Source organism: Fluviicola sp., from assembly GCF_039596395.1.
Lineage (GTDB): Bacteria > Bacteroidota > Bacteroidia > Flavobacteriales_D > Crocinitomicaceae > Fluviicola.
On sequence record NZ_JBCNJT010000001.1, the window covers coordinates 1 to 57,671 of the forward strand.

The 57,671-nt window shown below is 44.2% G+C and carries 39 protein-coding genes (1 of these 39 running past the window's edge); 22 read left to right on the top strand and 17 right to left on the bottom strand.

The window, feature by feature from the left end:
* The 6 genes from ABDW02_RS00005 to ABDW02_RS00030 all read left to right on the top strand — a co-directional run.
* On the top strand, nt 1–740 hold a 740-nt coding region (locus ABDW02_RS00005; protein ID WP_343630873.1), incomplete at its 5' end, for a T9SS type A sorting domain-containing protein.
* A gap of 22 nt (nt 741–762) precedes the next feature.
* Entirely contained in the window at nt 763–1,827 is a 1,065-nt protein-coding gene (locus tag ABDW02_RS00010) for a PorV/PorQ family protein (protein ID WP_343630875.1), read from the top strand.
* Nucleotides 1,828–2,134: 307 nt separating this feature from the next.
* Nucleotides 2,135–6,364, top strand: a complete 4,230-nt coding sequence (locus tag ABDW02_RS00015) for a T9SS type A sorting domain-containing protein (RefSeq protein ID WP_343630877.1) — start codon at nt 2,135–2,137, stop codon at nt 6,362–6,364.
* A gap of 181 nt (nt 6,365–6,545) precedes the next feature.
* Nucleotides 6,546–7,019: a transcription elongation factor GreA gene (gene greA, locus ABDW02_RS00020; RefSeq protein WP_343630879.1), complete on the top strand. Its 474-nt coding sequence runs from the start codon at nt 6,546–6,548 to the stop codon at nt 7,017–7,019.
* A complete protein-coding gene (locus tag ABDW02_RS00025) occupies nt 7,019–7,408 on the top strand; it encodes an HIT family protein (RefSeq protein WP_343630881.1) in 390 nt (129 codons plus the stop codon). Before greA ends, ABDW02_RS00025 begins: the two co-directional genes overlap by 1 nt.
* Before the next feature lies 1 nt (nt 7,409).
* Nucleotides 7,410–8,189 (top strand): DUF4886 domain-containing protein, encoded by a 780-nt coding sequence (locus tag ABDW02_RS00030; RefSeq protein WP_343630883.1) that lies wholly within the window; start codon nt 7,410–7,412, stop codon nt 8,187–8,189.
* Nucleotides 8,190–8,328: 139 nt separating this feature from the next.
* Here ABDW02_RS00030 and ABDW02_RS00035 read toward each other — a convergent pair whose 3' ends face one another.
* Genes ABDW02_RS00035 through ABDW02_RS00050 form a run of 4 tightly spaced genes read right to left on the bottom strand, consistent with a single transcriptional unit; the run spans nt 8,329 to nt 13,981 of the window.
* Entirely contained in the window at nt 8,329–9,360 is a 1,032-nt protein-coding gene (locus tag ABDW02_RS00035) for a DUF4886 domain-containing protein (protein ID WP_343630885.1), read from the bottom strand.
* Nucleotides 9,357–10,691 carry an acyltransferase gene (locus ABDW02_RS00040; protein WP_343630887.1) on the bottom strand — a complete coding sequence of 445 codons (1,335 nt, stop codon included), beginning with the start codon at nt 10,689–10,691 and terminating at the stop codon, nt 9,357–9,359. Before ABDW02_RS00040 ends, ABDW02_RS00035 begins: the two co-directional genes overlap by 4 nt.
* Before the next feature lie 54 nt (nt 10,692–10,745).
* A complete protein-coding gene (locus tag ABDW02_RS00045; RefSeq protein WP_343630889.1) occupies nt 10,746–12,989 on the bottom strand; it encodes a hypothetical protein in 2,244 nt (747 codons plus the stop codon).
* Nucleotides 12,971–13,981: a PorP/SprF family type IX secretion system membrane protein gene (locus ABDW02_RS00050; RefSeq protein ID WP_343630891.1), complete on the bottom strand. Its 1,011-nt coding sequence runs from the start codon at nt 13,979–13,981 to the stop codon at nt 12,971–12,973. Before ABDW02_RS00050 ends, ABDW02_RS00045 begins: the two co-directional genes overlap by 19 nt.
* An 88-nt stretch (nt 13,982–14,069) precedes the next feature.
* Here ABDW02_RS00050 and ABDW02_RS00055 point away from each other — a divergent pair, with 88 nt between their 5' ends.
* Together ABDW02_RS00055 and ABDW02_RS00060 are read left to right on the top strand one after the other, a co-directional pair.
* A complete protein-coding gene (locus ABDW02_RS00055) occupies nt 14,070–14,459 on the top strand; it encodes a hypothetical protein (RefSeq protein ID WP_343630893.1) in 390 nt (129 codons plus the stop codon).
* A 172-nt stretch (nt 14,460–14,631) separates the two neighbouring features.
* Nucleotides 14,632–14,784, top strand: a complete 153-nt coding sequence (locus ABDW02_RS00060; protein WP_343630895.1) for a hypothetical protein — start codon at nt 14,632–14,634, stop codon at nt 14,782–14,784.
* Between the two features lie 117 nt (nt 14,785–14,901).
* On the opposite strand, the gene ABDW02_RS00065 is transcribed toward ABDW02_RS00060, so the two are convergent.
* Nucleotides 14,902–15,861 (bottom strand): hypothetical protein, encoded by a 960-nt coding sequence (locus tag ABDW02_RS00065; RefSeq protein ID WP_343630897.1) that lies wholly within the window; start codon nt 15,859–15,861, stop codon nt 14,902–14,904.
* A gap of 188 nt (nt 15,862–16,049) precedes the next feature.
* Between ABDW02_RS00065 and ABDW02_RS00070 the strand changes: the two genes are divergently transcribed.
* The 6 genes from ABDW02_RS00070 (at nt 16,050) to acs (ending at nt 23,572) form a co-directional block, all read left to right on the top strand.
* Nucleotides 16,050–16,565 carry a hypothetical protein gene (locus tag ABDW02_RS00070; protein ID WP_343630899.1) on the top strand — a complete coding sequence of 172 codons (516 nt, stop codon included), beginning with the start codon at nt 16,050–16,052 and terminating at the stop codon, nt 16,563–16,565.
* Between the two features lie 388 nt (nt 16,566–16,953).
* On the top strand, nt 16,954–18,264 hold the full coding sequence (locus tag ABDW02_RS00075) for a hypothetical protein (protein ID WP_343630901.1): 1,311 nt from the start codon (nt 16,954–16,956) through the stop codon (nt 18,262–18,264).
* A 30-nt stretch (nt 18,265–18,294) separates the two neighbouring features.
* The gene (locus ABDW02_RS00080) at nt 18,295–18,489 is read left to right on the top strand and encodes a hypothetical protein (RefSeq protein ID WP_343630903.1); all 195 of its coding nucleotides are present in this window, start codon (nt 18,295–18,297) and stop codon (nt 18,487–18,489) included.
* Between the two features lie 105 nt (nt 18,490–18,594).
* Entirely contained in the window at nt 18,595–21,264 is a 2,670-nt protein-coding gene (locus ABDW02_RS00085; RefSeq protein ID WP_343630905.1) for an ATP-binding protein, read from the top strand.
* Nucleotides 21,265–21,274: 10 nt separating this feature from the next.
* Nucleotides 21,275–21,643 (top strand): response regulator, encoded by a 369-nt coding sequence (locus tag ABDW02_RS00090; RefSeq protein ID WP_343630907.1) that lies wholly within the window; start codon nt 21,275–21,277, stop codon nt 21,641–21,643.
* A gap of 24 nt (nt 21,644–21,667) precedes the next feature.
* Nucleotides 21,668–23,572 carry an acetate--CoA ligase gene (gene acs / locus ABDW02_RS00095; RefSeq protein WP_343630909.1) on the top strand — a complete coding sequence of 635 codons (1,905 nt, stop codon included), beginning with the start codon at nt 21,668–21,670 and terminating at the stop codon, nt 23,570–23,572.
* 163 nt (nt 23,573–23,735) lie between these two features.
* Here the strand turns inward: acs and ABDW02_RS00100 are convergent, their stop codons facing one another.
* The 5 genes from ABDW02_RS00100 to ABDW02_RS00120 all read right to left on the bottom strand — a co-directional run bounded on the left by ABDW02_RS00100 (nt 23,736) and on the right by ABDW02_RS00120 (nt 28,272).
* Entirely contained in the window at nt 23,736–23,957 is a 222-nt protein-coding gene (locus ABDW02_RS00100; RefSeq protein WP_343630912.1) for a DUF6814 family protein, read from the bottom strand.
* A 14-nt stretch (nt 23,958–23,971) separates the two neighbouring features.
* Nucleotides 23,972–25,516 (bottom strand): MFS transporter, encoded by a 1,545-nt coding sequence (locus tag ABDW02_RS00105; RefSeq protein ID WP_343630914.1) that lies wholly within the window; start codon nt 25,514–25,516, stop codon nt 23,972–23,974.
* 142 nt (nt 25,517–25,658) lie between these two features.
* A complete protein-coding gene (locus tag ABDW02_RS00110; RefSeq protein WP_343630916.1) occupies nt 25,659–26,078 on the bottom strand; it encodes a helix-turn-helix domain-containing protein in 420 nt (139 codons plus the stop codon).
* 80 nt (nt 26,079–26,158) lie between these two features.
* Nucleotides 26,159–27,226 carry an LPO_1073/Vpar_1526 family protein gene (locus ABDW02_RS00115; protein WP_343630918.1) on the bottom strand — a complete coding sequence of 356 codons (1,068 nt, stop codon included), beginning with the start codon at nt 27,224–27,226 and terminating at the stop codon, nt 26,159–26,161.
* A 341-nt stretch (nt 27,227–27,567) separates the two neighbouring features.
* The gene (locus ABDW02_RS00120; protein ID WP_343630920.1) at nt 27,568–28,272 is read right to left on the bottom strand and encodes a LytTR family DNA-binding domain-containing protein; all 705 of its coding nucleotides are present in this window, start codon (nt 28,270–28,272) and stop codon (nt 27,568–27,570) included.
* A 269-nt stretch (nt 28,273–28,541) separates the two neighbouring features.
* Between ABDW02_RS00120 and ABDW02_RS00125 the strand changes: the two genes are divergently transcribed.
* The 3 genes from ABDW02_RS00125 to ABDW02_RS00135 are packed head-to-tail and all read left to right on the top strand — an operon-like array spanning nt 28,542 to nt 42,231.
* A complete protein-coding gene (locus ABDW02_RS00125) occupies nt 28,542–39,053 on the top strand; it encodes an Ig-like domain-containing protein (RefSeq protein ID WP_343630922.1) in 10,512 nt (3,503 codons plus the stop codon).
* Between the two features lie 32 nt (nt 39,054–39,085).
* The gene (locus ABDW02_RS00130) at nt 39,086–39,988 is read left to right on the top strand and encodes a type IX secretion system membrane protein PorP/SprF (RefSeq protein ID WP_343630924.1); all 903 of its coding nucleotides are present in this window, start codon (nt 39,086–39,088) and stop codon (nt 39,986–39,988) included.
* Between the two features lie 11 nt (nt 39,989–39,999).
* A complete protein-coding gene (locus ABDW02_RS00135) occupies nt 40,000–42,231 on the top strand; it encodes an OmpA family protein (protein ID WP_343630926.1) in 2,232 nt (743 codons plus the stop codon).
* A 1,069-nt stretch (nt 42,232–43,300) separates the two neighbouring features.
* Here ABDW02_RS00135 and ABDW02_RS00140 read toward each other — a convergent pair.
* The 6 genes from ABDW02_RS00140 to purL form a co-directional block, all read right to left on the bottom strand.
* The gene (locus ABDW02_RS00140; protein WP_343630928.1) at nt 43,301–43,951 is read right to left on the bottom strand and encodes a hypothetical protein; all 651 of its coding nucleotides are present in this window, start codon (nt 43,949–43,951) and stop codon (nt 43,301–43,303) included.
* 3 nt (nt 43,952–43,954) lie between these two features.
* Entirely contained in the window at nt 43,955–44,419 is a 465-nt protein-coding gene (locus ABDW02_RS00145; protein ID WP_343630930.1) for a DUF1801 domain-containing protein, read from the bottom strand.
* Nucleotides 44,420–44,618: 199 nt separating this feature from the next.
* Nucleotides 44,619–46,490 (bottom strand): T9SS type A sorting domain-containing protein, encoded by a 1,872-nt coding sequence (locus tag ABDW02_RS00150; protein ID WP_343630932.1) that lies wholly within the window; start codon nt 46,488–46,490, stop codon nt 44,619–44,621.
* 10 nt (nt 46,491–46,500) lie between these two features.
* Nucleotides 46,501–47,124: a hypothetical protein gene (locus ABDW02_RS00155; RefSeq protein WP_343630933.1), complete on the bottom strand. Its 624-nt coding sequence runs from the start codon at nt 47,122–47,124 to the stop codon at nt 46,501–46,503.
* 170 nt (nt 47,125–47,294) lie between these two features.
* The gene (gene rsmG, locus ABDW02_RS00160) at nt 47,295–47,924 is read right to left on the bottom strand and encodes a 16S rRNA (guanine(527)-N(7))-methyltransferase RsmG (protein ID WP_343630935.1); all 630 of its coding nucleotides are present in this window, start codon (nt 47,922–47,924) and stop codon (nt 47,295–47,297) included.
* 92 nt (nt 47,925–48,016) lie between these two features.
* Nucleotides 48,017–50,254 (bottom strand): phosphoribosylformylglycinamidine synthase subunit PurL, encoded by a 2,238-nt coding sequence (purL, locus tag ABDW02_RS00165; RefSeq protein ID WP_343630937.1) that lies wholly within the window; start codon nt 50,252–50,254, stop codon nt 48,017–48,019.
* 171 nt (nt 50,255–50,425) lie between these two features.
* Here purL and ABDW02_RS00170 point away from each other — a divergent pair, with 171 nt between their 5' ends.
* The 4 genes from ABDW02_RS00170 to ABDW02_RS00185 all read left to right on the top strand — a co-directional run bounded on the left by ABDW02_RS00170 (nt 50,426) and on the right by ABDW02_RS00185 (nt 56,309).
* Entirely contained in the window at nt 50,426–51,871 is a 1,446-nt protein-coding gene (locus ABDW02_RS00170) for a hypothetical protein (RefSeq protein ID WP_343630939.1), read from the top strand.
* Nucleotides 51,868–52,632, top strand: a complete 765-nt coding sequence (locus tag ABDW02_RS00175) for an SDR family NAD(P)-dependent oxidoreductase (RefSeq protein ID WP_343630941.1) — start codon at nt 51,868–51,870, stop codon at nt 52,630–52,632. Before ABDW02_RS00170 ends, ABDW02_RS00175 begins: the two co-directional genes overlap by 4 nt.
* Complete coding sequence (locus ABDW02_RS00180) at nt 52,632–54,260, top strand: amidohydrolase (RefSeq protein ID WP_343630943.1); 1,629 nt, start codon at nt 52,632–52,634, stop codon at nt 54,258–54,260. Before ABDW02_RS00175 ends, ABDW02_RS00180 begins: the two co-directional genes overlap by 1 nt.
* 252 nt (nt 54,261–54,512) lie before the next feature.
* Nucleotides 54,513–56,309 (top strand): long-chain fatty acid--CoA ligase, encoded by a 1,797-nt coding sequence (locus ABDW02_RS00185; RefSeq protein ID WP_343630945.1) that lies wholly within the window; start codon nt 54,513–54,515, stop codon nt 56,307–56,309.
* 23 nt (nt 56,310–56,332) lie between these two features.
* On the opposite strand, the gene ABDW02_RS00190 is transcribed toward ABDW02_RS00185, so the two are convergent.
* Nucleotides 56,333–57,385, bottom strand: a complete 1,053-nt coding sequence (locus ABDW02_RS00190; RefSeq protein ID WP_343630947.1) for a DNA topoisomerase IB — start codon at nt 57,383–57,385, stop codon at nt 56,333–56,335.
* 223 nt (nt 57,386–57,608) lie between these two features.
* Here ABDW02_RS00190 and ABDW02_RS00195 point away from each other — a divergent pair, with 223 nt between their 5' ends.
* Nucleotides 57,609–57,671, top strand: partial view of a T9SS type A sorting domain-containing protein gene (locus ABDW02_RS00195; protein WP_343630949.1) — the beginning only. Its footprint extends 1,791 nt past the window's final position; the window shows 63 of its 1,854 coding nt (coding positions 1–63); it begins with the start codon at nt 57,609–57,611; the stop codon falls past the right edge of the window.

Genomic DNA, 57,671 nt, shown 5'->3' on the forward strand with positions numbered 1-57,671 from the left:
GAGAGAACTCATTCTTGGGAGGAGACAACGGAGCAGACATGGTTTGGAACCCATCCGACCGACAAGTTGACGGAAACGGGCTTCCGGTATTCGGAGGTAACCAGCCGATCTGGGTATTCGGAGTAGATATCAACGGTGAGGGTTGTCCTTACTACGATGGAGTGAATAACTGGGTTTACGATCAGTACCAGATTGGTAACACAACTGCTTACAAGCGTTTGTTCACCAGCTTGATGTGGATCGCCAACACGATCACAGCAGCAGGCCATGATTTCATGGAAACAGACGTACGTATGAAAGTTCGTGTGAACAAGCAATACACCGATTACACTGCAACGGGGATGAACGGAGGACGTCCGATGTATTCCTGGTCAATGGATGATCTTCAGACAACGACAGCAAGCAGAGACGTATTGGCATCCGCGTTGGATCTGATCAATGTGGTACCGAACCCGTACTATGCGTTCTCGGAGTATGAGCGTAACAGAATTGATACACGTGTTAAGATTGTAAACTTACCGGATCAGTGTACAGTAACCATTTACAATGTGAGTGGTAAAATGATCCGTCAGTTCAAGAAAGACAATCAGGTAACGTATATCGATTGGGATTTAAAGAACACGATTGGAGTTCCGGTTGCGAGCGGTGTTTATTTGATCCACGTTGAAGTTCCTGGTGTTGGTGAGCGTATTGTGAAGTTCTTCGGAGGAATGCGCCAAGTCGATCTTGAAACAATTTAATTCATTCTGTTAAGTAAAACGTATGAAATCGATTAATAAAATTATAAGATATACAGCAATTGCTGGGGTAGTGATGAGCTACTCCAGTGTATTCGCTGGGAACGAAGATCGTATCGGATCCGCAGGTGCTACCGAATTATTAGTGAACCCATGGGCTAGAAGTATTGGTATCGGAGATGCAGGTGTATCTCACGTCAATGGTTTGGAAGCTACTTTCACCAATATTGCAGGATTGGCATTTACGGATAAGACACAGATCAAGTTTGACCGTACAAACTGGATGGGAAGTGCGGGAATTGCATTAAACTCGGCAGGTATCGCTCAGCGAATTACTCCGTCTACAGTTATCGCAGTTTCGGTTCAGTCCATGAACTTTGGAGATATTGATAAGACAACGGTAGATTTACCGGAGCCGACTCAAGGAACATTCTCTCCTCGTATGAACGTGTTTAACATTGGTTTTGCACATAGCTTTTCATCAAGCATCTACGGGGGTGTGAACTTCAAAGTAATTTCTGAAAGTATTTCCAACCTGAAAGCAAACGGTATTGCTTTCGATGCAGGTATCCGATACGTTACAGGTGAACAAGACCAGATTAAATTTGGTATTGCATTGAAAAACGTAGGTCCTGTAATGAAATACAAAGGAGATGGTTTATCTGATCAGGTGAATTACCTGACAAATGGTAACCTGGCTACTTTGGAGCAGCGTGCTGCAACGTTTGAATTACCTTCTTTGTTGAACATTGGTGGGTCTTATGACTTCAACTTCAATGAAAGCAATAAGTTGATCGTAGCAGCTGCATTTACTGCAAACTCTTTCCAAAAAGACCAGTACCGTTTAGGATTGGATTATGGATTGACAATCAGCAAAGCTGCATTCAACATTCGTGCGGGATACATCGCTGAGAAGGGAATCTTCAAAACAGAAAACCGTTCAAATGCATTAACTGGTTTTACAGCTGGTTTCTCTGCTGACGCTTTAGTTGGTAAGAAAAAATCTGCTTTAGGATTGGAATATGCCATGAGATTGGCAGGCCAGTTTGGAATTATCCACACATTTGGTGCTACAATCAGCTTGAAATAAGCCTTTGACTTTCTGAAAAGAAAGCTGATAATAAGGAGCCCTGACATTTATCGTCAGGGCTCTTTTTTTGTTCTGTTTTCGCGGTAATTTTCAGCATCAACTTACACCTTCATTTCGACAATAGAATAGGTGAGCACTACAACTCAATTGAATTTGAGCGTGTTTCACGGTTATTTCTCGAAAAACCACCAACCATTTTTTAGGAGCGAACGTTTTATTTTTCAACCCTAACAGGGGAAAGCTACCCATCAAAATCAGTTTACCGGGGACTGCATCAGTAGCAAGTTTGATTTCTAAAAAATAAGTTATGAAACGAAAAATGAACTACTTATCCCTCGTAGTGATGATGTGTTTTATTGGTCAGGCCAATGCGTACAATCATGATTATGAGAAAAGCGGGAAACAGGGCGGCAAGCCAAAACCCAATCCGGTATCAACAAAAGCAGCAACATGTGCGCCTGCGAACTACCGTAAAACCATGGACTTTAACGATGTCAGTTGTCAGCTGGAAACAGGAGGATTATTGTTCCTGGATCGTGCAAACGGGCTGGCAACGTATACCGTTCCGAAAAAGAAAGGAAGCGAAACCGTTGTGACCACCATCTATGCAGGAGCACTTTGGATGGGTGGAACAGACGTTAACGGACAGTTGAAATTAGCAGCTGTAAAATTCCGTCAGGGCAACGATTTCTGGCCGGGTCCACTAAGTATTGATTTTGGGTCCGGAAACTATAATCCGAATGTACCTCAGGGAGATCACGCAGAACGTGGCCATGGTCTGGGAACGATTGATGCGGATCAGTGCTTGTTGTATGACAATATCTTTACCATTACAAAAGCAGGAGTCGTGCAGTTCATAATCTGGAACGAATGTACAACAGGTGATTGTCCTGCCCCGTCCAATGAAACGATGGCACAGATCAATGCCTGGCCGGGTAACGGGGACATTGGTCGCGGACAGGATCAGTTCCTGGCACCGTTCCATGACAATGATCTGGACCTGGTCTACGAACCGGAAGACGGTGAATATCCCTGGTTCGACGATATCCTTGGTCGCGATGAAGTTCAGTGCGGATCTGACAGACGTGTCACTTTGTTTGGCGACATTACCAACTGGTGGGTGTTTAATGACAAAGGAAACGCTCATACGGAATCACAGGGCGAACCGATCGGAATGGAAATACATGCGCAGGCATTTGCTTTTGCAACGGATGACGAGATCAATAAAATGACCTTCTACAACTACGAGTTGATCAACCGGGGTACTCAGACTTTGTACAATACGTATTTTTCCCAGTACATCGATGCCGATTTAGGAAACTACAACGATGACTATGCGGGTTGTGACGTAACACGCGGATTAAGCTACATGTACAACGGTGACCTGAACGACGAACCGAACTCCGGACGTCCGGGATTCGGAGCGAATCCTCCTGCCATCGGAGTGGATTTTTTTGAAGGACCTTATCAAAATGCGGATGGAAGAGATAATGTGGGGCCTGTTTTTGATTCCATTACGAAACAATGGGAGGTTCCGACGGTAGTAGAAGCATTGCTTGATACGGGAATTGTTTACAGAGGTCTGGGTATCGGTTATGGAGACGGAATTGTGGATAATGAACGTTACGGGATGCGTGCTTTTACCATTTACACCGGGTTGAATGCACCTACGGGCCAGGCGGATCCTGAGTCATCCGGTCAGTTCTATAATTACATGCAGGGATTGTGGCAGTTTAATAATCCTTTATACTATGGAGGAACAGGTTTTCCGGGAGCACCTTGCGTGACGGGAATTCGTACCAATTATATGTTCCCGGCAGATTCGGATACTTTGCACTGGGCTACAGGAGGTGTTGATCCGGGATTCCCGTGGTCAGAATTTGAGCCTTGTGGACCAGGATCTACTTCAAATCCTTCCGGTGACCGCCGTTTTGTGCAGTCTGCAGGACCATTTACCTTGACTCCGGGAGCGGTAAACAACATCACTGTTGGTATCGTTTACGCACGAAGCTTTGAAGGGGAAATCTTCTCTTCAGTAAATGCATTGAAAACAGCGGATACGAAAGCTCAGGCTTTGTTTGACAACTGTTTCCGCATTTTGGAACCGCCAAGTGCCCCGGTAATGACTATCCAGGAAATGGGGAATGAATTGATCATTATGCTGGACAACCCGGTCAATTCGAACAATTACCAGGAGAAATACATCCGGGAAGATAAAATAGGAATTATTGATCCGAATGGTGCGGGTGACACGTTACCCAATGGTGATCCGATTATTTACGATAAGTATTACCGGTTTGAAGGATATCAGATCTACCAATTAAAAAATGCACAAGTGGGTGTAACTGATCTGGATGACCAGACTGTGGCCCGTTTGGTTGCGCAATGTGATATCAAGAATGGAGTGAAGCGTCTGATTAATTTTGAAACGGACGAAGAATTAGCCGGTTATTCGTTCCCGGTAGAGAAAGTAAAAGGAGCAGATGCGGGAATTAAGCATACATTTCGTGTAACGGAAGATTTGTTTGCCCAGGGTGACCGGAAGCTGGTAAACTTCAAAACCTATTATTACCTGGCGGTTGCTTACGGATACAACAACTATAAACCTTACGATCCGACAGACCCACAATATTTGGACGGGCAGAAAAAACCATATTTGCGCTCGCGTATCAATGCGGATGGTACTCCATTGGAAGGAATTCCGGCTATTCCGCATAAAATAGCACCTGAGTTGGGTGGTTCACAGGCAAATTCCGTTTATGGACAAACACCACGTATTACACGTTTGGATGGAACGGGGAACGGAGGACGCGAATTACAGCTGACAGCTGCTTCCGAGAGTGCAATTGTGGCCAATGGATTCAAGGACGAATTGGAATACGATTACAACGGCGGGCCGATCAATGTGAAAGTGATTGACCCATTAAATGTGGTAGGAGGATATTTTGAATGTAAATTCCGGAACTATGTGGGAGTCTCAGGAAATGGAAATACTGCATCCCAATACAAAGGAATTGATACGGCAAGCTGGATCGTTTACCATTACGATACGAAAGGCCCGGGGGCAACTTTGCTCGATTCGGTGGCATCCGATGTGACCATTGATCAGCAAAATGAACAAGTAGTGATGGTTCCCAAATGGGGAGTTTCCATAGAAATTGTCCAGGAAAAGTATTATTTCCCAAGTTCGGTAACATCTTCGAACGGATTGTATGCGGATCCTTTGTCGGCAAGTATTTCCTTCTCGGATTCTACGAAGCAGTGGCTGGATTTCATCCGGGATGACGCATCCTTTACACCTAGAAACTGGCTCAGAACAGGAACGTATAATCCGGATTCATTGACAGAATGTGCCGGATTTAATGGGCCGGGATACCTCAGTCCGTGTGCTTACCCGGATGAAATAGGACGAGATCCGAAGGAACAGTATAACAAGTTGCTCGGTGGAGGGGTCGGACCGCATAAACTCACCGGTTATCAACGCGATTTCATGCCGCTTGCTTATCCGCCCAATTACAATGCTTATCCATCGGCGCGCTTGAATGCATCGATCAAGTATTTGCCCAGTGTAGATATCGTCATTACGAAAGATCCCGCGAAATGGACACGTTGCCCGGTGATTGAACTGGGGCGTGATGCTAACCTGAACCAGGGAGGCGGCGCAAAAGGAAAATTACGTGCAGCCCAGTCGGTCGGTAAGGACGGACAGCCGGATGGATCCGGAACCATGGGAATGGGATGGTTCCCGGGATATGCGATCGATTTGGAAACAGGAGCGCGTTTACACATGGCTTTCGGAGAGAACTCGTTCCTGGGAGGAGACAACGGAGCCGATATGATCTGGAATCCCTCAGACAGGGTATTCGATGAAAATGGTTTGCCGGTAGTTGGTGGTAACCAGCCGATCTGGATATTCGGAGTGGATATCAACGGGGAAGGGTGTCCTTATTATGACGGGGTGAACAACTGGGTATACGATCAGTACCAGCTTGGAAATTCGGCATCGTATAAAAAACTCTTTACGAGCCTGATGTGGATTGCAAATACGGTAACAGCTGCCGGACATGAGTACATGGAGTCGGATGTGCGTATCCAATTACGTGTCAATAAGCAATACGCGGATTTTAATGCAACGGGATTGAACGGAGGCCGTCCGATGTATTCCTGGTCCATGGATGATCTGCAAACAACAACGGCTAGCAGAGATGTGTTGGCATCCGCGCTGGACCTGATCAATGTGGTACCGAATCCGTATTATGCTTTCTCTGAATACGAAAGAAACAGAATCGACACGCGTGTGAAGATTGTAAACCTGCCGGACCAGTGTACGGTGACCATTTACAACGTGAGTGGTAAGTTGATCCGTCAGTTTAAAAAAGACAACCAGGTGACGTTTATTGATTGGGATTTGAAGAATACCATCGGCGTTCCGATTGCCAGCGGTGTGTACCTGATCCACGTGGAAGTACCCGGAATCGGGGAGCGCATTGTGAAGTTCTTCGGTGGAATGCGCCAGGTCGACCTGGAAACAATTTAACGGATTTCAGCTGCTTATTTAGTTAAGAAGGCAACCGGAAATTGTCTGATTGGCTGTAAAAACACGTCGAATTACCGAAAATTCTATTGTTTCGATAGATAAAAAAACATATATTTGTTGCAACAGGAGAGTCCATTGGGCTCTCTTGTTGTTATTTATAGCTCATAACAAAGAAAGAATTATGTCAGATTTCGCATATTATACAGAGGAAGGACTTAAGAAGTTGAAGGATGAATTGCACGAAATGAAAACAGTGCAGCGTCCGCGTATATCAGAGCAAATTGCTGAAGCCAGAGATAAAGGTGATTTGTCTGAAAATGCTGAATATGATGCAGCAAAAGAGGCGCAGGGGTTATTGGAGATGAAGATTGCGAAGATGGAAGAATTGCTTTCCAAAGCACGTATCATTGACAATTCGTTGATGGACAATTCCAAAGTATTCATTTTGTCACGCGTAAAAATCAAGAACGTGAACAACAATATGGAAATGGAATATACCCTGGTTGCTGAAAGTGAAGCTGATCTGAAAGAGAAAAAGATTTCTGTGGATTCTCCGATCGGAAAAGGACTTTTAGGAAAGAAAGTAGGTGACATTGCAGATGTGCAAACACCGAACGGCATCATGAAGTTTGAGGTAATGGATATTGCACGCTAATGGCTACGATCTTTTCAAAAATAATTTCCGGGGAAATTCCGTGTCACAAGATTGCAGAAAACGATGATTTCCTGGCGTTCCTGGACATTATGCCTTTGAGAAAAGGACATACTTTGGTCATTCCCAAAAAGGAAACGGATTATATCTTCGATATGGAAGATTCGGAACTTGCAGCAATGATGATCTTTGCCAAGTCTGTGTCCCATAAGATCAAAAAAGTATTTCCCTGCCGAAAGATCGGCGTTACCGTTATCGGATTGGAAGTGCCTCATGCACACATTCACCTGATTCCTATCAATGGAATCGCAGATATGAATTTTGCCCAGGAAAAATTGACCCTTAGCCAGGAAGAACTGGCACAGATTGCACAAGACATTCAAAATGCATAAAATGAATTCAGGCAGGACGACTAACTTTTTATTCGTTCTGCTTCTTTTCGGTTGCTTTTCCTGTTCCGACTCCCACAAAACAACCCACATCCTTTTCGTAGGTAATAGTTATACCTACCGGAATAACATGCCTGCAATCTTTGAACAGATAGCCGAGTCTAAAGGCGAACAAGTCGAAGTATCCCACATTACAAGAGGAAAATATACCTTTTACCTGCAGGCCAAACGCAAAAAGCTCTACAAGGCTTTCCGCAACCAGAAATGGGATGTGATTGTATTGCAGGGATCATCGCGGGACATGCTCCGGGATTCTGCGCGTTTCAATAAACGTACTTATCCTGCGCTGGACAAAATGTTCGGAATGATCCGGGAACACCAAAAAGATGCGAAGGTGTATTTTTACATGACCTGGCCTTACCGTAAAGGAGATCCTAAAACAAAACGTTTCTCGGACCCGGATTCCATGCTTCATGCTGTTGCGGCAGGCTACGATAACCTGAAAAACCGGTACCATGTTCCGGTCGTTCCCGTTGGAAAGGTCTGGAGAAGTTATGTCGTGAAATATCCCGATTCCAGATTATACCTCAAAGACAATTCACATCCGACCTATGAAGGGTCTTACCTGGTGGCTTGTACGATGTATTCGGCTATTTATGGAAAAAGTCCGCAGGGAGCAGATAAACTGGCAATTCAGAACCAGGAGGAATATGAACGTATTCAGCAATTTGTAGGTAAAGAATACCGTACGGAAGAATTTCAGTCGTACCTGAGGGCAGAATGAGAATGAGAATGAGGATTTGACTTCGTTCTGCTTATCATTCTTAGCAGTTCCCGGAACAGAGCGTTACTTTATTTAGAATCAGGTTCAGAAAATTGAAACAGCACACGTGGGTTGAACCTCACTTTGTTTCTCCTTCTGATTATTTTCCCTGATTTGCTTTTTTGACCTTATTGGAAACCGTGACCCGCTTCTTCAGCGTAAAATTGTTACAGTTCTGCCTCATATGAAGTGTTACCGTGTACGTTCCGGAAGTTTTGTAGTAATGCTTCGGATTTTTCTTGGTGGAAGTCACTCCGTCCCCGAAATCCCAATAGTACTCTCCCTTGTTGTTGGTCTGATTGGTAAATTGCGCTGCCAGCCAGGTTTCCTTCACCTTGAAATCCATTACCGGCGTTTCTTTAATGTCGAAAACACGTGTCTGGTTCAGTTTGTACTGGTTCAGGTTCTTCAGCACAACATTCGCTGCTGCCTGTTCAATGATTTTCCAATACGTGCTGTCTACTCTTTTCGGAGCAGTTCCGCCAACCGGAGATTCTTTGTAAATGGATGCAAAAGCCGTGCATGCCGCCGTAAAACTTCCCAAAGCATTCGGGTGATAGCGGTCTGTGAAATACAAATCAATTTCCGGGTGTGTTTCCCGGATGTTCTTCCAGACCATTCCCACAGGAATTACCGGGTAATGCAGGGAATCACTCATCATCATATAGCCGTTCCAGATGCGTTGCTGCATTTTCGGATAGGTGTCATTTGCCGGTTGTTCCGGGTAGCCTTTTTCGTAGCCCCAGGTCATGTAGAAATAAATCTGGGCACAAGGACTCGTTTTCAGCACGCTGTCGATCAATATTTTTGCATACGGGATTGATTCTTTCAGGATTACGGAACTGTCTTCCGCAAACTCGCGGGAGAACCCCTGGATCAAAACATAGTCCCACTTACGGGTTTTCATTTTGACATAGGTACTCGGACGTTCGCTGTGTGCTTTTAAAGTACTTCCGCTCACGGCAATGGAATCCGCGTAAACATTTTTCCCTTTTGATTGCGCCAAGTGCTCGAAAATCTTCGGCATGTTGTTCATGTGCGTAAAACTGTTCCCGATAAAAAGAACGTTTGTAGGCTGCTGACCAAAACTAAGACCGGTGATTAAAGAAAAGAATAATGCTAATTTATTCATTTACGAAGCTTTTTTTTTCGTTTAGGATAGAAAATACCGAAGACTTTGTAGTACAGTTCCGTTAACGGTTCGATGTACTTCACCATGATGACGAAGCATGTGATAAAGAATGCTGAAATGGAAACTGCGACCCATGGATTGAATTGTCTGTGATACCACGGCTCCGGATCAAGTCCTATGCCAATAATTCCTGCATACAGGATAATCACGTGAACGATATAAACCGGGAAGGTGGTCTGGCCCATTTTCAGGAACAACGGTGCATTGATCTTGAAGTTTGCATCTACGAGCATTAACGTTCCCAACAACATGGCAACCTGTCCCAAACGGGCAAAACCGGTCGTGTTGTTTTCGAAACATCCCGTTCCGCCAATCCAGTTTGTTAACTGGTCGATTTCATGGAAAAGGCTTTGTCCGGCTATGTTGAAGAACAAACCGATGACAATAAACGTTACACCGAACCACCACTTGCGTACATTGTGTTCGTAATGACGGATAATCGCTCCGATCATTCCTCCCATCAACACATACCCGGAATAACGCACAAAACTGAAGTCGGAGAATTCTCCGTAGATCATATTCTGAACAAACTTCGGTGCTCCGTGCGGAATGAAGTAATTCGGATCTTTCGGCGTTTTGATTCCTTCGGAAACACCATACAATTTGATGTGTTCTTTCAGGTATCCGTAAATGATGAAAATCGTTAATCCCGCTGCCAGGTAATACAAGTAAAGCGGCCCTTTTTTAATGATTTTGTAAATCCCGAAAGTCAACAGCAGGAAGAAAATCCCGAACCCGATGGACTGCAAAACGTGAAATGCCTGGAACCAGCTGAAATGATAGGTGAAAATCCATGCTTTGGCATTATATGCCGTTGGAAAGAAAGGAACGAAAACATCGTGGAACCATGAGCCGATCATGTCAAAGAAACTGGCATTCTTCAGTTTTCCCCAGGCTTCAAAACCATAGCTGGTATCGCGGATAAATGTAATCAGGTCGAATTGGATCAAATAACCCCAAAATAATAGCATTTTCACGCGCCCGAATCCTTTTTTTACCCGTTCATTACTGAAATAAGGCTCATCGGTATTTTTACTCAACAGGTAAACGAATACAACTCCGGTTACAGCAAAGAACAGGGGAGATGTAAGTCCGTGGAGATTGTGCCAGAAATTAAAGAGCCAATTATTGTCGTCCCGGTATTTATCAGCAAGCGCCGAACCGGTAAAATGGCCTTCCAGCATCATCAGAATGGCTATCGAACGAGCCATATCTATAAACTTCAATCTCGGACGGGCCGCCAATGGCAATTCACCACTTTCTACTGTCATAGTTTGGATTTACGCGCAAAGATACATTTTATAACCATTCAATTCAAGAATTTGCTATTTAGGCGTTTCGCCCAGCAGCATCAACCGAATCGGAGTGGTGTAACCTTCAAAATAAATGAGGATCGGGAAAGAGAAAATTCCGTCCGGTAGTTTTTTGACGGTTACCGCCTGTATGAGCGAATTTCCGTGAGGCGGAACGTTACTTCCGAATGTGAAATTCACCAAATCGCCTTCTGTTTTAATGGCACTGATCTTCAGACTTTTTTCATGGTTGTTGTGAACCGTGAACTGGAAACTTTTTTCTCCCTGCTGGATCTTGCCGAGCGTAATGACATTCGGCACACAGTCTACGAAGAAGAAAATGGAATCCGTTTCCAGGTAGCTCACACTTTGGATCTCAATTTTCCGTTCCCTGGCTGCCGCTCGGGAGAAAACCGAGTTTTTCACATCGTTCGGGTTGTCGCTGGTGATCTGATTGGCAGTATATTCCCCGTAAGGAACACCAACCAGTTCCAGCTTTCCGCCATTGCCTGCCGTTCCGTCGAGATACGGAGCGAAAATACCGTTGTCATAAGCCCTCAAATAATTTCCGAGCGACATAATCCGGCGCTGGGTCAAAGCCACGTTGTATTCCGTTTTCGCCAGTGGAGAAGCAAAACCGCGGATGTTCAGGCGTATTTGAAATCCTTTTTGGAGTTCTTCCAGTAAAAGTGTCTGGAACAACACCAGGTCTTTCACTCCCTGTTCCACGTATTCCAGGAAAAAGCTCTCGATGTCTTCTTCTGCTTCCACTATTTTTTCGGCACTTAAACCTTTGGAATATTCTTTCCGGTATTCGGGAAGCATGGCGATGTAATCGTTGTAGCTGTTGATGTAATTGACTTTGGTGGTGGTTTCTTTGGAACGCGGATCCGGAATGTCGTTGTGGAAGTAAAGCGTTACCGGAAGCCGTTTGTTCAGTTCTGCGAGAGTTTCCTTCTTGGTTTCCGGAACGATGATACGCGGATGTTTATACCCGAAAATATCGCTGCAGCACGTTGGATTTTTGACGTATTGCACTCCGAGCCGGTTACTGGAAACATACATGCTGTCGCGGTCCTCGAAATAGTAAATGTCGTTTGCGGCACTATTGATCGGCAACCCCAGGTTTTGTGGTGCTTCCCATCTTCCGTTCTTTAGTTCGGTGTAAAACACGTCGTAACCGCCAAAACCGTCGAACCAGGAAGAGGAAAAATACAGGCGTTTCTTGTCGGCATTGTAAAACGGGCTGATGTCGTTATCCGGTGAATTGGCAGCATTCAACGCCCTGACTTTTGAAAACTGGTTTCCGTTGTTTTTAATCACCGAATAGTAGAGGTCCATTCCGCCTTTTCCGTCTTCGCGATTGGAGGAAAAGATCAGCCATTCTTCGTTCTCGATGACTGCAATAGTCGGAGTCGTATTGTTCGTTCCGGGTTCGTTGATGATCTCTCCGAGCGGATTCGGGTTGGACCATTTTCCGTTTTGGAAGGAAGAAACCCAGATCTGGCAGTTGAATTGATTTTCATCGCCGCCGCAATTGCTGTAATAGAACCTTTTGCCGTCCGGAGAAAAAGCCCCGTTCCCGGTATTGACCTCTGCTTTGTTCAATGCTTCCAATAATCCCGGGTTGACTTCTTTCAAACTGTCTTTCCAGGCTGTAAAGTAAAGCCGGTTCTTGTAGTTGTCGTCAAGCATTTCTTCGCCCGTATTTTCTTTCTTGCTGCGCATGGAAGAGAGAACGAATTGTCCCTGGGAAACAGTGTGCCCGAATTCCGAATTGACCGTGTTCAATCCTTTCGGAAGTTCGATTGGTTCCAGGTCGGAAGTGTCTTTCAATGCGGCCTGAGCCCATAAACAAGATTCCAGTTCGCGCTTGGACTTCAGGTAATTGTAGGTCCGTTTGTCTTTCGAATACTTCTTTTTGGCCCGTTTGAATAATTCGATCGCTTCGGCATAATGGCCGTTCTGTTTTTCCATCAATGCCCATTGGAGCAAACTCGCCGGGTACATGGATGTTTCTTCTTTTTCGTATACTTTTTGATAGTAATAGCTTGCTCTCCGGTAATCTTTATAAGCCCGCAATGTTTCGGCATATTTCCATAAAATACTCACCGTATTGGAATCCATTTCCATGGCTTTTTCATAATACTGAAGCGCATAGATGTAATCTCCTTTTGCGTATTGCTCGTCTGCAAAGTCGAGGTATTTACCCAGCAGATTTTGTCCGTAGCCGGTAAATGAAAGAAGGGCAAATAGGATTAAATATAATCTGGACATATGCGGTGAACGACTTTTTTGGGTTTGAAACGGGTAATGATGTATTCAACGGAGATTTCGAGTCCTCCGCGGGCCGTACTTGCCGGAATCAACTTGGAAATATTGGTGTCGTAACTGGCAGCTACCGACCAGTTCTGCATGGCGAGTCCCAGGCGAACAACTACTGCATCCCGTGAGCGGAACCACAATCCGCCGTCAACAGCACGATAGGTTCCCAGTTTGTTGATCAGCGTATAGCGCACCTGCGAACCGATGATCAATTCGCGGTATTTTCCCTGGAGATTGAATCCCAATCCGGGAATAACGGCCAATTCTTTATTGATTGCGTGATCTACCTGCGAAAAAAGGCTGAAACGGATGTCTCTCGGAACTTTTACCCCGTAAAATCCCTGGTTCGGGCGGTTTAAATTATGTCCGCTGAGTCCGGTTTTCACCGAATTTCCTTTTCCGTAATAGTAACAATGTACAATCCCGACGGCGCTGGTCAAATTTGCACGGCTGTCGTTTTGGTAGGCCTCATTCGTTGGCAGGCTGGCATCGAAAATGATCCCGTTGAATTGATTGTCGAAGTAGAATTTATCCATGTTTACCTTGCGGTAATTCAGTCCTACTTGTATGCCGACACTCAGTGTTTGGGAAGAATCGGAAGTTAATTTCAGGTTTTTGGCAACACTTCCCAGGAATTCCAGGGTTTGATAAAATCCGTCGCCCACATTGTCGTGAAAGAGAATTGCTCCGAAATTGATTCCTTTTTGTTTCCACTTCATATCGCCTGCTACAGCAAAAGTTTGAAAAGGAACAGTGACACTTCTCCACTGGTCTTTGTAATTTCCCGTCAGGCGGATATCTCCCGCAAAAAGGCCTGAGTTGGCCGGATTTTGGTAAATAGGCTGCCGGTTGAGGTGCGAGAAATGGATATCCTGAGCAAATGACCTGAAAGTACACGCCGTTACAAAAAGTCCGATAAGCAGGTAATAGTTCCTTTTTCTCATTGAATCAAATATACAATAAAATCAATCAGGACGTTACTTCCATCAAATCCGGAAGGACAGCTCGAATAAATTGGGTACTTTCGCTGGTATGAAACAAGTATGTCTAATTATCGGAGTTGTTTTTTTGTTGTGTTCGTTTAAAAGCGACGGACTTATTGAACGGGTTTATCCTGAGTTATTAGGAGACTACGATTTTTACAAATCGGTTGCAGACAGATCTACTTCTTATGCAAAAGACGGGAAAGATGTGTTTACGGTAAAGATCACGAAGAAAGACCAGATTTTGTTTTTCAGGAATAAAAAGAAAGAGCGGAAAATGCATTTCGTGGAAACTAAAATGCCTTTTCTGGATGATGAAAATCACGTGCTTTTCGGAAGTAAGGGGAATTACGAACCCATGTTTTATAGAGGAGACACGATTGTGATCCAAAGCTACCCGATCGAATTCCAGGATAATTACTTCATAAAGAAAAAATAATTCCATTTAATGAACATGGCAATATAGCCATATTGAAATTTCGCGATTTTGAGTTGTTGCAATTTTGAAATATCGAAATGTTGTGACTTTGAGATGTTGCTGTGCCGGAGTGATGTGAATCAGATTTTCTGAATTTTTAAAGGGGGGGGTATCACTATAAATCACTTATTTCGTGGGAATTAAAATGCCTTTTTTGGATGGTGAAAATCATGTGCTTTTCGGAAGTAAGGGAAATTACGAACCCATGTTTTATAGAGGAGACACGATTGTGATCCAAAGCTACCCGATCGAATTCCAGGATAATTACTTCATAAAGAAAAAATAATCCCTTTAATGAACATGGCAATATAGCCATGTTGAAATTTCGCAATTTTGAAATGTTGCGATTTTGAAATATCGAAATGTTGTGACTTTGAGTTGTTGTTGTGCTGAGTAATGTGAATCAGATTTTCTGAATTTTTAAAGAGGGTTTGTCGCTATAAATCACATATTGACCGTTTTTATAATAAGCCTGCAACTTTTCTTTTTCCCCGGAAACACTTACTTTTTTATCCCTCCCTACAAAATCCTTCGGAACTCGGAATACATTTTGGTCCTGGTTGATGATCACATATTTCGGGCAGATTTTAGGATCCAGTTTCTGATTCAGGGTCAATGAATACCGGATGGTTGTAGGCGTTTTAAGGATTACCCGGATCTGACCAACCGGAATACGGATCAACAAGTCATTTTTAATTTGCTTCGTAATGGATTTGGATAGTGGAAAAGCCGCCTCGGCCATGACTTTGATTTTTTTCGGGTGATACGTAATGAGGGGTTTGTTCTTTTTGACATACTCATCGGTGTGAGCATATGTTTGCGTGATGAAGCCATCTTCCGGGCTTAATTGAAAATAATTCTGCACAGCAGCTTCTTTCTTTTGGATGGCATCGTATTTTTCCCTGATTTTCGCTTCTTCGAAGAATCCTGCCTCTTCTTTGTATTCAAAAACCGGGAAAGCAGGCATGATCTTATCGGGAGTCAGTTTTGCAGCAAAATCGCGCCATTTCTTTTCAATGGGCTGCAGTGATTTCGGAAGATTATTGAGCAGGTCCGTTAAATCACTTTTCAGTGCTTCTTTCTCGCCGCTGAGCTCTACAAATGAATCGTAATTGTCGAATTGTACGAGCAGGCTGTTCTTTTTGAATTCCGGATTCTCTACCAGGCGTTCCAATTTTCCGGTGCGCTGCGCAAGAATGGTTTTTTCGGGAATGACGAAGTTTAAGAAGACAGTATCGCGTTGTTGTTTTCCGGAAAGAGTACGGATTTTGTCAGAAGTGTCGGAAACGTTGGTGTTGTTTTCACCGGAGCATGAAAACACGAATAGGATTGGGAAAAAGACAAAGGCTCGACACACTCTCATACTGCTCTTTTCATAAATGTACAACCAAAAACCAAAAGCGTTGAAAGTTTGTGAAAACTTGGACAAAGAATGTTAATAACTTAGTTAACATTTAAATAACATGCTTTAAAAATAACAGGGCGTTCCCACCTAAATTTGTAAGTAACGAATAATGCAGGCCTATGCTAGGGACACTATTAAAAAAAAGATTGTCGGACACACAGTTAGCGAATGTTTTCCTGAACGGGATCTTCGAGATTGTCGACAATGGTTTCGTTGAGGTTGTGGATCTAATCAATGAAGACTTGGCTTTTGTTACTTCACCTTCCATTCCTGTGGAACGCAACGGACAATTTACCATGATTGTAGTTGTTGCGAATATTTCTGCTCTGGAGACGACTTTTGAGACGGTTCAGGCAAACAGGATCGAAAAGATCATTTTTGAACAACTGGGTTCACTGATGGGAGTGTCTGCTATTGATGCGGAAGCAAAAGTACGTGAATATCAAAAATTTATGCAGCGTATCAACCATCCTTCCAAGAATATGGTTTATGCGATGTCTAAAGCAGTATTCCAGAAATACGACCTGAATGATTTCCAGGATGAATACTTCAGACGCCTTCAGTCCCCGAATCCGTTATTCCTGAAAAGAATGGACCAGGTGATGGTCAATTTCCTGTGGGATTGGGACTCCTTCTTCAAGAAATACAAGATTGATGAATAAACCGAAGCCCTGACCGAAACGTCAGGGTTTTTTGTTTCCAGATGGCTGAATGCTTAAGTTGAAGCAACAGCAAAGGCGCAGCGGGGTCGAAGCACCGGAAACAACCAGGGTCAACTTTCTAAAGTTGAAGTTTCTTTTTAATTAAATTGCTAAAATGATATAGCTTTACTAAAAAAAGATAGTCATTCTGTATGTCTTTAAATTCTTGATATTTTTAGGGTGTTCAATCGCATGAAATCACTTTTTATAGTTGATGTTTTGCATTTTTTCTTTTTAAAAATGGTGTAAATATATACTTAACATTTTCCTATATCTCTTTTTGACAGTTGTTTCCTTTTTCGTCTCTTAGCCTCACTATCCTGGTTATTAACGAAAATTCAAAAGAGATATGAAACATCTACTACTTTTTGGAGCTATTGCGTTCTTTGCGAGTCCGTTATTCGGACAAGGATTTCCCGGATATGACGGCGGGTTGAAAATCAAATTGAATGAAGACGGATCGAAGTATATTCGCTTCATTACCTGGCATCAAATCTGGTTGAAGTATAATCAGAACAACGACGGGAGCACACTTGCCGGAAAGCCGATCAACGAATCCTACGACCTTTCTATCAGAAGATCACGTTTCCTGACCTACTCGCAAATCAATGACCGTTTCCTGATCCTGACACATTTCGGGATTAACAATCAAAGTACCTTCAGTGGTGGAGCTTCTGCTGCAAACGGGAAAAAGCCCCAGTTGTTTCTGCATGAAGCTTATGTCGATTACACTGTGTTCAAGCGCTTTTTGAATATCGGTGCAGGCTTGCATTACTGGAACGGGGTTTCACGTATGACAAGTACCAGTACTTTAAACTTCATGGCTCAGGACGCTCCGATCTTTAACTGGTATAACATCGATAAAAGCGATCAGTTTGCGCGTTACCTGGGAATTTTCGCAAAAGGAAAGATCGGAAAGCTGGATTACCGCCTGGCTGCCAACGATCCGTTTCAGGCAAATGAGGCAAAAGCAATCGCTACGAATGTTTCCGATTACAACCCGTATAACCGTTCCTGGAGTACAGCCGGGTATATTCACTACGAGTTTTTGGACGAGGAAAGTAATTTGCTTCCGTTCATGGTCGGGACTTATTTGGGAACGAAGAAAGTATTCAATATCGGAGTTGGGTTCGATCATTGGAAAAACGGAATGTGGCACCGCAATTCGGATGGAGATACGGTCATGCAGGATCAGTTGCAGCTTGGGGCAGACGTATTTCTCGACATGCCTTTGAGCAAACGCAAAGATGCGATTACCTTTTATGGAAGTTATTACAACTACAATTTCGGGAAGAATTACGTGAGAAGCATCGGGATTTTAAATACTGCTGACGGCGGCGGTGTGTATCGCGGAAATGCTTTGCCTACTATCGGAACCGGGCAGATCTTCTACGGGCAATTGGGTTATTTATTGCCGAGCTTTGATTTGGTAACACGTTTCCAGGTTTACGGGGCATTTTCTCATGCGCGCTTCGTCGGATTACGCAATGCTGCGGATCAATTGGTTCCTGTGAATACGATAGATGCGGGCTTGAATGTGTTCCTGGCGGGGCATCACTCGAAGATCACATTAAACTATCGGGCAAGACCTGATTTTTCGAATATAGAAAGTGTAAATTATAAGAATGAACTGACACTTCAATTTATGGTTTACCTGTAAATTGGTGTATCTTTCAGGTTAAAAGAAAACATGGATAAACGCAAAATACAAACGGGTTACTTTTTGCTTGGGTTACTTGGATTCGTTTTATTTAATTATCCGGTTATTAACCTGATGGAAGGAAAAGTTTGGTTGGGAATTCCGGCTTTGCTGATCTATTTCTGCGGGGTAGTGTTATGCATCAGTGTGGTCGGTTTTCTCATCGCCAAACGAAACAAAGAATGAAAACAGGTTCAATGATTTAAAAGTTAAAAAGTTCAATGAAATGCTTCGTTTAAACGTTTTGAACCCTTTTAACTCTTGAACTTTTTTCAGATAACTGAAAAATAAATGAGCGGCTTATTAATTTTAGTCATAGTGGCGTATCTTGCAATGCTGTTTTTCGTGGCATACAGGATTGATGCGTCCACCAGGCTGAGATTACGGGTGGCCAATTCGCCTACGATCTATGCACTTTCACTGGCAGTTTATTGTACTGCATGGACTTTCTTCGGAAGTGTCGGCGGAGCTTCTGCTTACAATATCCAGTTTCTCACCATCTACATAGGGCCAATCGTATTGATGCCCTTTTTGTGGTTTATCTACCGCAAGTTTATTCGTATTTCCAAAGTACAGGGAATCTCTTCCTTATCTGACTTCATTGCTAACCGCTACGATAAAAGTATCGGATTGAACCGCCTGGTTGCTGTTTTGTTGATGCTTGGAATTATTCCTTACATCGCCCTTCAGATTACCGGGATCGATAAAGCGATCGAAACCATTGTGACCAATAACGGGACGGAGCAAAATGCCTGGCTGCGCTATGTGGATACCAGTTTGCTCGTAACGCTGGGTTTGGGGTATTTCATTATTATTTTTACTACCAAACGTTTTCAGGAAAAAGAGCAAAATACCGGTTTGGTGGGTGCTATAGCGCTTGAATCGATTGTGAAGCTGATCGTCTTTTTATTCTTCGGGATTTACATAGTATGGTATGCCGGAGACAAGCCGGAGCTGTTTGCGGATTTCGATGCAGCCAAACTGAAATTGAACCCGAATAACGATTACGGGCAGTGGTTCGGAATGATCTTTTTATCGGCACTGGCATTCCTGTTTTTGCCGCGCCAGTTTGAAATGGGGGTGGTTGCCGCGGCCAATGAACGCAAGGTAAAACGTGCTATCTGGATGTTCCCCGTTTACCTGTTGTTGATCAATGTGTTTGTGATCCCGATTGCAATTATCGGCAATAACATGTTTGCTGAAAGCAGGATGAACCCGGATATGTACATGCTTTCCATTCCGATCCACCTGAACCAGGGCTGGATGGCTTTGCTGGTTTTATTGGGAGGTTTTTCTGCGGCCAGCGGGATGATCATTGTAGCTACACATGCCTTGAGTAAGATGGTTTCGAATGCGATCCTGATGCCCAGCTTCATCAATAACCGTTTTGTGCTCAACCGCTTCAGGGACCGCAATCACCGAATTCCTGTTTTCTTTAGAAGACTGAGTATTTTCACCGTGCTTTTACTGGCTTATCTCTATCACAAGCTGGTTGTGGCTGATTTTACTCTGATTTCCATCGGGTTGGTTTCTTTTGTGGCGGTAGCGCAATTTGCACCTGCAATCCTGGGGGGAATTTTCTGGAAACTGGGAAACAAGTACGGTGCAATTATCGGGATTTCACTCGGGTTCTTTGTGTGGCTGATATTCCTGATCGGCCCTACTATTCTGAATGTGAATGTACATGGTTTGTTTGGTACCGGACAAAATCCGTTACGTCCCGAAGGTGATTTGATCACAACGGTCTTATTCTGGAGTTTGTTGCTGAATACACTGGGTTATACCGTGGGGTCGGTACTGACCAGACAAACGGCTTTGGAGCAGAACCAGGCAACATTATATGTCGATATCATGAATTATTCCACAGACCTGGATTCGGGCGCTGTGTGGAAAGGGAAAGCGTTTTTCCCGGATATTAAATCCCTGTTGTCCCGCTTCCTGGGTGAAAAAAGAGTGACAGCCGAATTGAACCATTTTGCACAAAAGCAAGGGATTGATCTGGCTGTGCAGGATGAATTGGATCCGCGCCTGATCGGTTATTCGGAAAAAATGCTGAGTTCGATTGTGGGAGCTTCTTCCGCAAAAATCCTGATCTCATCGGTAGTGAAGGAAGAAAAATTGTCGATGGAAGACGTGGTAAATATCCTGGAAGAATCCCAGAAAATCATTGCCATCAACAAAGAGTTGCAGCAACGCACCGATGAATTGAAACGTATGTCGGAAGCATTGAAACTCGCGAATGCCCGTATGAAAGAAAACGATTTGCTGAAGGACGAGTTCCTGTATACAGTTACGCACGAAATGCGTACGCCTTTAACTTCGATCAAGGCAATGAGCGAATTGCTCTCGGATGAAGAAGATGCTATGCCGGAAGAAATCAAAAAGGAGTTCCTGAATACCATTCTGAAAGAATCGAACCGTATGACGCGTTTGATCTCGCAAGTGCTGGACCTGGAGAACTTTGAATCCGGAAAGCATCAGTTGATTATTGATAAAGTGGATATTTCGGAATTGATCCAGCATTGTTTGCAATCGCTGGACGGTGTGTTTAAGCAAAACAACATACAGGTGTGTATTGATGTTGAGGATTCGCTTCCGGAACTGTATGCGGATTCCGACAGGATAACCCAGGTTGTGTTGAATTTACTGGCAAATGCTGCCAAATATTGTGATAAAGAAAGCGGAAAAGTATGGGTTGACGTTGCGCGAAACGGTTCGGTGCTGCAGGTAAAAATTGCAGACAACGGCCCGGGAGTTATTCCGGAATTGCGCGAAATAATTTTTGAGAAGTTTTTCCAGGCAAAGAACCAAACCATGCGAAAACCGAAAGGAAGTGGTTTGGGGTTGGCAATTTCAAAAAAAATTATCCAACTTCACGAAGGGAAAATAGGTGTGAGCACCAATGAGCCGGAAGGTTCGGTATTTACATTCAGTATTCCTTTTACCCAGAACAGAGATTAGAAAAGAAATGATGGCAGGAAAGAAGATTTTAATAGTAGACGATGAGCCGAATATTGTGTTGTCGTTAGACTATTTAGTGAGGCGGAAAGGGTTTGTTCCATTGATTGCGCGAAACGGTACGGAAGCATTGAGCGCGGTAAATGAGCATGTCCCGGATTTAATTATCCTGGATATTATGATGCCCGATATTGACGGGTATGATGTGTGCCAGACCATTAAAAGTAACCCGGCATTCAATCATACGAAGATCATTTTCCTTTCTGCAAAATCACGGCCTGAGGATATTTCCAAAGGGTTGAGCATGGGAGCCGACAAGTATGTCACAAAGCCCTTTAGCACCAAACAGTTGTTGGTAGAGATCATCGACTTGCTGAAATAAAAATCTGTAATAAAAACTGGAACTATGAATAACATGCAAATTAAAACCTTGGAGGAGTATCATGAAAAGTATGCTCAAAGCGTCTCAAATCCGGAAGGGTTTTGGGAAGATATCGCCAATGAGTTTCAATGGATGAAAAAATGGGATAAGGTGCTGGAATGGAACTTTACCGAGCCGAATATCCAATGGTTTAAAGGCGCAAAGCTGAACATCACGGAAAATATGCTGGACCGGCACCTGGAAAAACGCGGAAACAAACTGGCGTTGATCTGGGAACCGAATGACCCGAAACAGCGGTTTATACGATACACTTACCGGGAATTGTATGAGCATGTATGCCAGTTTGCAAATGCACTGAAAGCACAAGGTGTACAAAAAGGTGACCGTGTGTGTATCTATATGCCCATGATTTCCGAACTGGCAATTGCTGTGATGGCATGTGCGCGTATCGGAGCAATACATTCGGTGGTTTTTGCGGGGTTTTCGGCAACGGCACTGGCAGACCGTATTGAAGATGCTCAGGCAAAATTGGTCATAACATCCGACGGGTTGAACCGTGGTCCCAAGCAGATTCCTGTAAAACGCGTTGTTGACGAGGCATTGGAAAATGTGAAATGCGTGGAGAAGGTCATTGTTTTTGATTGCCTGGGCTGGCTTCCGCATATGCAGGAAGGTCGCGATATCTGGTGGTCAGATGCTGTTGCCGGACAGGAAAAGAAATGTGCTCCGGAACCGATGGATGCGGAAGATCCGCTCTTCATTCTCTATACTTCCGGTTCTACCGGAAAACCAAAAGGAGTGGTCCATACCTGTGGCGGCTACATGGTTTATACTGCTTACTCGTTCCAAAATGTGTATCAATACGAAGAAAGTGACGTGTTTTGGTGTACGGCGGATATCGGCTGGATCACCGGACATTCTTACATTGTTTACGGGCCATTATTGAGCGGTGCAACGACAGTGATGTTCGAAGGAGTTCCTACTTACCCGGATGCCGGTCGCTTCTGGCAGGTAATCGATAAATACGGAGTGAACCAGTTCTTGACTGCCCCGACTGCTATTCGTGCGCTAATGGCCTGCGGGGAAGACCACGTGCTTTCTTATAGTCTGGATTCGCTGAAGGTGATCGGAACGGTTGGTGAGCCGATCAACGAAGAAGCCTGGAAATGGTATCATTTGCATGTCGGGAAAGGACGCTGTCCGGTGGTTGACAACTGGTGGCAAACGGAAACCGGCGGGATTATGATCTCGGGAATCGGGAATATTTCTCCTCAGAAACCGACTTTTGCAGGATATCCGTTGCCGGGAATTCAGCCGGTGCTTTTGAACCAGGAAGGAAAAGAAATCGAAGGACCGAACGAAGAAGGGTATCTGTGTATCAAATTCCCGTGGCCGTCTATTCTCCGCACAACTTATGGAGATCACGAGCGCTGTCGCATCAATTATTTCTCACATTACGACGGGTACTATTTTACCGGTGACGGTGCAAAGCGCGATGAAAACGGTATGTACCGCATTATCGGGCGCATCGATGACGTGATCAATGTTTCGGGGCACCGTTTCGGGACTGCTGAGATCGAGAATGCGATCAATACGAATAAACTGGTTGTTGAATCTGCGGTAGTCGGTTATCCGCATCCGGTGAAAGGCCAGTCGATCTATGCGTTTGTGGTTTGTGAGAACGAAGTTCCTGCCGATCAACAGGATCAGGCGAGAGGTGAGATTGTGGAGTCAGTTGTGGCGGAAATTGGTAAGATCGCCATTCCGGAGAAGATCCAATTTGTTTCCGGTTTGCCAAAAACACGTTCCGGCAAGATCATGCGCCGTATCCTGCGTAAAATTGCTGAAGGCGATACCAGTAGTCTGGGCGATACCTCTACGCTCCTGGATCCGTTGGTGGTGGATGAGATCGTGGAGAATGCGTTGTAAATATTGACAGAATAAAAATCGGTATCCCGGTCCGCAGCTGCGGATCGGGATTTTTTGTTTAAAAGCAAATGTAGCATGGTAGCGCGGTAAGAATTGAGTCAAAAAAAACGCTTCTCCACCTAAGTGAAAAAGCGTTTCCTTGGTTAAACATGTAAATAATCAGCTATTCGTCATCGTATTCGCCTTTCAAAGCGTAAACCCCGAAAATAGCCAATCCCAAAACAATCAGCGGAGTAAGGATAAAGAGAATGATGATTCCGAATACCAGATCGTCCTGGCTTCCGGTTGAGAACTTGGGAATTCCGAATTTCACAATGCAGAAGTATGCGGAGAGAGCAGCCAGTAATAACCAGATAACTCCTAAAATGCGTTTGAAAATATTCATAGTCGTATTTTTAATTAGTTAATACTTACTTGTTCCGGTTTTTTGTCTTTCACGTAGATCAATCCGATTACAAAGCTTACTGCCGCGATGATGATCGGATACCACAATCCGTCCAGGTAGAACTCTGCGTTGCCGGTTTCTTTGGATTGTGTTACCAGGTAAGTGGAAATCGCAGGAAGCAGTCCGCCGAAAATCCCGTTCCCGATATGATAGGGCAACGACATGGAAGTGTAGCGGATCTGTACCGGGAACATTTCTACCAGGAAGGCTGCAATCGGACCGTAAACCATCGTAACGAAAATGACCTGTATGAAAACCAAGAAGGTCAGGAACCATTTGTCGGAGCTTGGAATCGTAGTCGCTATTTTTGTATCGATGCGCGGTTTTCCTTTTGCCAGGATGACTTCTCCGGATTCATTTAAATGAACGGTTTTCTTTTGATTCCAAACAGTTCCGTCGGAATAGGTCGTGGTAGTGATGTAAAGGGAATCTGTCCCTTCTGCCACAACAGTTGCTGAAGCTTCGGTGCTGGAGGAAACAATGAGTTCTTTTTTGTTTTCCACGTTTGTGCGCTCATACATCAGGCGGTAGATCGGCCGGTAACAGATAATTGCCAGAAGCATACCTGCGAGCATGATCTTTTTTCGTCCGATTTTATCCGACATCCATCCGAATACCACGAAGAACGGTGTTCCGATCAGCAATGCGATTCCCATCAGGGTGTCCACTTGCTGGGCATCAATATTCATCACTGTTTTGAGGAAACTCATAGCGTAAAACTGCCCGGTATACCAGACAACGCCTTGTCCCATAGCTACACCGAACAGGGCGAGCAAAACGAATTTGAAATTCAGTTTGTTCCCGAAGCTTTCTTTCAGCGGGTTTTTGGAGATTTTCCCTTCGCTTTTTGCTTTTGCAAATTCAGGGGATTCGTGCATTTTCTTCCGGATGAGGTAAGAAACAGCGACCATCAGGATGGAAACCCAGAACGGAACGCGCCATCCCCAGCTATCGAACTGTTCCTCGCTCAAAACAGCACGTGTAACCAGGATTACCATCAGGGAAACGAATAGTCCGAAAGTGGCTGTAGTTTGAATCCAGGAGGTCCAGTAGCCACGTTGATTGTTAGGCGAATGTTCTGCCACATAGGTTGCTGCTCCGCCGTATTCTCCGCCCAGAGCGAGTCCCTGGAGCAAACGGAGCAATAAGATCAGGATCGGGGCGAATACGCCGATACTTTCGTAAGATGGGATACAGCCGATTAAGAAAGTTGCTCCACCCATTAGAAGTAGTGTGACCATGAACGTATATTTCCGTCCGATCAAATCTCCTAAACGGCCGAAGAACAAGGCTCCGAACGGTCGAACGACGAAACCTGCAGCGAAAGTTGCCAAGGTGGATAAAAATGCGGCAACCGGATTGTCGGCCGGGAAGAATTTGGTAGAAATGACGACTGCCAGGCTTCCGAAGATGTAGAAATCGTACCACTCAATGAGTGTTCCGACAGAAGAAGCGGAAATGACTTTCCAGATTCCTTTGGTAGATGTATTGTTACTCATGTCCTTTCGAATTACAGTTTAATAAGTTCGTAGCAAAACAACTGTGGAGTTCCGGAAGCTCGCTCGTTGTTTTCGTTTGACCAATATTCCGTAATTCAGGCTAAAGTATAAAAAGAGTTATATATTTTTGTAAACACTATAGTTAATCCCGGAACCGCTCCCATTTGATGAGCATGAATTTGTCTCCCAATTCGGTGATGATCATTCCTGCTCCTGTCAAAAATTCCTTATTCTTCAATTGTTCTACCAGTTCCTGATGAGTGATGATGCGGTAAGTCGGGTGATACATTCCGTCGTTTAAGCGCTTGATTTTGTAGTGTCTGACCCAATTGGAAACCGTCACGTGCGATACGCCGATGATCCGTTCTATTTCCCGATAGCTTAATCCTTCCAGGTATAATTGAAGTGCCTTGGTGATGTAGTAATCATCGATTTTCTTCCCGATCTTATCCACGGTAAAGTTGTAAGAACATTGTTTGCAGGTATATCGCTGGCGATTGTTTACAATTCCGCTTTTGATGATTTTCGGGCTTCTGCACTTCGGACAGCTTTCAATTTTCATCGGATGCTATTTTATTTTTGCATAAATATAGTATTTTAGCGATATGATAGCAATTTTAAATGCAAAAGTATTGACTGTTATTAATTTATCCAAAGTGAAAGGTCTAATGTTTTTCCTGTTCTTCTTCTGAAATTTGCATGTGCGATGGCAATTCCAACACTTGATAATTCGAAATTTTTAAATGCAGATTTATCCAGGATATCAAAGAGTTTAAGCATACATGGATTTGTTTTGACAAGTAAGTCTTTCACTTCGTTAGTGGTCATTGTGAAGTCTCTAAAAAATCGCTTTATCTTATCTTCCACGTCAAAAGTTACTTTTAAATCGTTTAATGCCTCGTTAAGGTCAAATTCATTTAAAAAGCCAACTTGAAGTAACTCATTGTTGTGCAGGCATGGGACAAATAAATGTTCAAATTGATCGAAATCATTGATCTGTTGTAAAATGACTTCTCTTTCTATTCCTTTGGAGAACAGTCCCTGATAATTTCTTATCCATTTTTTCAGCCAACCCTTCATTAAATTACTGTGTGGAGGAGTTTTAATGCTGCCACAACGCTGGAATTCCAAGTAATTGTATTGTCCGATGTCGGAGAACAAGTTTTCTGTAAATGGCTCAATATTTTCCTGGATTAGTTGACTCAGTTGATGAAAGTTTTCAAGGTCTAAATTGACAGTTCTCAATAAAATAAAGTTTAATGTAATTACATCTAATTGAGAAATGGTAAGCGAAGGAACAATTTTTAATGATTCGTTCAAAACTAATTGAAGCATGTTTCTTGCTGGAGTTTGGGCTCTTTCAATAAGTATATCAACTAATAGGTCACCCAGATCGTTATCGCCGGATTTTGCAAATTCTTTTTGTGTTGTAAATAATGCGTCCTGGAGTGCAGGATCTTTAAATGCTTCTATTAATTCTGGGTTTTTACCATTTAAAACGGTTAAGAATTTATCCGTTATTTCGGTTGCCCGTTTTTGCGCAATTTCCGCCGCTTCATTTTTAAGCTGGATAAAGTTTTCTTTAAACAAATCCAGAAATATTTCTTTTACATCTGAATAGGAAAGACCATTGTGAATAGTAATGTTTTGGCCCTGGAAATTTGTTGACTTTTCTCCTCCTTCCTGGCTTAGGTTTTTATCGTTAATCATTTTGATGGATATTTATATCTCTTGCAGATTGATAATTCTTGGATCTTTTTCCTCCTTTTTGTTTCATGTAAACTTTACTTTCGGGTTTGGAATATACAAGTGAAATAAGAGTTGCAAGTAAACCAAGCGTAGTTAAAAGTGGTTCCCAACTTTTTTCAAGGATTAACCAGGTGACGGCTATTATCAGGCAGATGAAATTTATTAGTATTAAAGTGATCTTCATGAATTGTGGTTTTAATTGCTGGGCTTAATAAAAATCAGTAGTAATTTATTGGATTTTAGCTGTTTCGGGAGGGAAGCTAACCATATTTTATAAAAGGTACGATTCTTTTTGAGTTTGATCAGTGCATTTTTTCACTGAAAAACGCCATGAATTCCTGCATGCGTCTTTGAGCAACCGGGATTTCGGCCCCGTTGTTCATCTTGATCGTTCCGGTCCTTCCTTTCGTTAATAGCTGCATGTGTTTGAGATTCACAATATAGCTGTGATGCGAACGTTTGAAGTGTTCTTTGGGAAGCGTTTTTTCATAATGCCCCAGGTTTTTGGAAGACACGATTTTGTCGTCTTTCGTGATAACATTCGTGTAAGCCCCGTCCGATTCAAAATAAACGATGTCATCGTATTTAAGAGCCTTGTAGCTTCCCTTGTAAGGTACAAGTATCGTGTTGGAGCTGGTTGACTGATCTATTTTGGATAGAATAAGGGACATTCCCCGTTTGAAATCTTCCGTTCGAAATGGTTTTAAGAGATAATAGGAAGCAGATGCATTCAATGCATCAATAGCATACCGGTCGTATGCCGTTACAAAGATTGCTTTAAAAGATTTGTTTTCGCAGGCCTTTAAGACATCCAGTCCCGTTCCTCCATTGATTTGTCCGTCCAGGAAAACCAGGTCAATATCGTCGTTTTTTTGCAGATAGCTGATGGCGTCATCTTTATTATCAAAGACTTCTAACACCTCGCACTGTGGGTAATGGAACTTCAGTTTTTGTAAGAGTACTTGTTGACTGATAAGCTCATCTTCAACGATAACGCAGTTAATCATTCTAAATAGTCTGTTAAGTGATAAAAAACGGTTCTGCCTGATTTTTTTTTATCGGTTCTTTTTACTGCAAATGTACATTATTTGCAGATCGAAAATACGATTAAAAACTTAGTTTGCAAAGAAAAACGACTCACTTATTATCATTTTTGCTCACTTATAAAAAAGATATTTTCGCCCGCTTATCACTAAACTAAATTCGCAGGAATTATGAAATCCGTTTAGTCAGGTTATACGTATATACCGGCGATTAAAGGGTCTAAATATACTAAATGAAAACAAACTTTTCTAATCCAAAGCGGAAGCGTAATTTGCTCAAATTAAGCCTTGACAATTCGTTTCTGCGCATTTTTACGCTGTTCTTCACAGTCGTGTTTCTTTCAGGAAATGCTTTGGCGGACGGAACCAGGCAAGCTTCCCCGACGAACAGTGCAGACGGTGCTTCCTTATTGATTGCTCCGGATCTTTCCTACGGGTCTTACATGGGGTGTGCAAACGATAACCGGATCCGGTTTACGATTTTGAACGCTGCTACGGAAAATCTGTATTTCGGATTTCAAACCCGGAATTATAACACGACGGCCAGTACCACGTTAAATACTGCGTACTACCGTATTTACAATGCCGCAGGTACACAGGTTGCCGGCCCGACGTTGATCCCAACTTCCGGTGCAGGATTTATCAGTACTTATGCCCAGGCTTTTGCAGGTCCGAATATCGGTGGAGCAACTCCTGCAGGATACAATCCTATGATGTTTGACCCGGCAACTACCGGAGATTTCTACATCGAGATTTACCGCAGTGATGACGGAGGAACAACCATGGATGCTTCCGGAAACGGTAGAATTACCATGCCTTTTTTCGATTTTACGGTTTCCACGGCAGGTAATACACAATCTATCGGACGTATTTGGTCCAGAAAATGGTCGTTTGTTACGACAAATTTGACTTCAGGAAATTTTGAGCAGTCAATTGCGTCCTCTTTTACAGGAGACTATTATGCATATACGCCCGACAATTTTATTGTTCAGGTTCAGTTCCAAAACGGTTTCAGACCATTGGCTTATGAAGTGGCTATGAATTTTAACGGGGCTGCCAATACAGGTAACTTCGTCAATGACAGAAGATCATCCTCGTCAATTGCTACACTGACAAATGGATACCGGGTCTTTCTGTCAACTCCGGATGCAGCTGCTTTTCCTCCGGGGACAACAGGAAATCCGGCTTTTACGAGCAGTATTTACGGGTGTCCGGGGTCGTATTTTATTCCCTATTACATTGATCAGGCCGGTGATGTGGGTATTGTACTGGATTTGAATGGTACGGCAGGGTATCAGGCTGGTACGGCGGATATTGAATTGACCGCATTCGGGATGACGGCCGGTAACCATGTAATGTCCTGGAACGGATTGAACGGATTGGGAGCTGCGGTTCCTGCCAATTTCTCTGCGTCGGTGCAAATTACCTTGTACCAGGGTAGAACGAACCTTCCGATGAACGATGCTGAAATGAATATCAACGGGTTAACGATCATTTCCGTTTCTCCTTCTTCCGGATCCAAGAAATTGTACTGGGACGATACGAACATTACACCGGTAGGAGCTTGTGCATCGACAGCAGATAATAACAATAACGTGACAACAGGTGGTGTACAGGGTGTAGTACTGGCCAACGGTATTTTAGGACCTACACATGCCTGGAACGGATCGAATCCTACAACAGCAGTTCCTGCTCCTGCTTCAGGAGGAGGAAACGGGACGGCACTTTTGTGTGATGATTATGGAAACGCAAGATGCATCAATACCTGGTTTTATGCCGTTGACTTGTCATCACCTGTAGTAACGATGGTACTTCCCAATTGTGATAAAGACAATGATGGAATTGCAGACAATGTGGATTTGGACGATGATAACGACGGTGTAGCGGATTTGGTTGAGAACGGTGGATTACCCGACGCAACTGCTGATGCGGATTCCGATGGGGTTCCGAATTACATCGATCCGGATGCTGCCGGGTTCGCAGACACCAATTTTGACGGTGTAGATGACCGTTACGATTTCGACAAAGACGGTGTAATCAATTCATTTGACCTGGATTCTGATAACGATGGGATTCCGGATCTGATCGAAAACGGTCAGCCGGATGCAAACTCCAATGCACAAATTGACGGATTTGTAGACCTAAACGGAAATGGTTTGTCAGATCCTGTGGATCCTGCTTGCAACAATACGTTGACATTTGCGCTGGCCGGTGCAGGAACAACCGGAACAGTAACCAACGCTGCCGGAGCATTTGACAATTCATTGACCACTTTGGCAACTTTGGGAGCGACGGGAGCGATTGATATCGATCTGGGAGCATTGATTCCTTCCGGAACAGTTATTACTGTGAATTTATCAAGTGCAACAAACGGAACGGCTGCTACAGGAAGTGTTTTCTATTCTACGGATGACGTTACTTACACCTTGATCAATACCTATTCAAACAACGTGTTGTCTGCAAACGGTACGGCAATTACATATACTTTACCGGCTGTAGCGCGCTACATTCGTGTTACACGTGCAACGAATTCACCGCGACTTCATGCGATCCGTTACCCGGTTTGTGCGGGAGTTACCGGTACGGCAATTACTCCGGTTAATACAGACGGGACAGGCGGAGCCAATTATTTGGATATCGATTCGGATAACGACGGAATCACAGATAACTCAGAAGCACAGTCAACAACAGGTTATATTGCTCCGACCGGAATGGATACCGACCGTGACGGACTGGACAATGCCTATGATACCAATAACGGTGGAACAGCTATTTCCCCGGTGAATACAGATGGAACAGATAATCCCGATTACACGGATGCGGATTCCGATAATGACGGCATTTCAGATGCAATTGAAGGTTGGGATACAGACGGAGACGGAACGGCAAATACCGCAGCTTCCGGTTTGGATTCAGACAATGACGGACTGGATAACGCTTATGATACCAACAACTCAACAGTTAACCCTACAAACGGTACTACACCGAACTCTTATCCGAACGTGATCATTTCCGGAACTCCGGAAAGAGACTGGCGCGAAGTGAATCCTCCCAAAGTAACTTTGTCGGGATCAGCAATAGTAACGGAGAATTCAGGAACAGTGGTTACTTTGACAGCAACCCTTTCTGCACCAACCGGTGTTCCAACAGTTATTACCTTAACTTATTCGGGAACGGCAACGAACGGAACGGATTACACGGCAAGTTCCGCAACAATCACCATCCCTGCAGGTTCCACAACAGGAACTGTAACTGTTACGCCAATCAACGACGGAATTTACGAAGGAACTGAAACGGCTATTGCAACGATCACATCTGTTTCAGGAGGAAACGGTGCAACAATCGGTTCGCCGGCTTCTGCAACAGTAACCATTACAGATGACGAAACAGTACCAACGGTTTCTATTTCAGGTGGAACAACGATCGTTGAGAACAGTGGAGGCAGTGTGACTTTGACCGTTACTTTATCTGCTCCAACAACTGCAGCAACGGTTGTGAACCTGGGATACACCGGAACGGCAACGTCCGGAACAGATTATACGGCGGGAGTTGCTTCGGTAACGATCCCTGCAAATGCTACAACAGCAACATTGACTATTACGCCACTGAATGATGCTATTTACGAAGGAAACGAAACAGTTATCACTACAATTACATCGGTTTCAGGAGGGAACGGAGCGACTATCGGTTCACCGACTTCCGCAACTGTAACTATTACAGATGACGAAACAGTACCGGCCGTTTCCATTTCAGGTGGAACCACAATCGGTGAGAATAGCGGTGGGAGTATGACTTTGACGGTTACTTTATCTACTCCAACAACTGCAGCAACGGTTGTGAACCTGGGATATACCGGAACGGCAACGTCCGGAACAGATTATATGGCGGGAGTTGCTTCGGTGACGATTCCTGCAAACGCTACAACAGCTACATTCACCATTTCTCCGGTCAACGACGGTGTTTACGAAGGAAACGAAACAATCATCACCACGATTACATCTGTTTCAGGAGGAAACGGAGCGACTATCGGTTCACCGGCTTCCACCACAACGACCATTGTCGATGACGAAACAGTACCGACCGTTTCTATTTCGGGTGGAACAACTATCGGAGAGAACAGCGGAAGTTCAGTTACATTAACAATTACTTTGTCAGGCCCTGCAAGTACTGCAACGGTTGTGAACTTAGGATATACCGGAACAGCAACATCCGGAGCGGATTACTCTGCAGGAGTAGCTTCGGTAACCATTCCTGCAAATGCTACAACAGCTACATTAACCATTTCTCCGATTAACGACGCGATTTACGAAGGAAACGAAACCGTGATCACAACAATTACTTCGGTAACAGGAGGAAACGGTGCAACAATCGGTTCGCCGGCTTCTGCAACAGTAACCATTACAGATGACGAGACTGTACCAACAGTTTCTATTTCAGGTGGAATAACGATTGCAGAGAACAATCCGGGAACTGTAACGTTGACGGTTACCTTGTCTTCAGCGACTACAACAGCGACAGTTGTAAACCTGGGATACACAGGAACAGCCACTGCCGGAACAGATTACGTAACAGGAGTGACGTCAGTAACCATTCCTGCAAACGCTACAACGGCTACTTTGGTAATTGATCCGAACGATGATGCGGTTTACGAAGGGAACGAGACAGTAATTACAACAATTACATCTGTTTCGGGAGGAAACGGAGCGACAATCGGTTCGCCGGCTTCTACAACGACAACCATCACAGACAACGAAACAGTACCAACCGTTTCCATTTCAGGAGGAACAACGATCGGCGAGAATAGCGGAAGTTCCGTAATAGTAACGATTACTTTGTCTGGTCCTTCAAGTACAGCAACAGTTGTAAACTTAGGATACACCGGAACTGCAACTTCCGGGGCGGATTATACAGCAGGAGTTGCTTCGGTAACCATTCCTGCAAATGCTACAACAGCCACATTGACTATTACACCGCTTAACGACGCAATTTACGAAGGAAATGAAACTGTCATTACGACCATCACATCGGTTACGGGAGGAAATGGTGCGACTATCGGTTCACCGGCTTCCACAACGACAACTATCGTTGATGACGAGACCGTGCCAACTGTTTCAATCTCCGGTGGAACAACCATTGGAGAAAACAGCGGAAGTTCGGTAATAATAACTGTTACTTTGTCCTCAGCAACTACTGTTGCAACAGTTGTAAACCTGGGGTATACCGGAACAGCAACATCCGGAGCGGATTACACAGCAGGAGTTACTTCGGTAACGATCCCTGCAAACGCAACAACTGCGACATTAACCATTACGCCGGTCAACGACGGGATTTACGAAGGAAATGAAACCGTAATCACAACCATCACATCGGTTACGGGAGGCAACGGTGCTAGTATCGGTTCACCTGCTTCCACAACGGTAACCATCGTTGATGACGAAACAGTACCAACGGTTTCTATTTCAGGTGGTACAACGATTGCCGAGAACAGTCCGGGAACCGTGACTCTGACAGTGACTTTATCCGTACCAACTACTGTTGCAACAGTTGTAAACCTGGGGTATACCGGAACAGCAACCTCCGGAACAGACTATGTAGCAGGAGTTGCCTCAGTAACGATTCCGGCAAACGCAACAACAGCAACTTTGGTAATCGATCCGAACGACGATTTGATTTACGAAGGAAACGAAACAGTTATTACAACAATTACATCGGTTTCGGGAGGTAACAGTGCTACAATCGGTTCACCGGCTTCAACAACTACAACTATCGTAGACAATGAAACGGTGCCGACTGTTACCTTGTCAGGAACGACAACTATATCGGAAAATTCCGGAACGATAGTTACTTTAACGGCAACGCTATCATCTCCTACAACAGTTGCAACGGTTATTACTTTAACAAATACCGGAACAGCAACAAGCGGCACAGATTATACGGCAAGTGCTGTAACGATTACCATTCCGGCCAACTCCACAACGGGAACGATCACGATCACTACGATCAACGACGGAGTTTACGAAGGAACGGAAACAGTGATTACAACCATCACATCAATTACAGGAGGAAATGGCGCAACTATCGGTTCACCTGCTTCCACCACTGTAACAATTACAGATGATGAGGCAGTGCCAACGGTTTCTATTTCGGGAGGAACAACGATTGCAGAAAACAGTTCGGGAACAGTGACTTTAACAGTAACGCTTTCAGGTCCGGCCAGTACCGCAACTGTTGTGAATTTAGGTTACACAGGAACTGCAACATCCGGAACGGATTACTTAGCGGGAGTAACTTCCGTAACAATCCCGGCAAACGCTACAACAGCTACTTTGGTGATCGATCCGAATGATGACCTGGTTTACGAAGGGAACGAGACTGTAATCGCAACGATTACATCGGTAACGGGAGGAAATGGTGCAACTATCGGTTCGCCGGCTTCCACAACGACCACCATCGTGGACAACGAAACAGTACCAACAGTTTCCATCTCAGGTGGAACAACGATTGCAGAGAACAGCCCTGGAACAGTAACTTTAACGGTTACACTTTCAGGTGCGGCAAGTACAGCTACCGTTGTAAATCTTGGTTATACAGGAACCGCGACATCCGGAACAGATTACGTAACAGGAGTAACTTCAGTAACCATTCCTGCAAACGCTACAACGGCTACTTTGGTGATCGATCCGAACGACGATGTGATCTTCGAAGGAAACGAAACAGTGATCACAACAATTACCTCTGTTTCAGGAGGAAATGGTGCGACTATCGGTTCACCTGCTTCCACAACTACAACCATTGTTGATGACGAGACCGTACCAACGGTTTCTATTTCCGGCGGAGCATCCATTTTGGAGAACAACCCCGGTACAGTGACTTTAACAGTAACATTATCTGTTGCAACAACAACTGCAACAACCATAAACTTAGGATATACCGGAACAGCAACTTCCGGAACAGATTATGTGGCAGGAGTTACATCGGTAACTATCCCGGCCGGTTCAACGACCGCGACTTTCGTAGTTGATCCGAACGATGATTTGATTTACGAGGGCGATGAGACCGTTGTTGTTACCATTACTTCAATTTCCGGAGGTAACGGAGCAACAATTGGTTCGCCTGCCTCAACAACCGTAATCATTGTTGATAATGACAATGCAATCCCGGTTGCAAATGACAATGGAGCAACAACCAATGAGGATGTGGTAGTAATTATTCCTGCCATCCAGGGGAATGATACGGATTCCGACGGAACAGTTGTTACAGCGACCATTGACCTGGATCCTTCAACACCCGGACAGCAGACAACGTTTACAAACGCAAGCGGAACCTGGACGGTGAATACAACAACAGGGGATGTAACATTTACTCCTGCTGCAAACTTCAACGGAACAGCAACAATTACCTATACGATCAATGATAACCTGGGAGCAACTTCCAATACAGCGAACCTGACGGTTGTTGTTGCTCCGGTAAACGATGCTCCGGTCGTGGATAATGAAACGCATACGATTAATGAGGATTCCCCGGCAACAGGAGATTTGACAAATGCAGGAGATTCTGATCCGGACGGAACGGCGTTGACAGCGAATACAACTCCGGTTGTTGGCCCGTCTAACGGAACAATCGCAATCAATGCCAACGGAACGTATACGTACACACCAAACGCGAACTTCAACGGAACGGATATGGTGGTCGTATCGATCTGTGATGCAGGTCTTCCATTGCCTTCAAGCTGTGTGAACGACACGATCTTTATTACGGTAATTCCGGTAAATGATACTCCTGTGATCGATAACGAAACTGTGACGATCAACGAGGATACTCCGGCAACAGGAGATTTGACGGATGCAGGAGATTTCGATCCGGATGGAACAACCCTGACAGCGAATCCAACGCCTGTCTCAGGTCCTTCGAACGGAACGATCGTAATCAATGCAAACGGAACATACACCTACACACCAAATGCGAACTTCAACGGAACGGATATGGTGGTTGTGTCAATCTGTGATGCAGGCTTGCCTTTACCGGCTGTTTGTGTGAATGACACGATCTTTATTACAGTAATAGCCGTAAACGATGCGCCGGTTGTGGATAATGAAATGCATACGATTAATGAAGATACTCCGGCAACGGGCGACCTGACAGATGCAGGAGATTCGGATCCGGATGGAACGGCATTGACAGCGAATACAGCACCTGTTTCTGGTCCTTCCAATGGAACAATCTTAATCAATGCCAACGGAACGTACACATACACACCAAACGCGAACTTCAACGGAACGGATATGGTGGTCGTATCAATCTGTGATGCAGGTCTTCCATTGCCTTCAAGCTGTGTGAACGACACGATCTTCATCACGGTAACTCCGGTAAACGACACTCCGGTGATCGATAACGAAACAGTTACGATCAATGAAGATACTCCGGCAACAGGAGATCTGACAGATGCAGGAGATTTCGATCCGGATGGAACAACCCTGACAGCGAATCCAACGCCTGTCTCAGGTCCTTCGAACGGAACGATCGTAATCAACTCCAACGGAACATACACCTACACACCAAATGCAAACTTCAGTGGAACGGATATGGTGGTTGTGTCAATCTGTGACGCCGGCTTGCCTTTACCAGCTGTTTGTGTAAACGACACGATCTTCATTACAGTAACAGCCGTAAACGACTCGCCGGTTGTGGATAATGAAATGCATACGATCAACGAAGATACTCCGGCAACGGGCGACCTGACAGATGCAGGAGATTCGGATCCGGATGGAACGGCATTGACAGTGAATACAACTCCGGTTGTTGGCCCGTCTAACGGAACAATCGTAATCAATGCCAACGGAACGTACACGTATACACCGAATGCGAACTTCAATGGAACGGATATGGTGGTCGTATCAATCTGTGATGCAGGTCTTCCATTGCCTTCAAGCTGTGTGAACGACACGATCTTCATAACGGTAACCCCGGTAAACGACACTCCGGTGATCGATAACGAAACAGTTACGATCAATGAAGATACTCCGGCAACAGGAGATCTGACAGGTGCAGGAGATTTCGATCCGGATGGAACAACTCTGACAGCGAATTCAACACCTGTCTCAGGTCCTTTGAACGGAACGATCGTAATCAACTCCAACGGAACGTATACGTACACACCAAATGCGAACTTCAACGGAGCGGATATGGTGGTCGTATCAATCTGTGATGCAGGTCTTCCATTGCCTTCAAGCTGTGTGAACGACACGATCTTTATTACGATCACACCAATAAACGATGTTCCGGTAATCGATAATGAATACATGAGTTCGATCAACGGAAATCCGGTAAGCGGTGATTTGACAGGTGCAGGCGACTTCGATACAGATGGAAACCTGGTGGTGAATACTACACCTGCAAGTGGTCCGAACAACGGAACAATTATAATTAACACCGATGGAACGTTTACGTACACTCCGGATAACGGATTCTCAGGAACGGATACGATCGTAGTATCAATCTGTGACGATGGAAACCCGCTTCCGGTAAATTGTGTGAATGATACCATTTTTGTAACAATGATATCTTGTCCGTCACCGGTTGACTCTGACAATGATGGTTTGACAGACTGTGAAGAAACAACGGGAGTAAATGATCCGTCTACACCGTCCACTCCGAATGGAACATCGGATCCGAACAACCCTTGTTCACCGATCGGATTGGTAACCACGGATACGGATAACGACGGCTTAACAGATTGTGAGGAGACAACAGGAGTGGATGATCCTTCAACTCCGGGAGTACCTAACGGAACTTCCAATCCGAATGACGCTTGCGATCCGAATCCATTGGTGGATAGTGATGGCGACGGTTTGACAAACTGTGAAGAAACAACAGGAGTGGATAATCCGTTAACGCCAGCAGTTCCGAACGGAACATCGGATCCGAACAACCCTTGTTCACCGATCGGATTGGTAACCACGGATACGGATAACGATGGTTTAACAGATTGTGAGGAGACAACAGGAGTGGATGATCCTTCAACTCCGGGAGTACCTAACGGAACTTCCAATCCGAATGACGCTTGCGATCCGAATCCATTGGTGGATAGTGATGGCGACGGTTTGACAAACTGTGAAGAAACAACAGGAGTGGATAACCCGTTAACGCCAGCAGTTCCGAACGGAACATCGGATCCGAATAATGCCTGTTCACCGATTGGATTGGTTACAACAGATACTGACAATGATGGTTTAACAGACTGTGAGGAGACAACTGGAGTAAACGATCCGAATACACCTGCAACTCCTAACGGAACATCAGATCCTAACGATGCTTGTTCACCGATTGGATTAGTGTCAACAGATACCGACGGTGACGGTTTGACAGACTGTGAGGAAACAACAGGAGTGGATGATCCTTCCACTCCGGGAATACCGAACGGAACCTCCAGTCCAACTGATCCGTGCAGTCCGAAACCATGTGGAATCGATATTCCGGAGGCATTTACGCCGGACGGAGATGGTACGAACGATGTGTTTGTGATTGAAGGGATTGAGAAATTCCCGGACAATACCATCACGATTTTCAACAGATGGGGGTATGAAGTGTTCTCAGCGGAGAGCTACGACAATACCTGGGGAGGAAACTCAACCAGTAATTTAAATGTAGGAGGAGATCAATTGCCGACAGGTACTTACTACTACATATTCGACACCGGGACTACAGAATACGGTGTACTTAAAGGATACATCTATTTAAAGAGATAGTCAAACATTAGTGAAGATAAAAGAGAGAAGAAATGAAAAAGATAGTAGCATTGATTATGGGATTTGTTTGGGTGAATGGTTTCGCCCAACAGGATCCTCACTTTACTCAATTTTTCGATAACACCTTGTTTGTTAACCCGGCTTACGCAGGAAGTAAAGATGTGTTGAACATCACAACGCTTCACCGCGAACAATGGGTAGGATTTGCAGGAAGGCCGGTCTCAACGACTGTGAGTGTTCATTCACCGTTGAAGTATCGTTCGATCGGTTTGGGGATTACCTACATCAATGACAATGTGGGGCCAGTGAAGCAAAACCTGTTTTACGGGGATTTTTCCTATACGCTGCGGTTCAAGAATAAATCGAAGTTGGCTTTCGGTGTCAAAGGCGGGATCAACCTGATCAATATCGGTTCCAACAACCTGAACACAACCGTGGATGGTGATGTGAACCTGATGAACAATGTGCGCAACCTGGTAAATCCGAATTTTGGATTCGGTGTTTATTACCATACTCCGAAATGGTTTATCGGAGCAAGTACTCCTAAATTACTGGAGAAAAGCTACGACGGATCCAAAACAAACCTGGAGAAGCGTCATTATTTCGCGCATGCAGGAGGGGTAATCAAACTGAATGAAGATTGGAAACTGAGACCGATAGCGCAGGTGAAATTTACACCGGGTGCACCCTTGAGTATAGATATTTCTGCCGCGGGAATTTACCGTGACCGATTCTACATCGGGGCATTGTACCGTCCGGAAGCAGCTGTGGGAGCTTTTGCTCAATTCCAGGTAAGCAATCAATTCAGACTAGGATTTGCAACCGATTTCGGAACGCAAAAAATCCGCAATTACAACTATGGTACGTTCGAGATCATGTTGTCGTATGATTTTGTATTTAAAAATTCAGGAGTACGTTCTCCGCGTTACTTCTAATTTGAATGAACATGAGACAAATTACTTTAACATTCGCACTGCTTTTGGCTGTTCACGTAGTATACGGACAGGCAGGGAAATTGCGCAGAGCAGATAATTATTACCATACCCTTGCATTTGCTTTGGCTGCTGACCAGTACGAAGGATTGCTTGGCTCAGAAGTGGACTCGCCTCAGATGCAGTCAAAACTCGCGTACAGTTATTTCCGTACAGAGCAATTTGAAAAGGCGGAAAAAATCTACGCAACGGTTCTGGAAAAGTCATCCGATACAGAAGATATGTATCGCTATGCACAGGTATTGAAAATCAATGGTAAATATGCTTTGTCAGACGAATGGATGAGCAAGTTTGCGGCGTTGAAACCGGAGGATGCACGTTCACAATCGTTCATGGCTCAGAAGAATTACCGCGAATACATTGAGGCATCGGCGCCGCGTTTTAGCATTGAAAACTGGAAAAACAATACGGAGTTTACAGATTTCGGAGCTTACCCGTCCCTGGACCAAACCCGTTTGTATTTTCTTTCGAACCGCTCGGAGCGGGCGTTCATACACAATAACTGGACGTGGAACAATGAACGCTTCCTGGAATTGCATGTAGCAACAATGGATGCCAGGAATGAAGTGGTGAACCAGGAAGTTCTTCCTAAAAAAGTAAACAGCCGTTTTCACGAAGGGCCGGTAGGCTTTCATCCGAACGGGAAATGGGTGGTCTACACACGCAATAACATGACGAAAGGAAGCAAGCGCAAAGACAAGCAGGGAATTCAAAACCTGAAATTGTATATTGCAGATATCCGCGACGGAAAGTGGGTGAACGAAAGAGAATTCACCTATAATTCAAAAGATTATTCGGTGGGACATCCGGGTTTTACTCCCGACGGAAAATGGATGTACTTTTCTTCGGACAAACCGGGAGGATTTGGCGGAGCAGATATTTATAAGGTAGCAGTAAAAGAAGATGGAACCTTCGGGGAACCGGTAAATCTGGGAAAAGAGATCAATACCGAAGGGCAGGAAATGTTCCCATGGATAAGCCCGGAAGGACATTTGTTTTTCAGTTCGGACGGACTTACCGGTCTGGGCGGATTGGACTTGTTTGTGTGGTTATCCGATAACGGAAACTTTACAGAAGTTCGAAACTGCGGCACCGTATTGAACTCAAGCTACGATGATTTTGCACTAAGCACTTTGAAAGATGGGAAAGAAGGTTATTTTTCTTCGAATCGTCCGGGTGGCAAAGGTGGCGACGATATCTACCATTTTCAGCAATTGACGCCGTTCAACCTCGGTTTACTGGTAAAGGGAACTACGAAGGATAAAAATTCAGGGATTCTTGCACAAACGAAAGTTTGGTTAATGAATGCAGCGGCTCAGAAACTGGATTCGGTCCTTTCAGACGAAAACGGGAATTTCGAATTCCGTTTGAAGCGCGATATGAACTACCAATTAGTAGCTCAAAAACCGGATTATTTTGACGGAAAGGCATCTGTTACAACGATTCAGCTGCCGGCAGAAACACGTATGATCGAGAAAGACCTGATGCTGGAAAAAGATCCCGGATTTGCACTACTGGCAATCATTAAAGATGCCAAAACCTCTCAAATGCTGGACAGTGTAAAAGTGGAGATTACAGATGTTCGAACGGATAAGCAGGTCATTGCCGATCAGACCGACAGTAAGGGAGAAATCTTTCAGTCACTTGCATCCAATAAAATAGGGGATGTGTTGAATTACACAATCAAATTATCGCGGCCGGGTTACCTCACAAAAGAATTGAAATACACGGTTTCCCTGACACAGGCCGGAGTCATTGAATTGCATAAAGCACTGGATTTGAATATGGATAAACTGGCTGCCGGAATTGATTTAGCTACAGTGATCGATATCAAACCGATTTATTTCGACCTGGGCAAATACATTATCCGTAAAGATGCGGCCAGGGAATTGGATAAGATCGTGAAAGTAATGACCGACTACCCGACGATGGTTATTGAGTTGGGTTCACACACAGATTGCCGTGGTTCGATCGCTTCCAACGAGAAATTATCTGATAATCGTGCGAAAGCTTCAGCGGCTTACATCAAAGCGCGTATCCAAAATCCGGAACGCATTTACGGAAAAGGATACGGTGAGTCGAAATTGAAAAACGGATGTGCCTGTGAAGGTCCTGTGAAATCCACGTGTTCTGAAACGGAGCACCAGGAAAACAGAAGAACAGAGTTCATCATTCAGAAAATGTAATAGTGTTAGATTGAGAAGTGAAAGAGGAGCTCCGGTATGGGCTCCTTTTTTCGTATCCTGAAACAACAGATGCATTTGATTCAGGAGTTTTGTCGGATAATCGCCTCACTTATGATCATTTCTGCTCACTTATAAAAAGTTGTTTTCACCTGCCTGTCGCGAAACTAAATTTGCTGGAAGAACCTCTCTTTTCGGGATGATTAGGTTCGAAATAGATGAATGAGATTATGGTAACGGAACCTGTATATGCAATTCCGAACCTGCAAAAAGTATAACTGAATTTTAACGGAGTTGCCATTTGGTGACTTCGTCAATGACAGAAGATCGATCCATGTCAATTACTACATGACAAACGGACCAGGTCTTTCTGTCAACCCCGGAAGCCGCTGCTTTGAGTAGTAGGATGTCCGGGGTCTTTTATTTTATATCAATCAGGCGGGTAATGACGGAATTATGCAGATAGTTGCAGTCTTTGGCAGATAATCAAAACACTCACTTATAGTCATTTCTGCTCACTTATAAAAGCATTCGTAAAATACCGTTTTAGCATACTAGCTTTGTAGTGTTAGGGATCGGGATAAATGCTTTGAGAAGAGAATAACTGATTCGCAAACCGAATAAAACAGATTGATTCAAGTAATAGTAAGTGGTAGGTTGAATAAGAAAAAGGGAGTTGTCCGCTCTGGATGACTCCACGATTCTTCAGAAAGAACAAACCGGATCATATTATGAAATACATATAAGTTCTTAGATTGGTTAGGTAAGTTGAATAGTGTGAAGAGGAGTTGTCCGGTTCATTGGAAGGCTCCTCTTGTTTTCAAAAACAAACGATAAGGTTTTGGATTAGGTAAGGTTAGGTTTAATGTGAAAAAGGGGGAGCCGCAAGCTACGATAAATGGCTCCTCTTTTTCTAAAGGCCAATGTCTGATCCGCATGGAAATTCCATGCAAAGAGTTAGGTTAGTTGATTAGTGTGATCAGGAGGGGAATTCGCAACAGTGAATATCCCCTCTTTTTCTTGATATAAAACGAAAAGCCCGGACTATATCCGGGCTTTTAATTATTTGATTTTATCCTCTTCTTCTTTCGAGTAAGATCATCATCATCAGTGAAAGAACGATGCATTCATCTTCGCCTGCATGGTTTGTCGGGCCGATTTTTTCCAGGGTGAATTTACGACCGAACATTGAAGGGTTTTTCTTCAAGCGCATTACTTTGGAGCCGTCCGGCCTTCCTACAATGTACTTCGGGTTGAAAACATATCCTGTGAACATTCCTAAAATGGGAATTTCACTGAAAAGCCCATCGAATACTTTAGTCCAGGCGTTTTCCTCCATGATGTGAAAAGCCAGGTGTTCCTGCTGATCGTATACATCGTACCGTGCTCTCCAGATGGAAGCCCATCCTTTGCGGGCAACACGTCCTTTTTCGACCCCGTTCTTATCGGTGAAAACGTAAGTTGCCGAGAAATCGATCCACTTATTCGCCTTGATCGTAAATTCCAGGTTCTTTTTATTCGTATCCGTAAACACCTGGATTTCTTCAATAAACTTGAACATCTTCTGGCGCACGTATGCAAGCGTTGCAGAACTGGCATCTTCAATGACAAAATCATTCGCCAAAGTCCCGATTTTGAAAGTGAACTTCAGCGGGTAATTTAAGTTACTGAGATCAACGTTCTTTTGGGAGAAGAAACTCATGTTATCTAATACATCACTCATAATCTATTTGGATTTTGGTTTATAATTGCTTTCGTAGGTATCGATCCAATCCTGAGGGGTTACTTTAGCAACCAATCGACCGATCAGTTCAAATGGGATTTGGTCCGGTTTTTTGAAACGCACACAGCTTTTCCCCATGTCCAGTTTGGTCTTGCTTACTTTGGCATATTCCGTTTGGAACCAATCCAGGAGTTTCGGATCCGCATACAATCCCATGTGGTAAAATGCGATGAAATTCTTCTGTGAAGCAAAACTCATAAAAGGCAAAGGCAATTTGGGATCGCAATGATAGCCTGCCGGATACAGGGAATGAGGAACGGCATAACCGATCATTCCATACCCGATTCCTTCACTAAATCCCTGAGGAAGATTGTCCAAAATGGTTTTTCTCAGTGTCATCATTGCTTCCTGCCGGTCTTCCGGACAATTTGCAATGATTTGTTCCGGTGTTGTTCCTTCTGTTTTCATGTGTACCGAAGATACCAAAAAGATTTAAAACCCGAATTCCGATTACAGGCATACCATTAGATTATGGATGAAAACCGCTGACGTATCAAACTTCTTGTGAATGGATCACTAAAGCAATTGTGTTAGTTTTGAAAAAGTTAGAGAAAAAAAGACCGGTACTGTTTGAGAACCGGCCCTCTTTATTTTCAATGAATGAAATTTATTCGATAATGATCTTGTGTGTGGACAATACTTTGCCGTCCTGAGAGATGGTCAGGAAGTAGAACCCGTTTTGAAATTCGCGGGTATCCATGGAATAGTATGTCAATCCTTTCTGAACGGTTTGGCTGTAGTCCAGTACTTTTTGACCATTCAAAGTAGAAAGTGTCAATTGGTAAGCGGATTCTGTTTTAGACGAAAGAACCACATTCAGGTTTTCATCAGCCGGATTCGGGAATGCTTTGACCAATTCCAGGTCATTCATGAATTGCTGTTCGATTGACAGGGTATTTGAAGTAACATTTGAACCGTTGTTGCGAACCATTCTTACGCGATAGTAAGACATTCCGGTAAGCGGTTGCATATCCTCGAATTGGTAATTCAATGCATCCAGACTTAAGCCTTGTGCTTCCAGTTCACCGATTCCGGTATAATCACTTCCGTTTTCACTGCGCTCAATGATGTATTTATCCACATTGAACTCACTGGAACTTGTCCATTTCAGGATATTGTAACCCGATTCGCTTTCGCCGGATAAACTCATGGTTTCTGCTCCGAGCGGTGAACAACTCACCACTGCAGTTCCACCGAATGATAATGGCACAGTCGTGATTGCGGAAGAGTAATTGGATAAACAAATGAGGTATTTGGTATAGGAAGCCGCAGTTACGGGTGCTTCCCAGTTGGTCATAGAAGTTGCACCGGCAGGAAGTGTGGAAGAGATCCCTGTAAATTGTTCGCAGGAACCGTTGTAATTACAGCGAACAGGAGCTTGTGTTCCGGCACTGATAGCAGAGCAGGTGGAAGGAGTATAAGCCCACATGGCCCAATCCAGGCAATTGAGTGTTCCGGAGTTCGGTGTTCCCAACTGGAAAGTTAAAGAACCACCCGTCAATACGTTTACGATCATCCAGGTGCTGTTCAATTCTCCTGAAAGTAAACACCCCGGATTCGTACCGTTCACATTGGTAGAAGGATTTGCTGCGCAAAGCCCGGCGGAACATATTTCATTGATTGCTCCGTAACCGTTCGGGTCGATGGCAAAAGATGCGTTGGAGCAAACATTTGCCGCTACCACACAATCTCCTGCAACGGTTGGCCCACCTGCCGGACAAGTCAGAGAGAATGAAATACTCGATGCTGCGGTAGAAGTAGCATCCAATATAAAGTAATAGGTTGTACCGGCAGTCAATGCTATAGATCCGACAGAGCCGGGTGTTGTTGCTGTCCCTGCACAGTTCCATCCTGTTGCAGAACATCCTCCCGTTTTCCATCCGATTGCGTAACCACCTCCTGTAACGGAAGTCACGTTAAACGAATAGTTTCCGGTAGAAGATGCCGTGTAGGAATATACTTGCTCCAAACCGGGTGTGGATGTTGCACACAAAGTAGAAACATACGAAGATGCACCTGTTGTACTCACAGTAAATCCCTGGCCGCATCCTGAAATGGGCGAGGGTGAGCCACAAGGTCCTGCACAGGAACTGCACAGAATGGTTGTTGTTAAACAAGTTGTGCTGCCTGTTCCGCATCCGGTACAGTTTGCGTTCAGAGTCATGTAGTAGGTTCCGGAAGTAGCCGCTGTAAATGGAACGGATGAGGTTCCGAATGCAACTACCGGACCGGTGGGTGATCCGCTGTGTACCGTAATACATGCGGAAGGAGATACGGTTAATGTGTAGGAATTTCCTGCTACAACACCGGTTATGGTATTGTAGTCGCCTGTCCAGTTGCAGGAACTGATGGTTGTTGCGGTTGATCCTGTCGGTGCAGCGACTGATGAGAAAGAAGAACCTCCGGAACATTGTGCCTGGCTGTTTTCAGCCCAGCCGGCAAGTAGCGAAATGAGTAATAGGATGTAGCGATTTTTCATGTGCAGCAAATTAATCGATGATTAAATAGGTCGATTCCGTGAGGATTTGTGTTCGTCTGACCTCGTCCAGTGTCCTTAGCTCCTTAAAGCTGACGTGAAGGCGGTTTGTATCGGATGTTAACTGCAGATAAGCAGCCGGGTAGTCTCTTGCCCAATCCCAGACTTTCTCTTTGTAGGATTGAAAGTCGTCATCCGAAAAAGAACTGCTTGTCCAGGTCGGAAAAGGCCTCGCCGGAAGTTCGTTTACCAATTCATCCAGGTTGTAACCCTGAAGCAGGTTGTTCAGGTCATTTCCCGATTTTAAAGTAATCAGGATGCTGTTTCGATATACGAATTGAACCGGTTGGTTCTGTTGTCTCAAATGTTCGTATTCCGTCACATCAAAATGCTGGATGTTCAGTAACTCGTGAACCGAGATGCCGGTTTCTGAACTGTTGAATGAAAAACTGTTGGAAAAATAATTCCACAAAACCTGAAGCCTTTGAGGATCAATTTGAGCAATTTTTCGAATTCTTTCCGGAATCTGATGCTTTTGTACCATTCGGTTGGAAGCGATCACCGAATAGTCCGTTTGAGCGAAAACCGCAGCAGATATGCTTGTTGTTACGCAGAGTAGTAGGTATAATGCCTTCATTATCACAGGATTTAAGACAAGTATACAAAATAACAGATAGTTAAAAGACTAACAAGTTATGAAAATGAACAAATTGCCCTTTTTATCGAGTGGAAATTAAGTTTCGATGAATATTTCGTGAATTTTGTGCTAAATACGCTTTGTAAGGTATTGAAAAGCAGTTGATTGAATTAATTCGTTGTCATATCAACGTATACCACTGCTTTGGTCTCGAAAAATTCGCCTGCAAAGATGGTTTGAAGGGAATGAATGGTGTAGGATTGTTTGACCGGTGATAATTCTTCTTTCAGATCGCCGCCCTTCAGGTACAAAATTCCGTTTGGAAACGGGTTCTTATTTTCTTTCAAAAATTTCCCTTTGGTCCAGGGTAAAAATGCTGGCATAGCTGTCACGGCCCTGCTCACGATGAAATCAAATTTTTCGGTGATTTCTTCTGCACGGGCATGTGTAGCACGAACGTTTTTCAGTTCCAAAGCCTGTGCAACTTCTTTGACCACTTTGATTTTCTTCCCGATGGAATCAACGAGGTGGAATTGTACTTCCGGAAATAAAATAGCTAAGGGGATTCCCGGAAAGCCACCGCCGGTCCCAATGTCCATCAACGAAGAACCGGGTGCAAATTTCATGATCTTTGCAATTCCCAGCGAATGAAGTACATGACGCTCGTAAAAATCATCCGTATCCTTGCGGGAAATGACGTTAATCTGTGCGTTCCAAAACAAATACAATTCCTTCAACTGCTCAAATTGTGAACGTTGCTGATCTGTAAGATCCGGGAAGTATTTGAGGATTAAATCCATGTTGAATGCGTAATTAGCAATTATAAATTATCAAGGGGCGTGCCGTGAGTAACCCCTTGATAATTAAACTAATTTATAATTGATAATTTTTTTTATCCTTCAATCAGTTTTCCCAGAGCATTGTCAAAAATCTCTTTTGCTTCGGAGATAAATCCGAAATGCTCGTCGTCAACCATCATTTTACCTTTTGTAACGTGGCCAAGAAGTGTGTAATTCACACCGCTTCCCATCATGAATTCGATGAATTCTTCTTCCGTGTCTTCGGAAACTGTTACCACAACGCGGCTTTGAGCTTCCCCGAACAGGAATGCATCTTCACGCACTTCCGAATCAGTAACGATATCGAAACCAAGTCCGCGTGGCATAGACATTTCAACCAATGAAACGAACAATCCGCCATCAGCACAGTCGTGAGCCGCATTAATCAACTCCTGGCTGATCAATCCTTTTACGGCTTCCTGCAGTGCATACTCTTTCTCCAAATCAAAATGAGGAGCCGGAGAAGCGTCGATTTTATGGTATTTCGCCAGGTATTCAGAAGACGCAATGTCGTTTACGCAATCTCCCAAAATGAAGATCAAATCTCCTTTTTGTTTGAAATCCAAAGACATGATCTTCGATTTATCAGGAACTACCCCGATCATTCCGATCGTTGGAGTAGGGAATACCGGAATTTCTTTTCCTCCGATATTACTTTGATTGTAGAAAGAAACGTTTCCTCCGGTAACCGGTGTTTCGAACTTCAGACATGCTTTCGACATTCCCTTGATTGCACCTACGAATTGCCAGTAAGATTCCGGGTTGTATGGGTTTCCGAAATTCAAGCAGTTCGTGATTGCACTTGGAATACCTCCAGAAACAACGATGTTGCGGGCAGCTTCTGAAACCGCGATTGCAGTTCCTACTTCCGGATCAGCATTCACATAACGGGAATTACAATCTACCGTCATTGCCAATGCTTTTTCAGTTCCTTTCAGGTTTACAATTCCTGCATCCGTAGGGCGGTTGGTAGTCATTGTTTTTGTTCCAACCATGGAGTCGTACTGTTCGTAAACCCAACGCTTGGAAGCGATATTCGGCTGGCTCAACAGGAAGAACCCGATTTCTTTCAGGTTATCCGGTTGTTCTACCGAGTCGATATTGAATTTTTTATATTCCTGGTAATAAGCAGGCTCGGAATATTCGCGCTGGTATTGAGGAGCACCACCACCAAGTACCAATGACTCGGCAGGAACATCTCCAACCAGTTCTCCGTTCATGTAATAACGAACACGTCCGTCGTCTGTGACCGTTCCGATTTCTTCAGCATGTAAATCCCACTTGTCGAAAATGCTTTTTACTACGGCTTCTTTTCCTTTTTGGATCACTACGAGCATACGTTCCTGTGATTCGGAAAGCAAAATCTCATAAGGAAGCATGTTTTCCTGGCGGGTAGGAACGCGGTCCAAATGGATTTCCATTCCAACACCACCTCCGGCACTCATTTCACAAGTGGAACAGGTAATACCTGCTGCACCCATGTCCTGCATTCCGACAATAGCATCCGTGTTTGCCAATTCCATGGTTGCTTCCAACAGCAATTTTTCCATGAACGGGTCACCAACCTGTACGGATGGCAAATCCTGAGCGGATTCTTCTGTAATATCTTTTGAAGCAAATGCTGCTCCTGCAATTCCGTCTTTTCCGGTAGAAGAACCAACGATATAAACCGGGTTGCCCGGTCCTTTTGCTTTCGCTGAGATCACTTTTTTCGTATCGATAATTCCGGCAGAGAAAGCATTCACCAACGGGTTCTGATTGTATGATTTGTCAAAGAAAACTTCTCCGCCAACGATCGGAATTCCGAAAGCATTTCCGTAATCACCAATTCCTTTCACAACTCCTTTCACCAGCCATTTGGTGCGCGCCTCTTCGATGTCTCCGAAACGCAATGAGTTTAACTGTGCAACCGGGCGTGCTCCCATGGTAAAGATATCGCGGTTGATACCTCCGACTCCTGTTGCCGCACCCTGATAAGGTTCCAAAGCAGAAGGGTGGTTGTGTGATTCGATTTTGAAAACACATCCGATTCCATCTCCCAAGTCTACCAGTCCGGCATTTTCTTCACCAGCTTTTACCAACATGTGGGGACCATCTTTTGGTAATTGTTTTAACCAGTAAATGGAGTTTTTGTAAGAACAGTGTTCAGACCACATAACAGAATAAACGGCTGTTTCCGTGAAGTTCGGTGTGCGTCCGAGGATTCCTTTGATCATCTCAAACTCATCAGCGCGTAAACCTAATTCAACCGCTTGCTCTACTGTAGCTTCTTGCTTAATGGAAGTACTCATTTTCTTATAACTTTGATGCAAAAGTAATCATTCCTTCGTTTCTATGAAGGCGAACTATACCGTTTTTTTCCACAACAATAGCGTTTGAATGATCAATTATTAATTATCAGGAAAGCACTTCTTGATAATTACGGCCCTCATAATTGATAATTAACTTAACTTAGGGCTCTGATGGTATTTACACTGCTTCTGGTCGTTTTAACGTGGTTTGTTTGGAAGTTCAAAACAGATGGCTTGTTACGCAGTGATTTATTGATCGGTTGGGGAATTAAGGTGATGTTTGGAGTGCTCTTTATGATCATTCATACCAAAATCTACGGAATAGGCGAAATCACGGTCGACTGGGAAGAATACATGGATGACAGCGTTACACTCAACGGAGTGGCGTACCAATCCTTCGGAACCTATCTTAAATTTCTCTTCGGATTGAATTCTGAAGCAGATGTGCAGCAGTATCTGATGCATACCAATCACTGGTCGGCGGGAGATCTGGACCTGATGAATGATTCAAGGAACGTTTTGCGTGTGAACAGCCTGATCGTTTTTATTTCCCGGGGGAATGTTTACATCCATATTCTCATTTTTTCCTTCTTTTCATTCCTCGGGGTACGGGAAATTTTTCGCGCATTCAAAGACCGGGTTTATTTCAACAGGCGTTGGTTCTGGTTTGCGTTATTTCTCTTTCCGACCCTGAATTTCTGGACGAGTTCCGTACTGAAAGAACCGCTGATGATCCTGGGATTTGCATTTATACTGAACGCTTTATTGGGAAGTTTGTCGCTGAAATCCCGTTTGTGGCGTGTAGTAGTAGGTTTTGCACTGATGCTGGGCTTCAAGCCGTACGTTTTGGGGTGTTTGTTGTTGAGTATTCCGGTTTATTTATTGGGGAAATGGGTGTTCCGCAGAAAGGTTTGGCTGGCGCCGCTAACGGTTTTTGCTGTGGTGGTTTTGATTTTTGCCGGTTTCTCCGGTTTACGCAAAACAGTTACTCACCGCCTGACCCGTATGCAATTCGATTTTATCAATGTAGGAAGAGGAGGCTTGCATGCGTATGCGGATTCCTGTTTTTACTACTTCCGTACCGATCAGTTTTCAGACCTGGAATTCTCGGATCAGGGAGTGCAGGCAAAAAAAGAACTGACGGCTAAAAAAGTGACTTTCGGAATGAGTTATCCGTTTCACGATATCCGGCTGAAACCGGGGCAAGGTCCGTGGAACGTGGTTTTTATCGGTGAAGCATGCGGAAGTTATATCGAACTGACCCCGATCGGGAATCATTTCAGTCAACTGATCAAAAACATTCCGGAAGCTCTTTCAAACGCGGCTTTCCGGCCAACATTCTGGGATCCGGGAGGCAAACTGAAAATACTCAGCTTTCTGGAAACAATCGGTTTGTTCGGCCTGCTTCTCTTCGGGCTGTGGTACAACCGCAAACACAGAACTTCCGAAGAAAGGAACCTGCTTGTTTTCTTAACCGTTTTTTCACTGATATTACTGGTGCTGATCGGATGGACAACTCCTATTCTGGGGGCCATTGTCCGCTACCGGATGCCGGCCTACTTAGCATTGTTTTTAATCGCATGTATCGGTTCACGACCGTTCAAATTTAAAGTATGAAGAAAACTGTTTTTATTACCGGCGCAACAGCTGGTTTTGGAGAAGCAACGGCACGTATTTTTGCCGATAATGGATGGAACCTGGTTTTGACCGGGCGAAGAATGGAGCGTTTGGAGTCGCTGAAAAAAGAACTTCAGCCAAAAGGAGTCGATATCGTGTTGCTGAATTTTGATGTTCGCAGCGAAGAAGAAGTAAACCGGGCAGTTGAATCCCTTTCTGAAGAAGTGAAAAACAACTTGTCTGTGTTGGTCAACAATGCTGGTTTGGCGGTTGGCCGCGGACCTATCGATTCCGGTGAAACAGATGATTGGGACCGCATGATCGATACCAATGTCAAAGGATTGCTGTACGTGACGCGTGCCATTTCCCCGGTTTTAAAAAAGAACGGCGGCGGACACATCGTCAATATTGCCAGCATTGCAGGAAAAGAAGTGTATGCCGGCGGAAATGTTTACTGTGCAACGAAACATGCAGTTGATGCTTTGTCCAGAGCGATGCGTATTGATTTGGTACACGACCATATTAAGGTAAGCAACATTGCTCCCGGGGCGGCAGAAACAGAGTTTTCACTCGTGCGGTTTAAGGGAGACGAACAAACGGCCAAAAATGTATACGATGGTTTTGATCCGCTTATGGCGGAAGATATTGCCGATGCGGTTTACTATGTTTGTTCCCGTCCGAAACATGTCTGCATCAACGACCTGGTGATTATGCCAAGCGCACAGGCAAGTTCAACCATCTTTCACAAAACTCATTCCTGATGAAAGCGATTTATTTTTTAGCGGTTTTGGCAATCGGTGCTTCCTGCATGAAAGGGCAATCGGTTGATCTGGTAATCCACAATGCGAAGATCCACACGATGGATGATCAGAATTCGATAGCACAGGCCATCGCGATCCGTGACGGAAAAATCATTGAGGTGGGACCCGATCGTCAGATCATGAACAAATACAGTGCAGATGAATTCATCGATGCGGAAGGAAAAGACATTTTCCCGGGATTTGCGGATGCACACGGGCACATGATGAGTTTGGCCCGGCAGAAATTGTCTGCAAACCTTGTCGGATCGGCTTCCATGGAGGAGTTGGTTGTGCGGGTGGAAAAATATGCACAGAAAAAAGAACGTCCGGTGATTGTTGGCGGCGGCTGGGACCAAAGCTTGTGGAATACGAAAGAACTTCCAACCAATGAGTTGCTGAATGAAAAATTCCCCAACAAGCCGGTGGTGCTTTACCGCATCGACGGGCATGCTGTTTTGGTGAATGATGCGGCACTGAAGAAATATGGGGTGAATGCCTCTTCGCAGGTAGAAGGCGGTGCTATTTTAAAAAACGAAGACGGAACACCTACCGGTATTTTATTGGACAATGCGATTTCCCTGGTCAGTAATAAACTACCCGATTTCTCGGACCATGAACTGAGCGTAGCCTTGATGGAAATCCAGCAGGAATTATTCGGATATGGAATAACGGATGTGCATGAAGCAGGGTTGACTCCGCACGACTTTAAACTGATTCGCCGCTTGGTAAAAGACAATAAACTGACTATCGGGATATACGGAATGCTTTACACGGAAAAAGAAAATACGGATTTTGCCAAAAAGCATGGGATTTTGAAAGAAAAGAACCTGCTGGTACGTTCGTTTAAAGTAATGGGCGACGGAGCTTTGGGGTCGCGGGGTGCGCTTTTAAAGAAACCATATTCGGATGATATTCACAATCACGGGTTGCTGACGACTTCCCTGGTAGATATGAAGCGTTATTCTTCCCTGGCGGAATTGACCGGCTACCAGTTGAATATTCACGCCATCGGAGATTCCACTAACCGGTTGGTGCTGGAATTGATTCAGGCATATTCCCAGAAGAACCCGGATCACCGCTGGAGACTGGAACACGCACAGGTAATCGATCCGGCAGATTTTGATTTACTGGCAAGTTCGGGAGCATTTCCTTCCGTGCAGCCAACGCATGCGGTGAGTGATCAGCGCTGGGCGGAATCGCGCCTGGGGAAAGCCCGTTTGCGCGGAGCTTATGCTTACAACACCTTGTTGCAAAAAGCCGGTATGCTGGCAATCGGAACGGATTTTCCGGTGGAAAGCACCAATCCTTTCCTGACGATACATGCGGCAGTGAACAGGAAAAATGCAGAGGGCGATCCGATTGAAGGATTTTTAATGGAAGAAGCGCTGACGGAAGAAGCTTGTTTGCGTGGAATGACTATTTGGGCGGCATTTGCCAGTTTCCAGGAAGCAACAAAAGGTAGTTTGGAAAAAGGGAAAGACGCAACGCTGGTGATGCTGGAAAGTCCGTTCACTTCCAAAGGAGGATACAATCCGAATTATTCAAACCGTACATTCATTCAAGGAAAACCGGTGTTTTCGATGGAGTAAAAAAAGACGGCATAAAAAAAGGGCTCGCCGGCAAACGAACCCTACAAACCAAAAAACCAAAAACGATCAAACGCAAGTCATTTTTTTCGTAACTTTCCAACTAGTTCATGAATTGCACTTGATCGAAGTTAGAAACTATATTCCCACAATGTAAAAGTAAGAAGTAGTTTCTTAACAGTTGGGTGTGAAAAAACAAACACTGGTTTTGAATGAACATTTTTGCACTATTGCTTAATTTTTAATACATATATTGTGAGTGCTATTACAACTGATATGAATGAAGTAAGACGACTGTTTGACGTGCCTGCTTATCAATTGAATAACTTTCCAAGCACCTCCATGTTTGTGACTAAAGTGGATGGTGCATGGATACCTATGACGACCGAAGAATTTGTAGCACTTACAAATCAAATTTCCAAGGGACTTGTGGCACTCGGTGTTTCAGTTGGTGAACGTGTGGCATTGGTTTCACCGAACCGGGTAGAGTGGAATATCCTCGATATTGCCATTCAGCAGGTCGGAGCCATTGTAGTTCCGGTGTATCCGAATATTTCGGAGCACGATTATGTTTACATCTTTAACGATGCCGGGATCCGTCACGCGTTTGTGGCCGGAGAAGAATTGGGGAATAAAATTCAGGGTGTGAAATCCCAGATACCTTCCCTGGAGAAAATTTTCACGTTTGATCAGCTTGAAGCATTTACCAACTACAGGGAACTGATCGAAATGGGAAAAGACATTCCTCAGAACAAGATCTCGGAATTGAAGGCAAATGTGCGCAACGAAGATTTAGCAACCATTATTTATACGTCCGGAACAACCGGGAACCCGAAAGGAGTGATGTTGTCTCACAACAACCTGCTTTCCAACGTGCTTTCCTGTAAGTTCAGTATTCCGGCAGATGAACATTCGCGCGTATTGACATTCTTACCGGTTTGTCACGTATACGAACGCATGCTGCATTACCTATATATGTATTGCGGTTCTTCCATTTATTTTGCGGAATCCATGGATACCATCGGGCCGAATCTGAAAGAAGTGAAGCCGCATGTATTTACAGCCGTGCCCCGTTTGCTGGAGAAAGTGTTCGACCGTATTATGCTCACAGGTGAAGCCTTAACCGGGTTTAAACGAAGAATCTTCTTCTGGTCTGTTTCAGTTGCCGAGCAATACCATACCGGTAAATTGGGATTTTGGTATAAATTGAAACTGGGAATTGCCCGAAAACTGGTGTTTTCCAAATGGCAGGAAGCTTTGGGTGGGGAAGTGAGAGCAGTAGCTTCCGGTTCTGCAGCATTGCAACCGCGCCTGGCGCAAATATTCCTGGCGGCAGGAATTCCGGTATTGGAAGGTTACGGATTGACCGAAACTTCCCCGGTGATTTCAGTGAACTGTCTGAAGAAAGGAATCAAGATCGGAACGGTAGGGCCGCTGATCGACGGAGTAAAGGTGAAAATTGCAGAAGACGGTGAAATTTTGGTGAAAGGGCCGAATGTCATGATGGGATATTACAACCTTCCTGAAAAAACGGCTGAAGCGATTGATTCACAAGGCTGGTTTCATACCGGAGACATCGGAACATTTGAAGACGGGATTTTCCTGAAGATTACAGACCGCAAAAAGGAGATTTTCAAAACTTCCGGTGGGAAATACATCATTCCGCAGGCGATGGAAAATACCTTCAAAGAATCCCGCTTCATTGAGCAAATCATGGTATTGGGCGAAGGACGTAAATTTCCTGCTGCATTGATCGTTCCTGCATTCCCGTTTGTGAAAGAATGGGCAAACCGTAAAAACCTGCAAATCGGTGAAAGCCATGAAGATATTGCGAAAAATCCGGATGTGATTGCGCGTATCCAGCAGGAAGTAGACCGTATCAATGCTGGTTACGGAAACTGGGAGAAAATCAAGAAATTTGCATTGCTTCCAACTGAATTCGGGATCGAATCAGGAGAATTGACACCGACCTTAAAATTGAAACGGAAAATAATCCTTGAGAAATACAAAGGTGAAGTAGACGAGATCTATAAAGATGAACACCATGAATAATAATTAATGTGCAGGCATGTTATTTAATCGCGTGCCTGCATATTTTGTCTAGTCTTCTTCAAAATCTTTAATAACAGCTTTTCCTCAGAACTGAGCCAGTCATCTGACGGTGGAATTTTCTTTACGTGTTCTTCCAGTTGGCTGCTCTCGTACAGTTCTAAAATTTCCGGGTGTACATAGTATTTTTTGCAAACCGTTCGCGTGTTGCCCAGTTGTTCGCTGACCAGGTCCAGAACTTCTACGGCTCTTTTCTTACGCGCTGTTTCAGTATCCACGGGATCTGAATGCAAAAATCCCTGCAGCGCGCAAACACTTGCCGACCACGTGCGTAAATCTTTGGTGGTAAATGAATCTTTCGTATGCTTTTGAATGTAGGCATTCACTTTTCCCGAATCCAGTGTATGCCGGTTCCCCGCCTGGTCGTAATATTGGAAGAGTGCTTTGCCCGGGATATCACGGCATTGTTTGACAATACGTGCCAATCGTTTGTTGCGCAGTGAAATGCTGTGGTGGATGCCTTTTTTTCCGACAAAGGAAAAACTGATTTTTTCTCCTGAAATTTCCACGTGTTTATCTTTTAAGGTGGTCAATCCGTAAGATTTATTGGTTTTTTCATACTGGTTGTTCCCCACGCGGATATGTGTTGCATCCATCAAGGCCAGAACGGTTGCAATTACTTTATCTTCGTTTAACGACCTTTTTCTCAGGTCGCTGTTGATTTGTTTGCGAAGCTTTTTCATGGCATTCCCAAAATCAATCAACCGCGAAAATTTCGATTCATTACGGGACTTCTGCCAGAGTGCATGGTAGCGGTATTGCTTTCTTCCGCGGGCATCCACTCCGGTACATTGAATGTGTCCATTGGCATTTTTGCAGATCCACACGTTCTCCCAGGCCGGAGGTATCACCAACGCTTTGATTCGTTGCAGCTGCTTTTCCGAATCTACTTTCTTGCCGTTGTAGTAATATTCAAAGTCATTTCCTTTCCGCACACGGGTAATACCTGCCTCCGAAACCGAGACGTAAACCAGGTCAGCCATTTCAGGAAAGGCGTCCAAATCGAAAATTTCAGCCATAGTCATAAACTTAATTTATCGATTGATTTTTGGTTGGATGTTACATAATTCTGTGTTTAAGAATTTTTAGGTTTTCCGGGTTTGCTTCATCTAAATTTATCGTTAAGTGCTTAAAAGTGGTTTTACAGAGGTGGAAACATGCATTTCGCAAAGTGGTCTTATTTTTTTATACGGTGATTCTGTTATAGCGACTACTTTAGTGGCTTAACTAATTTAATTCATCATGAATCAGAAATTAAGACAAATTTTGTTCTTTGTGGCTTTGGTTTTAACCGGGTCATCTTAT

What these genes read in the sequence shown, in the direction of transcription:
- ABDW02_RS00170 (WP_343630939.1), top strand. Translation starts at nt 50,426, where the DNA reads ATGGTATTTACACTGCTTCTGGTCGTTTTAACGTGGTTTGTTTGGAAG.
- ABDW02_RS00045 (WP_343630889.1), bottom strand. Translation starts at nt 12,989, where the DNA reads ATGTCCAGATTATATTTAATCCTATTTGCCCTTCTTTCATTTACCGGC.
- ABDW02_RS00065 (WP_343630897.1), bottom strand. Translation starts at nt 15,861, where the DNA reads ATGAGAGTGTGTCGAGCCTTTGTCTTTTTCCCAATCCTATTCGTGTTT.
- ABDW02_RS00085 (WP_343630905.1), top strand. Translation starts at nt 18,595, where the DNA reads ATGAGCGGCTTATTAATTTTAGTCATAGTGGCGTATCTTGCAATGCTG.
- ABDW02_RS00035 (WP_343630885.1), bottom strand. Translation starts at nt 9,360, where the DNA reads ATGAATAAATTAGCATTATTCTTTTCTTTAATCACCGGTCTTAGTTTT.
- greA (WP_343630879.1), top strand. Translation starts at nt 6,546, where the DNA reads ATGTCAGATTTCGCATATTATACAGAGGAAGGACTTAAGAAGTTGAAG.
- ABDW02_RS00050 (WP_343630891.1), bottom strand. Translation starts at nt 13,981, where the DNA reads ATGAGAAAAAGGAACTATTACCTGCTTATCGGACTTTTTGTAACGGCG.
- rsmG (WP_343630935.1), bottom strand. Translation starts at nt 47,924, where the DNA reads ATGGATTTAATCCTCAAATACTTCCCGGATCTTACAGATCAGCAACGT.
- purL (WP_343630937.1), bottom strand. Translation starts at nt 50,254, where the DNA reads ATGAGTACTTCCATTAAGCAAGAAGCTACAGTAGAGCAAGCGGTTGAA.
- ABDW02_RS00015 (WP_343630877.1), top strand. Translation starts at nt 2,135, where the DNA reads ATGAAACGAAAAATGAACTACTTATCCCTCGTAGTGATGATGTGTTTT.
- ABDW02_RS00030 (WP_343630883.1), top strand. Translation starts at nt 7,410, where the DNA reads ATGAATTCAGGCAGGACGACTAACTTTTTATTCGTTCTGCTTCTTTTC.
- ABDW02_RS00080 (WP_343630903.1), top strand. Translation starts at nt 18,295, where the DNA reads ATGGATAAACGCAAAATACAAACGGGTTACTTTTTGCTTGGGTTACTT.
- ABDW02_RS00025 (WP_343630881.1), top strand. Translation starts at nt 7,019, where the DNA reads ATGGCTACGATCTTTTCAAAAATAATTTCCGGGGAAATTCCGTGTCAC.
- ABDW02_RS00120 (WP_343630920.1), bottom strand. Translation starts at nt 28,272, where the DNA reads ATGATTAACTGCGTTATCGTTGAAGATGAGCTTATCAGTCAACAAGTA.
- ABDW02_RS00175 (WP_343630941.1), top strand. Translation starts at nt 51,868, where the DNA reads ATGAAGAAAACTGTTTTTATTACCGGCGCAACAGCTGGTTTTGGAGAA.
- ABDW02_RS00075 (WP_343630901.1), top strand. Translation starts at nt 16,954, where the DNA reads ATGAAACATCTACTACTTTTTGGAGCTATTGCGTTCTTTGCGAGTCCG.
- ABDW02_RS00145 (WP_343630930.1), bottom strand. Translation starts at nt 44,419, where the DNA reads ATGAAAACAGAAGGAACAACACCGGAACAAATCATTGCAAATTGTCCG.
- ABDW02_RS00140 (WP_343630928.1), bottom strand. Translation starts at nt 43,951, where the DNA reads ATGAGTGATGTATTAGATAACATGAGTTTCTTCTCCCAAAAGAACGTT.
- ABDW02_RS00130 (WP_343630924.1), top strand. Translation starts at nt 39,086, where the DNA reads ATGAAAAAGATAGTAGCATTGATTATGGGATTTGTTTGGGTGAATGGT.
- ABDW02_RS00135 (WP_343630926.1), top strand. Translation starts at nt 40,000, where the DNA reads ATGAGACAAATTACTTTAACATTCGCACTGCTTTTGGCTGTTCACGTA.
- ABDW02_RS00055 (WP_343630893.1), top strand. Translation starts at nt 14,070, where the DNA reads ATGAAACAAGTATGTCTAATTATCGGAGTTGTTTTTTTGTTGTGTTCG.
- ABDW02_RS00115 (WP_343630918.1), bottom strand. Translation starts at nt 27,226, where the DNA reads ATGATTAACGATAAAAACCTAAGCCAGGAAGGAGGAGAAAAGTCAACA.
- ABDW02_RS00155 (WP_343630933.1), bottom strand. Translation starts at nt 47,124, where the DNA reads ATGAAGGCATTATACCTACTACTCTGCGTAACAACAAGCATATCTGCT.
- ABDW02_RS00090 (WP_343630907.1), top strand. Translation starts at nt 21,275, where the DNA reads ATGGCAGGAAAGAAGATTTTAATAGTAGACGATGAGCCGAATATTGTG.
- ABDW02_RS00180 (WP_343630943.1), top strand. Translation starts at nt 52,632, where the DNA reads ATGAAAGCGATTTATTTTTTAGCGGTTTTGGCAATCGGTGCTTCCTGC.
- ABDW02_RS00105 (WP_343630914.1), bottom strand. Translation starts at nt 25,516, where the DNA reads ATGAGTAACAATACATCTACCAAAGGAATCTGGAAAGTCATTTCCGCT.
- ABDW02_RS00010 (WP_343630875.1), top strand. Translation starts at nt 763, where the DNA reads ATGAAATCGATTAATAAAATTATAAGATATACAGCAATTGCTGGGGTA.
- ABDW02_RS00190 (WP_343630947.1), bottom strand. Translation starts at nt 57,385, where the DNA reads ATGGCTGAAATTTTCGATTTGGACGCCTTTCCTGAAATGGCTGACCTG.
- ABDW02_RS00040 (WP_343630887.1), bottom strand. Translation starts at nt 10,691, where the DNA reads ATGACAGTAGAAAGTGGTGAATTGCCATTGGCGGCCCGTCCGAGATTG.
- acs (WP_343630909.1), top strand. Translation starts at nt 21,668, where the DNA reads ATGAATAACATGCAAATTAAAACCTTGGAGGAGTATCATGAAAAGTAT.
- ABDW02_RS00100 (WP_343630912.1), bottom strand. Translation starts at nt 23,957, where the DNA reads ATGAATATTTTCAAACGCATTTTAGGAGTTATCTGGTTATTACTGGCT.
- ABDW02_RS00110 (WP_343630916.1), bottom strand. Translation starts at nt 26,078, where the DNA reads ATGAAAATTGAAAGCTGTCCGAAGTGCAGAAGCCCGAAAATCATCAAA.
- ABDW02_RS00150 (WP_343630932.1), bottom strand. Translation starts at nt 46,490, where the DNA reads ATGAAAAATCGCTACATCCTATTACTCATTTCGCTACTTGCCGGCTGG.
- ABDW02_RS00125 (WP_343630922.1), top strand. Translation starts at nt 28,542, where the DNA reads ATGAAAACAAACTTTTCTAATCCAAAGCGGAAGCGTAATTTGCTCAAA.